This is a genomic window from Halomonas sp. LC1, from assembly GCF_030247125.1.
In the GTDB taxonomy this organism is placed as follows: domain Bacteria; phylum Pseudomonadota; class Gammaproteobacteria; order Pseudomonadales; family Halomonadaceae; genus Vreelandella.
Genome location: NZ_JASSPG010000001.1, coordinates 285057 through 340660, shown reverse-complemented (window position 1 = coordinate 340660; position 55604 = coordinate 285057). Strand labels below are relative to the sequence as shown.

58 protein-coding genes and 1 pseudogene (2 of these 59 cut by a window edge) are annotated in these 55604 nt (G+C 59.8%); 39 read left to right on the top strand and 20 right to left on the bottom strand.

Annotation, left to right across the window (positions count from 1 at the left end):
• Together QIT27_RS01590 and QIT27_RS01585 are read left to right on the top strand one after the other, a co-directional pair.
• On the top strand, window positions 1-1060 hold the 3' portion of the coding sequence (locus QIT27_RS01590) for a glycosyltransferase (RefSeq protein WP_285262677.1). The gene continues 875 nt to the left of window position 1, outside the view; the window shows 1060 of its 1935 coding nt (coding positions 876-1935); the start codon falls outside the window, past its left edge; it ends in the stop codon at window positions 1058-1060.
• A 3-nt stretch (window positions 1061-1063) separates the two neighbouring features.
• A pseudogene (locus tag QIT27_RS01585) lies at window positions 1064-1933 on the top strand (lysylphosphatidylglycerol synthase transmembrane domain-containing protein); the annotation flags it as partial.
• Window positions 1934-2041: 108 nt separating this feature from the next.
• Here QIT27_RS01585 and QIT27_RS01580 read toward each other — a convergent pair.
• Window positions 2042-2710, bottom strand: coding sequence for a RibD family protein (locus tag QIT27_RS01580; RefSeq protein WP_285262834.1), 669 nt, complete (start codon window positions 2708-2710; stop codon window positions 2042-2044).
• 253 nt (window positions 2711-2963) lie between these two features.
• Here QIT27_RS01580 and ribA point away from each other — a divergent pair, with 253 nt between their 5' ends.
• Window positions 2964-4067, top strand: coding sequence for a GTP cyclohydrolase II RibA (gene ribA, locus QIT27_RS01575; RefSeq protein ID WP_285262676.1), 1104 nt, complete (start codon window positions 2964-2966; stop codon window positions 4065-4067).
• On the opposite strand, the gene QIT27_RS01570 is transcribed toward ribA, so the two are convergent.
• From QIT27_RS01570 to QIT27_RS01555, 4 genes are read right to left on the bottom strand one after another with little or no spacing between them, the layout of a single operon-like run.
• The gene (locus QIT27_RS01570; protein WP_285262675.1) at window positions 4064-4864 is read right to left on the bottom strand and encodes a creatininase family protein; all 801 of its coding nucleotides are present in this window, start codon (window positions 4862-4864) and stop codon (window positions 4064-4066) included. The two genes, ribA and QIT27_RS01570, sit on opposite strands and share 4 nt — an antisense overlap.
• Before the next feature lie 35 nt (window positions 4865-4899).
• Window positions 4900-5703, bottom strand: a complete 804-nt coding sequence (locus QIT27_RS01565) for an FkbM family methyltransferase (RefSeq protein ID WP_285262674.1) — start codon at window positions 5701-5703, stop codon at window positions 4900-4902.
• The gene (gene mdoH, locus QIT27_RS01560) at window positions 5704-7674 is read right to left on the bottom strand and encodes a glucans biosynthesis glucosyltransferase MdoH (protein ID WP_285262673.1); all 1971 of its coding nucleotides are present in this window, start codon (window positions 7672-7674) and stop codon (window positions 5704-5706) included.
• Window positions 7667-9169 (bottom strand): OpgD/OpgG family glucan biosynthesis protein, encoded by a 1503-nt coding sequence (locus QIT27_RS01555; RefSeq protein ID WP_502875167.1) that lies wholly within the window; start codon window positions 9167-9169, stop codon window positions 7667-7669. Before QIT27_RS01555 ends, mdoH begins: the two co-directional genes overlap by 8 nt.
• Before the next feature lie 203 nt (window positions 9170-9372).
• Between QIT27_RS01555 and QIT27_RS01550 the strand changes: the two genes are divergently transcribed.
• Together QIT27_RS01550 and QIT27_RS01545 are read left to right on the top strand one after the other, a co-directional pair.
• Window positions 9373-10968, top strand: a complete 1596-nt coding sequence (locus QIT27_RS01550) for an alkaline phosphatase family protein (protein WP_285262671.1) — start codon at window positions 9373-9375, stop codon at window positions 10966-10968.
• Window positions 10965-12374: a mannose-1-phosphate guanylyltransferase/mannose-6-phosphate isomerase gene (locus tag QIT27_RS01545; protein ID WP_285262670.1), complete on the top strand. Its 1410-nt coding sequence runs from the start codon at window positions 10965-10967 to the stop codon at window positions 12372-12374. Before QIT27_RS01550 ends, QIT27_RS01545 begins: the two co-directional genes overlap by 4 nt.
• Before the next feature lie 10 nt (window positions 12375-12384).
• Here QIT27_RS01545 and QIT27_RS01540 read toward each other — a convergent pair whose 3' ends face one another.
• From QIT27_RS01540 to QIT27_RS01525, 4 genes are all read right to left on the bottom strand, one after another.
• Window positions 12385-12735 carry a DUF4870 family protein gene (locus QIT27_RS01540; protein WP_285262669.1) on the bottom strand — a complete coding sequence of 117 codons (351 nt, stop codon included), beginning with the start codon at window positions 12733-12735 and terminating at the stop codon, window positions 12385-12387.
• 11 nt (window positions 12736-12746) lie between these two features.
• Window positions 12747-13679 (bottom strand): lysophospholipid acyltransferase family protein, encoded by a 933-nt coding sequence (locus QIT27_RS01535; RefSeq protein WP_253016963.1) that lies wholly within the window; start codon window positions 13677-13679, stop codon window positions 12747-12749.
• 3 nt (window positions 13680-13682) lie between these two features.
• Window positions 13683-14087 (bottom strand): DUF4870 family protein, encoded by a 405-nt coding sequence (locus tag QIT27_RS01530; protein WP_159341440.1) that lies wholly within the window; start codon window positions 14085-14087, stop codon window positions 13683-13685.
• Between the two features lie 115 nt (window positions 14088-14202).
• A complete protein-coding gene (locus QIT27_RS01525) occupies window positions 14203-14583 on the bottom strand; it encodes a VOC family protein (RefSeq protein WP_285262668.1) in 381 nt (126 codons plus the stop codon).
• A 40-nt stretch (window positions 14584-14623) separates the two neighbouring features.
• On the opposite strand from QIT27_RS01525, the gene QIT27_RS01520 reads away from it, so the two are divergent.
• From QIT27_RS01520 to QIT27_RS01455, 14 genes are all read left to right on the top strand, one after another.
• The gene (locus QIT27_RS01520) at window positions 14624-15262 is read left to right on the top strand and encodes a class I SAM-dependent methyltransferase (RefSeq protein WP_285262667.1); all 639 of its coding nucleotides are present in this window, start codon (window positions 14624-14626) and stop codon (window positions 15260-15262) included.
• A gap of 135 nt (window positions 15263-15397) precedes the next feature.
• Window positions 15398-16768, top strand: a complete 1371-nt coding sequence (locus tag QIT27_RS01515; protein ID WP_159341442.1) for an MFS transporter — start codon at window positions 15398-15400, stop codon at window positions 16766-16768.
• Window positions 16769-16882: 114 nt separating this feature from the next.
• Window positions 16883-18676, top strand: coding sequence for an acyl-CoA dehydrogenase (locus tag QIT27_RS01510; protein ID WP_285262666.1), 1794 nt, complete (start codon window positions 16883-16885; stop codon window positions 18674-18676).
• Between the two features lie 90 nt (window positions 18677-18766).
• On the top strand, window positions 18767-20413 hold the full coding sequence (locus QIT27_RS01505; RefSeq protein WP_285262665.1) for an acyl-CoA synthetase: 1647 nt from the start codon (window positions 18767-18769) through the stop codon (window positions 20411-20413).
• Window positions 20410-21258 carry a 3-hydroxybutyryl-CoA dehydrogenase gene (locus QIT27_RS01500; protein WP_285262664.1) on the top strand — a complete coding sequence of 283 codons (849 nt, stop codon included), beginning with the start codon at window positions 20410-20412 and terminating at the stop codon, window positions 21256-21258. The genes QIT27_RS01505 and QIT27_RS01500 overlap by 4 nt, the downstream gene beginning before the upstream one ends.
• A 109-nt stretch (window positions 21259-21367) precedes the next feature.
• Entirely contained in the window at window positions 21368-22141 is a 774-nt protein-coding gene (locus tag QIT27_RS01495) for an enoyl-CoA hydratase-related protein (RefSeq protein ID WP_285262663.1), read from the top strand.
• Window positions 22142-22242: 101 nt separating this feature from the next.
• Window positions 22243-22860 carry a LysE family translocator gene (locus QIT27_RS01490; RefSeq protein WP_253016977.1) on the top strand — a complete coding sequence of 206 codons (618 nt, stop codon included), beginning with the start codon at window positions 22243-22245 and terminating at the stop codon, window positions 22858-22860.
• A 37-nt stretch (window positions 22861-22897) separates the two neighbouring features.
• Window positions 22898-23596 carry a glutathione S-transferase family protein gene (locus QIT27_RS01485; protein ID WP_285262662.1) on the top strand — a complete coding sequence of 233 codons (699 nt, stop codon included), beginning with the start codon at window positions 22898-22900 and terminating at the stop codon, window positions 23594-23596.
• 54 nt (window positions 23597-23650) lie between these two features.
• Window positions 23651-24190 (top strand): YaeQ family protein, encoded by a 540-nt coding sequence (locus QIT27_RS01480; protein ID WP_285262661.1) that lies wholly within the window; start codon window positions 23651-23653, stop codon window positions 24188-24190.
• A 292-nt stretch (window positions 24191-24482) separates the two neighbouring features.
• A complete protein-coding gene (locus tag QIT27_RS01475; protein ID WP_285262833.1) occupies window positions 24483-25421 on the top strand; it encodes a lipid A deacylase LpxR family protein in 939 nt (312 codons plus the stop codon).
• A 57-nt stretch (window positions 25422-25478) separates the two neighbouring features.
• The gene (locus QIT27_RS01470; RefSeq protein WP_285262660.1) at window positions 25479-25799 is read left to right on the top strand and encodes a hypothetical protein; all 321 of its coding nucleotides are present in this window, start codon (window positions 25479-25481) and stop codon (window positions 25797-25799) included.
• Window positions 25800-25860: 61 nt separating this feature from the next.
• The gene (locus QIT27_RS01465; RefSeq protein WP_253016984.1) at window positions 25861-26379 is read left to right on the top strand and encodes a DUF421 domain-containing protein; all 519 of its coding nucleotides are present in this window, start codon (window positions 25861-25863) and stop codon (window positions 26377-26379) included.
• A 98-nt stretch (window positions 26380-26477) separates the two neighbouring features.
• Window positions 26478-26795, top strand: a complete 318-nt coding sequence (locus QIT27_RS01460) for a DUF6693 family protein (RefSeq protein ID WP_253016986.1) — start codon at window positions 26478-26480, stop codon at window positions 26793-26795.
• 211 nt (window positions 26796-27006) lie between these two features.
• The gene (locus QIT27_RS01455; protein WP_285262659.1) at window positions 27007-29118 is read left to right on the top strand and encodes a TonB-dependent siderophore receptor; all 2112 of its coding nucleotides are present in this window, start codon (window positions 27007-27009) and stop codon (window positions 29116-29118) included.
• A gap of 96 nt (window positions 29119-29214) precedes the next feature.
• On the opposite strand, the gene QIT27_RS01450 is transcribed toward QIT27_RS01455, so the two are convergent.
• The 4 genes from QIT27_RS01450 to QIT27_RS01435 all read right to left on the bottom strand — a co-directional run bounded on the left by QIT27_RS01450 (window position 29215) and on the right by QIT27_RS01435 (window position 31572).
• Entirely contained in the window at window positions 29215-29445 is a 231-nt protein-coding gene (locus QIT27_RS01450; protein WP_253016990.1) for a DUF2798 domain-containing protein, read from the bottom strand.
• 23 nt (window positions 29446-29468) lie between these two features.
• On the bottom strand, window positions 29469-30329 hold the full coding sequence (gene yghU, locus QIT27_RS01445) for a glutathione-dependent disulfide-bond oxidoreductase (protein ID WP_253016992.1): 861 nt from the start codon (window positions 30327-30329) through the stop codon (window positions 29469-29471).
• Window positions 30330-30564: 235 nt separating this feature from the next.
• Window positions 30565-30990 (bottom strand): organic hydroperoxide resistance protein, encoded by a 426-nt coding sequence (locus QIT27_RS01440; RefSeq protein ID WP_285262658.1) that lies wholly within the window; start codon window positions 30988-30990, stop codon window positions 30565-30567.
• Window positions 30991-31122: 132 nt separating this feature from the next.
• Window positions 31123-31572 carry a MarR family winged helix-turn-helix transcriptional regulator gene (locus QIT27_RS01435; protein ID WP_253016994.1) on the bottom strand — a complete coding sequence of 150 codons (450 nt, stop codon included), beginning with the start codon at window positions 31570-31572 and terminating at the stop codon, window positions 31123-31125.
• Window positions 31573-31879: 307 nt separating this feature from the next.
• Here QIT27_RS01435 and QIT27_RS01430 point away from each other — a divergent pair, with 307 nt between their 5' ends.
• The 6 genes from QIT27_RS01430 (at window position 31880) to QIT27_RS01405 (ending at window position 37502) form a co-directional block, all read left to right on the top strand.
• Window positions 31880-32953 (top strand): TRAP transporter substrate-binding protein, encoded by a 1074-nt coding sequence (locus QIT27_RS01430; RefSeq protein ID WP_159341451.1) that lies wholly within the window; start codon window positions 31880-31882, stop codon window positions 32951-32953.
• Between the two features lie 72 nt (window positions 32954-33025).
• Complete coding sequence (locus QIT27_RS01425) at window positions 33026-33652, top strand: TRAP transporter small permease (protein WP_159341452.1); 627 nt, start codon at window positions 33026-33028, stop codon at window positions 33650-33652.
• Window positions 33653-33657: 5 nt separating this feature from the next.
• Window positions 33658-34938 carry a TRAP transporter large permease gene (locus tag QIT27_RS01420; RefSeq protein WP_159341453.1) on the top strand — a complete coding sequence of 427 codons (1281 nt, stop codon included), beginning with the start codon at window positions 33658-33660 and terminating at the stop codon, window positions 34936-34938.
• Between the two features lie 57 nt (window positions 34939-34995).
• Window positions 34996-35496, top strand: a complete 501-nt coding sequence (locus QIT27_RS01415) for a gluconokinase (protein ID WP_253017378.1) — start codon at window positions 34996-34998, stop codon at window positions 35494-35496.
• 79 nt (window positions 35497-35575) lie between these two features.
• Window positions 35576-36571, top strand: coding sequence for a gluconate operon transcriptional repressor GntR (gntR, locus tag QIT27_RS01410; RefSeq protein ID WP_159341454.1), 996 nt, complete (start codon window positions 35576-35578; stop codon window positions 36569-36571).
• Between the two features lie 88 nt (window positions 36572-36659).
• Complete coding sequence (locus QIT27_RS01405; RefSeq protein WP_285262657.1) at window positions 36660-37502, top strand: MOSC domain-containing protein; 843 nt, start codon at window positions 36660-36662, stop codon at window positions 37500-37502.
• Here the strand turns inward: QIT27_RS01405 and QIT27_RS01400 are convergent.
• Window positions 37456-38361: a DMT family transporter gene (locus tag QIT27_RS01400; protein WP_285262656.1), complete on the bottom strand. Its 906-nt coding sequence runs from the start codon at window positions 38359-38361 to the stop codon at window positions 37456-37458. The two genes, QIT27_RS01405 and QIT27_RS01400, sit on opposite strands and share 47 nt — an antisense overlap.
• A 202-nt stretch (window positions 38362-38563) precedes the next feature.
• Between QIT27_RS01400 and QIT27_RS01395 the strand changes: the two genes are divergently transcribed.
• From QIT27_RS01395 to QIT27_RS01385, 3 genes are all read left to right on the top strand, one after another.
• Window positions 38564-39352 (top strand): MotA/TolQ/ExbB proton channel family protein, encoded by a 789-nt coding sequence (locus tag QIT27_RS01395; RefSeq protein ID WP_159341457.1) that lies wholly within the window; start codon window positions 38564-38566, stop codon window positions 39350-39352.
• A gap of 3 nt (window positions 39353-39355) precedes the next feature.
• Window positions 39356-40225 (top strand): OmpA family protein, encoded by an 870-nt coding sequence (locus QIT27_RS01390; RefSeq protein ID WP_285262655.1) that lies wholly within the window; start codon window positions 39356-39358, stop codon window positions 40223-40225.
• 109 nt (window positions 40226-40334) lie between these two features.
• A complete protein-coding gene (locus QIT27_RS01385) occupies window positions 40335-40757 on the top strand; it encodes an OsmC family protein (protein ID WP_285262654.1) in 423 nt (140 codons plus the stop codon).
• A gap of 117 nt (window positions 40758-40874) precedes the next feature.
• On the opposite strand, the gene QIT27_RS01380 is transcribed toward QIT27_RS01385, so the two are convergent.
• Window positions 40875-41348: a PRC-barrel domain-containing protein gene (locus QIT27_RS01380; RefSeq protein ID WP_285262653.1), complete on the bottom strand. Its 474-nt coding sequence runs from the start codon at window positions 41346-41348 to the stop codon at window positions 40875-40877.
• Between the two features lie 366 nt (window positions 41349-41714).
• On the opposite strand from QIT27_RS01380, the gene QIT27_RS01375 reads away from it, so the two are divergent.
• Window positions 41715-42596: a L,D-transpeptidase family protein gene (locus tag QIT27_RS01375; protein ID WP_502875176.1), complete on the top strand. Its 882-nt coding sequence runs from the start codon at window positions 41715-41717 to the stop codon at window positions 42594-42596.
• Here QIT27_RS01375 and QIT27_RS01370 read toward each other — a convergent pair.
• Genes QIT27_RS01370 through QIT27_RS01355 form a run of 4 tightly spaced genes read right to left on the bottom strand, consistent with a single transcriptional unit; the run spans window position 42593 to window position 46141 of the window.
• On the bottom strand, window positions 42593-43255 hold the full coding sequence (locus QIT27_RS01370) for a response regulator transcription factor (RefSeq protein ID WP_285262651.1): 663 nt from the start codon (window positions 43253-43255) through the stop codon (window positions 42593-42595). The genes QIT27_RS01375 and QIT27_RS01370 overlap by 4 nt on opposite strands.
• Window positions 43255-44784 carry a PAS domain-containing sensor histidine kinase gene (locus QIT27_RS01365; RefSeq protein ID WP_285262650.1) on the bottom strand — a complete coding sequence of 510 codons (1530 nt, stop codon included), beginning with the start codon at window positions 44782-44784 and terminating at the stop codon, window positions 43255-43257. Before QIT27_RS01365 ends, QIT27_RS01370 begins: the two co-directional genes overlap by 1 nt.
• Before the next feature lie 20 nt (window positions 44785-44804).
• On the bottom strand, window positions 44805-45473 hold the full coding sequence (locus QIT27_RS01360) for a 2OG-Fe(II) oxygenase (RefSeq protein ID WP_285262649.1): 669 nt from the start codon (window positions 45471-45473) through the stop codon (window positions 44805-44807).
• Window positions 45470-46141 (bottom strand): CoA pyrophosphatase, encoded by a 672-nt coding sequence (locus tag QIT27_RS01355; RefSeq protein WP_285262648.1) that lies wholly within the window; start codon window positions 46139-46141, stop codon window positions 45470-45472. Before QIT27_RS01355 ends, QIT27_RS01360 begins: the two co-directional genes overlap by 4 nt.
• 93 nt (window positions 46142-46234) lie before the next feature.
• On the opposite strand from QIT27_RS01355, the gene QIT27_RS01350 reads away from it, so the two are divergent.
• Window positions 46235-46792, top strand: a complete 558-nt coding sequence (locus QIT27_RS01350) for an NUDIX hydrolase (RefSeq protein ID WP_089675368.1) — start codon at window positions 46235-46237, stop codon at window positions 46790-46792.
• Window positions 46793-46797: 5 nt separating this feature from the next.
• On the opposite strand, the gene QIT27_RS01345 is transcribed toward QIT27_RS01350, so the two are convergent.
• A complete protein-coding gene (locus QIT27_RS01345; protein ID WP_159341465.1) occupies window positions 46798-47109 on the bottom strand; it encodes a YqfO family protein in 312 nt (103 codons plus the stop codon).
• Window positions 47110-47233: 124 nt separating this feature from the next.
• On the opposite strand from QIT27_RS01345, the gene QIT27_RS01340 reads away from it, so the two are divergent.
• The 9 genes from QIT27_RS01340 to QIT27_RS01300 form a co-directional block, all read left to right on the top strand.
• Window positions 47234-48187 (top strand): sugar-binding transcriptional regulator, encoded by a 954-nt coding sequence (locus QIT27_RS01340; RefSeq protein WP_159341466.1) that lies wholly within the window; start codon window positions 47234-47236, stop codon window positions 48185-48187.
• 164 nt (window positions 48188-48351) lie between these two features.
• Complete coding sequence (locus QIT27_RS01335) at window positions 48352-49674, top strand: ABC transporter substrate-binding protein (protein WP_285262647.1); 1323 nt, start codon at window positions 48352-48354, stop codon at window positions 49672-49674.
• 77 nt (window positions 49675-49751) lie between these two features.
• Window positions 49752-50642, top strand: a complete 891-nt coding sequence (locus QIT27_RS01330; RefSeq protein ID WP_062359322.1) for a carbohydrate ABC transporter permease — start codon at window positions 49752-49754, stop codon at window positions 50640-50642.
• A 32-nt stretch (window positions 50643-50674) separates the two neighbouring features.
• Window positions 50675-51526, top strand: coding sequence for a carbohydrate ABC transporter permease (locus QIT27_RS01325; protein WP_285262646.1), 852 nt, complete (start codon window positions 50675-50677; stop codon window positions 51524-51526).
• 11 nt (window positions 51527-51537) lie between these two features.
• Window positions 51538-52695 carry an ABC transporter ATP-binding protein gene (locus QIT27_RS01320; protein WP_285262645.1) on the top strand — a complete coding sequence of 386 codons (1158 nt, stop codon included), beginning with the start codon at window positions 51538-51540 and terminating at the stop codon, window positions 52693-52695.
• Window positions 52692-53390 carry an HAD family hydrolase gene (locus tag QIT27_RS01315; RefSeq protein ID WP_062359319.1) on the top strand — a complete coding sequence of 233 codons (699 nt, stop codon included), beginning with the start codon at window positions 52692-52694 and terminating at the stop codon, window positions 53388-53390. Before QIT27_RS01320 ends, QIT27_RS01315 begins: the two co-directional genes overlap by 4 nt.
• Window positions 53374-54159 (top strand): L-iditol 2-dehydrogenase, encoded by a 786-nt coding sequence (locus QIT27_RS01310; protein ID WP_054640932.1) that lies wholly within the window; start codon window positions 53374-53376, stop codon window positions 54157-54159. The genes QIT27_RS01315 and QIT27_RS01310 overlap by 17 nt, the downstream gene beginning before the upstream one ends.
• Before the next feature lie 7 nt (window positions 54160-54166).
• A complete protein-coding gene (locus QIT27_RS01305) occupies window positions 54167-54787 on the top strand; it encodes a nucleoside/nucleotide kinase family protein (RefSeq protein ID WP_285262644.1) in 621 nt (206 codons plus the stop codon).
• A gap of 36 nt (window positions 54788-54823) precedes the next feature.
• Window positions 54824-55604, top strand: the 5' portion of a protein-coding gene (locus QIT27_RS01300; RefSeq protein WP_285262643.1) for a mannitol dehydrogenase family protein. Its footprint extends 707 nt past the window's final position; the window shows 781 of its 1488 coding nt (coding positions 1-781); it begins with the start codon at window positions 54824-54826; its stop codon lies beyond the right edge, outside the window.

Here is a 55604-nt window from a genome sequence, read left to right as displayed (position 1 = left end):
ACCGGAAGGCGCAGGCATCAGCGTCGCTCCTGGCGATGTGGAAGCACTTAGCGCTGCGATTGCTAACTTCTGCACCCATGAGGCGCTACGTACCGAACTACGTGCCGGGGTAGCGGTGGCGCGAGGCGCTCTCAACGACTGGCAGGCCGCTGGCGTTGAGTTCGCCAAGGCGTTGAATGGCACAGGTACGCCCGACCTCTCGGCGGGCAGCCAGTTTGCGGCCAGCTGGCTCACGCTGCGGGAAGCGGTAGATAGTCACGCCCGCAGTGAAGCGCTGGTCAACCGGCTCGATGCGTGGCTATCCATGCGTGAAGCGCCTGTATCGCTGGCAGATTTAGGCTGCGGGCGGGGCAGCAATATGCAGTTTCTCGCGCCTCGACTGAGCACTGCGCAGCGGTGGGCGCTGTTCGACCACGACGACGCCCTGTTACGAGAGGCGCGCCGTCGTGCCCTACCGCTTCATGATGCGACGGGCCAGTCGCTGAACGTGGAAACCCACTGCGCGTCGCTTGCGAATCTCGATCACTCGGCACTGAAAGTGGCGGATGTCGTCACTGCTTCAGCGCTCATCGACTTGGTGTCTCAGCAGTGGATCGACACGCTGGCACAGCAGTGTGCCGCTCATCGTCAAGCGCTGCTAGTGAGCTTGAGCGTCACCGGCGAGTGGTGCTTTACCGATGCGGATCAGCAGCCCATCGACGACCCGGAAGACCGCTTTGTGCTAGGGCTGTTCAACGCCCATCAGCAGCGGGATAAAGGGCTGGGCGAGGCGTTAGGCGGCGAGGCTCACCGAGCGCTCTATCACGCCATGGCGGAGCAGGGGTACGCGGTGGAAGAGGCCGCTACGCCTTGGCAGCTCGCCGCGGGGAGCCATGAGCAGCAGCCGCTCGTCAGCTCGCTGATCAATGGCTGGGCGGAAGCGGCCACCGAGCAGGCGCCGGAGGCGGCAACGCGGATCGCCGAGTGGCGCACCGCGCGCCTGGATGCCGTGGAGCGTGGGCAAGTGGGCGTTTGGGTGGGCCATCGTGATCTGCTGGCGCTGCCAGCGGAGCAGGGCTAGTCCATGCCTGCCGGGCACTTTCTGCGTCGGCCTTGGGTGCAGCGCGGCATCGTTAGCGTGGCACTGTTGGTGGCCGTGGCGCTATGGATAGAGCCCGCTGCCGTTCTAGCCGAGGTGACACGCCTAGCGCCCGAGTGGGTGCTGGCGGCGTTGGCGGTCAGCGTACTGCAGGTGATGCTCAGCGCGTGGCGCTGGCAGTTCACCGCCGGTCGGGTAGATGTGCCGCTGCGCTTTCGGTACGCCCTGCGCGAATACTACTTGGCGCTGCTGGTCAACCAGCTGCTGCCGGGCGGCGTGTTGGGCGATGCTGGACGTGCCCACCGTCATGCTCGTCAAGCTACGTCCAAGGGTAGCGCTTGGCGGGCGGTGGTGATCGAGCGGGCGTCTGGGCAAATGGCGGTGGCGCTGCTGACCTTGGTGGCACTGCTCACTTCGCCGCTGTGGCACGCCGCGCTGGGCGGTACGGGTCTGCTCGTTCTGGCTGCGGGGGTGGTCGCCTTGGTACTGGTGGTTGCCGCGCTGGGAATATGGTGTCGCCGCGAGCGTGGGCCGACGCTGCCGTCCTGGTGCGTCGCGCTGGGGCGGGATGTGCGTCGCGGGCTGCTGGAGCGCCGGGTATGGCCACTGCAGTTGGCCTCGTCGCTGGCCATCGTGATCAGCTACGGACTGGTGATGGTCTGCGCCGCTCGTGCCATTGGCAGCGAGATGCCCGCTCTGGACATCTTGGCGCTGGCACCGGTGCTGCTGCTGGCCATGTTAGTGCCTCTCTCGATTGCCGGTTGGGGGCTGCGAGAAGGAGCCGCAGCGGGTATTTGGTTGCTGGTCGGTCTGCCCGCTGCTCAAGGGGTGGCGATCTCGCTCGCGTATGGCGTGCTGGTGCTGCTCTCCAGCCTGCCGGGCATTTGGGTAGCGTTTACCAAACGCGCTCAAGCAACCCCTTCGTCTGGCTCGGCCTCGTTTAACCCAACCCCGACCGGTGGGTTAGACGGCACCCAGCTCCACGTCGAACAGCGTGTCATCGCCACACCGGAACGAGCGCATCGTGGGGCGCAGCGCGCTCTCCAGCGTCTCGATGGGCGTCATTTGCAGGCCGGGCCTGCCGGAGCCGATCAGCAGCGGGGCGACCATCAGGTGCAGACGGTCGACACACTGCGCTTCGATGAACTGAGAAATGGTGACACCGCCGCCTTCTACCAGCACGCGTTTAAGCCCGCGTGTCGCCAGCAGTGCCACGACCGCCGACGGCTCGAACTGCCCGCGGGCGTTCAATGGCAGCACGCAGCGCTCCGCGTGGCTCGGTGCAGGCGTCGCGTCTGGCCCGGTGATATGCAGGGTCTCGACGTCACTGCTGCGAAACAGCGCCAAATCGCCTGGCACGCGCCCGCGCGGATCAAGTACCACCCGGGTCGGATGGCGGCCGTGGACGTGGCGTACGGTGAGCTGGGGATTGTCGGCGGCAGCGGTACCCGCACCGACCAGCACCGCATCGGCCAGGGCGCGAAGGCGGTGCAAATGGACGATGCTGTCATGACCGTTGATGTAGTGGGAGTGCCCGCTTTCCGTGGCAATTCGACCATCCAGACTCTGCCCCAACTGGGCGACTACCCAGTGGGGGCGCAACGCCAGCGGCGTCAGGCAGTCCAACAGCATCTCGGCCTGAGGCGTCACGGTGTGTGGCGAGTGCCACCGACCGTCGCTGGTGACCGTCAGCGCCGCCGTGCTGGAAGTTCCCTCGCGCTGAGCGAGCAGCCACTGCCACGCGGTATCAAGATTGATCGAATGGGATGTACTACTGGAGTCGGGCATGACGCCTCCACACTGAAAATAACCTCAGATCATGCGGGGCCATGTTGCCCAACGCAAGCAACCTTTGCCCATATCATTAGGCAACCTGGAGGCCTACATGTATCAAATTGAACGCGCTATTTTCGATATTCGTCGTGGTTTACCGGTCGTGATCAGCAACGGTGAGCAGCGCCTTCTCGTCCAAGCACTAGAGGGCAGCCGTTCGGTGGATATCCTGGCCCATTTATCCGGGGCGCGTCCTGCGCTGGTACTCACCCGCCACCGCTTGGAAGCCATGGGATTATCGCTTACTGCAGAAGCCGCTTGCCTACCGCTGGCGGAGCAGGTGAGCGAACGTGAGCTGCATCAGTTGGCCGTTGCCCACTCCGGCAGCAAACCCAGCGCGCTATTGAGCGGACTGAAACCCGCAGGGGCCGCCGAACGGGGCGCCGTGGCATTAATGCGCCGTGCGCTGCTGATCCCCGCTGCTTTGACTGCAGTGGTCAGCGAAGACGCCCAGGCCGATATTGCCGAGCAAATTGCTCAAGGGCGGCTGTTAGAAGTCAAGGCTGACGAGGCGCAAAAGTGCTTGGCGGGCGCACCGGGCATGCTGAAGCGAGTGAGTGAGGCGAGTATTCCGTTGGAAGACGCCCCGAACAGCCGCTTTGTGCTGTTCCGTGAACCGGATGGCCTGCGCGAGCACGTGGCGGTAGTGATTGGCCAGGTCGAGGCGCTGGAAGGCCCGGTGCCGCTGCGGATGCACTCCGCTTGTTTGACCGGCGATCTGTTTGGCAGCCTGCGCTGCGACTGTGGCGAGCAGCTTCGCAATGCCGTGGCGGATATCCAGGCCATGGGGGGCGGCGTGCTGCTCTACCTGGCCCAAGAAGGGCGTGGCATTGGTCTAGCGAACAAGCTGCGTGCTTACACCCTGCAGGATAGCGGCCTGGATACCGTAGATGCCGACCAGGTGCTGGGGTTTGGCGATGACGAACGCCAGTACGCCGTGGCAGTGGACATGCTGAATGCGCTAAATATCGAGCAAGTGCAGCTACTCACCAATAACCCGCTGAAGATGTCAGCCCTGAAAGAGGGCGGTATCGAGGTGGTATCCCGCCAGGCGTTGTATGGCAGCGTGACGGACCACAACCACCGTTACCTGAGTGCCAAAGCCAACCGGGCGGGCCACTTTTTGGACGAAGTGCTCGAAAGCCGCGGCCGTTAACGTCTGCCCGCTGCGGGTGCTTCCAGCGGCGGCAGCTGTGCGGTTTCCGTAACGACTTGGGCAAGCTGCATGGCGTAGTGATCCACGAGGCGTTTACCCAGTGCAGCGTTGGCGTGGCTGGCATCCCCGGCCACGCCGTGCTCGCTTAAATCCTCCCCTAACCAGGCAAAGGCGGCGCTGCCTTCGGGGCTCACCAGCGCGCCTGTCGCAGGAGTGGCAGGGGCGGTGGGGGAATAGCCGTCTAGAGTGACGAGCTGCGGTGCCAGATGCTGCATCATGGCGGTTTCGAGCAGCCCGCCGTGCAGCCCGTAACGCAGCTCATCGGCGTTCATTGCGCCTTCCAGTGGCGGTAGCCGCGTGTAGGTCGCTTTGACCACGCGCATGTGGCAGCGCCGCCGGAGTGTGAGGGCCGCTAAATCCATGACGGCTTTATTGCCGCCGTGGCTGTTGATCAGTACGAGCTTGCGAATGCCAGCGCGAGCAATGCTTTCGCCGTAGGCTTCAAGCGTGGCAATGGCCAGCGGGGCGGGTAGGCTCAACGTGCCCGGAAAGCTTGCATGCTCATCGCTGGCGCCCACGGCCATGGCGGGCAGGCACACGACGTCCACGCGAGTATCCTGCGCGTCCAACCGTTCCAGCATCGCCGCCTGCAAGCCTTCACCGATGATGAGGTCGGTGCCCAGCGGTAGATGGGTGCCGTGTTGCTCGATGGCCCCCAGAGTAATGACCGCGACCGGGTCGCGTTGCGATAGGGCGTGAAGCTGAGGAGCGGTCAGGTGCTGCCAGTGATAAACCATGAACATCCCGTTTGCGATAGGGTGATTAACGTGTGTCATCCAAGGGCCGCGCCGGGCTTGGCGCACGTGTTTGATAATAGCGCGTGGTCGCTGCGACAGGCGTAAATGTCTCCCGAGGCAAGCTGATCGGCCCCTTCGGCAAGCCATGCGGCCATGGCAGCCGGCGTAAGCCAGGTATCGAAGCGGAACTGGCGCTGCTCACCGGCAATGGCGTTGAAGCGGTAGTCGCCCAGGCGCTGAATCTGCGCTAGGCAAGCGTGACTCACTTCGAGCATGCCCGCCACGAACTCCACGGACAGCGCGGCCACGGGATAGTTAAGCCCCTGCAGCACCTCCGCCTCGAATCCTTCCACGTCGATCTTGATGAATCGAGGCTCGCCGTAGCGGTCGATCAACGCATCCAAAGTGGTCATCTCCACCCGTAGCGTCTCTTCCCAGCGTACTCGCTGGAAGCCCGGGTTACGCTCGCCCACTTGGCGACGCCACTCGGTAGCGAGCGTCGAGAGCGTAGGGTTGCCCACGCTGATGGCAATGTCCGCATGGCCGGGGGCGGGGCCAACCGCCAGAGGCAGTAAGGTGATATTGGGACTTTTTAGCAGCCGTTGAAACCATTTGGCCAGCGCTGGCTGGGGTTCTAGCGCAATGACCTGCGCCCCCAGTGACTGAAAGGCGGCACTGCGGTCGCCCAAATGCGCGCCAATATCGAAGGCGATATCGCCCGGTGCTAAAAAGGGCTGGTAGAGCCGCTTCAAACTGCGCTGCCGCCCAGGCCGCCAGTATATGAACAGGGAGCGGGCCAAGCCGCTGGCACTACGAAGCTGTTGAAGCGTAGAGGGCATCTAATGGGGCTCCTTCGCCCGGGAAACGGCTGGCTCTTGAGAGGACTTGCCGGGTTTTAACAGTTGGCAAGGCATATCGCCATACAGCTCGTTGGGGGGCACGTTCAGCGTGAGATCGCCACGGGTATCCAGCGCTTGAGAGCTGCGCGCCGTCAGGTCGGCAAAGTCCTTGAGCAGTGCCGGTGTCAGGCTAATACTGGGCGTGTGCAGCAGCCCTAGCCGGTGGCTGACCACGCCGCCCCAGGTGCCGCTGCTCGAGTATTTTACCAGCGGGGCAGCGGCCACGAGCCCAAGCCAAGCGGGGGTCAGCCAACCAAACGCCGATGGAGAGAACAGCGCCATCAGGCTTGCCCACAGCACCCCACAGAGCGTCATCCACCCGGTATGCCGCCAAGTTTCACGCCAGCTCAACGAGCGTTCGCCCCGGTGTTGGGTTTGCCAGTCGATGGCGCGGCCAATCAGCACGTTGATGATGAATAAGCTGTGCCACGCCATCATTAGCGGCGCAATCAGCGCGGCAAACACGATCTCGAGCAGCGTGCTGGCCACCAGCTTGAAGCGCCCGCCAAAGGCGTGGGGGCATTGGCAGATAGTCAGCAGTAATCCGAGCAGCTTGGGAGCCATCAGCATGCCTAGCGTGGTACTCAATAGCCATAGGGATAGCGCCTTGGGCAACAGTGGCTCTGGGGCACCGTCGAGTGCGTGGTAGCCCACCATGAGGCTGGTGCACACCAGCAATCCCAGCCACACCAGAGAGGATAAGTAGGCAAATGCACCAAAGAAGAAGTGCAGGCGACTGATGATGTGGAAGCCAGCGCCCGTCAATAGGCGCAGGTGCTGGAGGTTGCCCTGGAGCCAGCGCCGGTCGCGCTTGGCAAAATCGAGCAGATTGCTGGGCATGGCTTCGAAGCTGTTGCGCGACGCGCTGGCATGGGGGTTACGTCGAGACAGCGCTGCCGTTGCCGAGGTATCCAGCAGTACCTGCCAGCCGCCACGCCTTAGCAGGGCCGCTTCTACGAAATCGTGGCTTAAAAGCTCGCCCCCAAGCGGCGGTTTGCCGGACAGCGTTGGCAGCCCTGCGTGGGCCATGAAGGCGCGGGTACGAATGATCGCATTGTGTCCCCAGTAGTTGGCGGCGTCGCCCTGCCAAAAACTCTGGCCCGCTGCCAGCATGGGGCTATACAGCGCCGAGGCAAGCTGGGTAAAACGGCCAAACAGCGTGCGTTGCCCCACGGGAATGGGCACGGTTTGAATCAGCCCTACGGTGGGGTAGCGCTGCATTTGATGCACCATGTGCAGCAGGGTGTCGCCGCTCATCAGGCTATCGGCATCCAGCACGATCATATAGTCGTAGCGGCGGCCCCAGCGGCGGCAGAAGTCGGCAATATTGCCCGCTTTACGCCCGTGATTGTTGGGGCGACGGCGGTAATGCACCGCGAGCTGCCCCGCCAAGCGCTGCTGTAGCGCAGCCACGTGAGCGGCTTCTTCGTCGGCTTGGGCGGGGTCTTGGGTATCGCTGAGAATGAACACTTCGAAGTGCTGACCGATCACGCGCGCGGTGTCTTCGCCCTGTGCACTGGGCTGCTGAAGCAGCGAGCGGCAGGTGGCTTCAAGCCCCGCCATCGTGGGAATCGGGGGTTCGGCGTAAATCGGCATGACCAACGCCGTGCGGCTGACCAAACGGCTGGCGGTTGGGCGCTCTGTCGTCACGCGTTTGAGACTGAGGGGGTCAAGGCGTAACGCGCAGATCACGAAACCACAGACGGCTCCCCAAAAGGCCAGCGCAATCCAGCTAAAAGTGAGGCCAAACAGCGTCAGCATGGCGATTTGCCAACCCAGCGCAAGGTTGTCGACCACGTGGACCATCGCTAGACAGCCTACGATGCTGGACCCGATGACCAGCGTGGCCAGCAGCGCACGCCGAGCGTTGAGCCACGGGATGGAGGGCGTCAGCGTAGGCACATCACGCATCGGGATACCACACGTAGTTCCAGGTCTCGGTTACGGGCTCACCGTCGCGCATCAGGCGCAGACGGATATCGCTGGGCTGGCGGCTGGGAGGCAGCCTGAACGTGGCGCGTCGACCGCTATTGGGCAGCACTTTGACCTGGGGCAGTAACGCTTCGCCCTCTCGCACGCTGATATCCAGCGTGAGTTCCGCATCGGCCGACAGTGCCTCCAAAGCACCGCCGGCAAAATCGACCACGAACTGGCGCTGCTCGGCGGAAGGCGAGTCCGCTTCACCCGGCACGGCGGCGCTGCCGTGACGGGTGCGAATCACTTTCCCCAGAGCGTGCTCTTCAGGCTGTTCGTTCAGGGTATAGGTGCGGTAATGCAGGCGCTGGGTGTCGCCAGCCTTGAGTGTGTCCTCAGCGACCCAGTAGGCCACGATGTTGTCGTGGGTTTCGTCCGGCGTGGGAATTTCCACCAGCTCAACGTGACCTTTGCCCCACGCTTCCAGCGGCTCGACCCACTGGCTGGGGCGGCGGTGGTAGTTGGCCTCTAGGTCGAGGTAGCGATCAAAGTCGCGCTCGCGCTGCATGAGGCCAAACCCTTGGGGTGCGTCATCGGTAAAGCTTGAAACGCGTACGGCCGATGGGTTGCTCAGCGGTCGCCAGATCCATTCGCCTTGCCCGGTATGCATCAGCAGGCCATCGGAGTCATGCACCTGAGGGCGGAAGTCATCCGGCCGTTGGGCGCTCGCTTCCCCAAAGGTGAACATGCTGGTCAGCGGGGCGATCCCGACTTTTTCGATATCGTCACGGGCAAAGATCTCGGCTTCTATTTCCGCTTCGGTGTGCTCGCCGGGGGTGAGGGTAAAGCGGTAGGCACCGCTCAGCGACGGGCTATCCATCAAGGCCATCAGCGTGACGCTCTCGGCGTCGCTGTCTGGTGTGACCAACCAAAACTCGCGAAAGGCCGGGAACTCTTCGCCTTGAGACGAGGCGGTGTTGATCGCCAACCCTCGTGTGGATAACCCGTAGGCTTGATGCTGGCCAACCAGACGAAAGTAGCTGGCGCCGAGAAAGACGGCGAATTCATCCGCGTAGTCGGGATTATTGAGCGGATAGTGGAGACGAAAACCGGCGTGTCCGCTGCCGCTCAAATCATGTTCGAGCAGTTCGCTGGCGTCGCCATCGTAGCGAAAATCGTCGGTGGTAAAGTCGAGAGGGACGACGTCGCCATTCTCGACCATGTTCAGCGCTACCGGCGTTTGAAATAGAAACCCGCTGTGGAAGAGCTGTAGGCTAAAGGGGCTGTCGTCGTGCCAGTAGGCACGTTCGGGATTGAAGCGAATTTGCCGGTAGCCATCGTAGTTAAGCGATTGCAGTGCCTCGGGCAGTGAAGACTCGGGCGCTTCATAGGGGGCATTGGCTAACTGTTGGGCACGCGCCACGACCTGTTGAAATACGGCGTCTTCGCTAGCGGTGGCGGGCAGGGCGAGTGCCCAACTCAGTGATAACATCCATTTTGCAGTCCTACGACAACCCATGGGCGAGTTCCTTTCGTGACCTGATAGAGTGGACAACACGTCATTGTGTGAAATATTTAAACAAAAACTATACGCTTAAAAAGTTGGGTCAAACATTAAGATTAAACGCAGCGACGCGCGTACGCCGTCAATCGGTTATACCGCTGATGCTCTCTACAACGCTAGTGGTGGAATGAATGCTTCGTCTCCTTGTCACGGCCTGTGCTCTGAACGTGCTATTGGTCGCCCCGTTGTGGTGGCGTTTTGGCACGCTATCGCCTTTGATCGCATGGGAAGCATGGGTCATCGCCTCCGCCATGCTGCTATTACCCCCTGGCCCATGGCGGCGCTGGGTGGGTATCGGGGTCGTTAGTGCCCTGGCACTGGCCACGGCGGCCAATTTGGGGGAGGCAGCGACTTATACGGCGTTTGGGCGGCCGCTCAACCTCTACCTGGATGTGCCGCTGGTACGCTCCATTTACCACCTGCTAGTGGGTAATGTAGGCCAACTGGCGGCAATTTTCCTGATGCTGCTAGGCGGTATGCTGCTCCTTGGCTTGCTGTGGCTGATGCTGCGCCTATTACTGCCTGCTCGCCCCCCTAAGCGCCGAGGTGGGGTGGTTGTCACAGCCAGAGTGTTGCTGGTGGGTAGCTTAGGTATGAGCATTTTAGAGGCGAATCAACACCGCTTGGTTCCCCATGCCGCGCTGCCGATGGTCACGACCGCACGTTTTCAATGGGCGCAGATCCTCGATACCCATCGGGCCCGGCAGGCATTCAGTGAGCAGTTAGAAGCGTCTCCGTTAGCGGCGCAGGCCTTGCCAGGCTTGGCTGGACGGAACGTACTGCTGACGTTCATCGAGTCCTACGGCGTGTCTGCTCTCGATGATCCGCGCTATAACCGAACGCTGCTGCTTACGTTGGAAGACCTTAAGCGTCGGTTATCCAACCGTGGCCTGCACGTGGTGTCGGGGCTGGTGGAATCCCCCATCCGCGGTGGGCAGTCGTGGCTTGCCCACGCAACGACGCTGAGTGGCCGCTGGATCGACAATCAGCTCTGGTATCGGCTGATGCTGGAGAGCGGCCACTCGACGATGATCGATGACTTTCATGCCACCGGTCAGCGCACACTCAGCGTGATGCCCGCGATTACGTTGGCGTGGCCAGAGGGGCAGGCCTACGGCTTCGACCAAATCGCCGCAGCGAAGGATATCCCCTACGCCGGGCCGCCGCTCAACTGGGTGACCATGCCGGATCAATTTACCCTGGACTATACCCAGCGCGAGCTGTTGGGCGACGAGCCGGTCTTTGCGCAACTCGCGCTGATTTCCAGCCATGCGCCCTGGACGCCGGTGCTCCCGGTGCTGGAAAACTGGTCGCTGGTGGGTGATGGGAGTATCTATGCGCCCTGGGAAAACGCAGGCGATCCGCCCGAAGTGATTTGGCGAGATTTGGAGCGAATTCGCGATCACTACGCGTGGTCGGTGGACTACGCTGTTAGCGTGACCGGGCGCTGGGCCGCGCGAGTGGCCGATGAGCAGACGCTGCTGATTGTCTTGGGCGACCATCAGCCCGCACCGCTGATTACCGGCGATGACGCCAGTGCCGCGGTTCCGGTGCATATCATTAGCGGCGACCCGGCGTTGCTGGCACCGTTTAAACAGCGCGGTTTCGTGGAGGGTATGCTGCCTCCACTAGCGCGCCCGCAGGATGCGCCGCGAATGAGCCAGCTGCGCCACTGGCTGCAGCAGGACTTTGGCCCCTCGGCACTATTACCAAGGACGACACCATGATTCAACCGGTTATTTTGAGCGGTGGCAGCGGCACCCGGCTTTGGCCGCTCTCCCGAGAGCAGATGCCCAAACAGTTTTTGCGCTTAACCGGCGAACAGAGCCTGCTTCAGCAAACGCTCACTCGCCTTGAGGGCTTGACGACGCTACCGCCGATGCTGATGGGGCACCATTCGCACCGATTTTTGATGGCCGAACAGCTGCGTGAAGCCCAGCAGGAGGGCCAGATCGTGCTAGAGCCAGCAGGGCGCAATACCGCCCCGGCGATTGCCTGCGCGGCCCTGTTGGCGCGGCAATCCGGCGAAGACCCGCTGCTGCTGGTGCTACCCGCTGACCACGTTATTGGCGATGCAGCGGCGTTTATCGATAGCGTGCGGCGTGCCGAACCGCTCGCAGAGCAGGGTTATCTCGTGACCTTTGGCGTGGTGCCGACCTATCCAGAGACCGGTTACGGCTACATTGCCTGCGGTGACGCGTTGGGGGAGGGTCACCATCTGGCAGCATTCATCGAAAAACCCGCGTTGGAGCATGCCAAAGCGCTGCTTGAGCAGGGTGACACGCTCTGGAATAGCGGCATGTTTTTGCTGCGCGCCTCCCGCTATTTGGCGGAGCTCGAGCGGCTTCAGCCAGCGATGCTGGCCGCCTGCCAAGAGGCTGTAACCCGCGCCCACCGTGACTTGGATTTTCTGCGCTTGGATGAGCAGGCGTTTCAGCGCTGCCCTAGCGAATCGATCGATTACGCGGTCATGGAGCACTGCGCCCAAGCGGCCGTGGTGCCTTTGGATGCCCAATGGAGCGATATTGGCAGCTTTGACGCGCTAATGGCGACCCATGCGCCCGATGCGGCGGGCAATGTGGTCACCGGGGATGGAATATTGAGCGATACCCAGCGCTCGTTAGTGGTAGCGAACCACCGCTTGGTGGCCACGCTGGGCGTTGAAGACCTGGTCGTGGTGGAGACCTCGGACAGCGTGCTGGTGGCCCGGCGCGACAAGGCGCAGGGCGTCAAGCAGCTCGTTGCGGCGTTGGCCCAGGCCGGGCGCAGCGAGCCGCATACCTCGCCGCAGGTACATCGCCCTTGGGGCAGCTTTCAAGCCATGGACAACGGCGAGCGCTACCAAGTGAAGCATATTACCGTGCGTCCTGGGGCGCGGCTGTCGCTACAGCGCCACCACCACCGCGCCGAACACTGGGTGGTGGTCAGTGGCACGGCCAAGGTGACGGTGGATGAACGCACGTTTTTGGTCAGCGAAAACCAGTCCACTTACATCCCCATTGGCGCGCTGCACCGCCTGGAGAATCCGGGCAAAATTCCGCTGGAACTGATCGAAGTGCAGTCCGGTAGCTACCTGGGCGAGGATGACATCGAACGACTGGATGACGTGTACGCGCGCCACAGCGACGAGTAATGGAGCGTACCTACCAGAGCCAGCTACCCGGCCGTGCCGGTGGCTGGCCTTTACGCACCGCCATCCAGCCGATAATGCAGCGCACGCCGAGCCATACCACCAGCAGCGGCCAGAGTAGCGTGCCGATAAAGATCAGGCTCAGGGTAAACGTGACGATAAAGTAGAGGCTGCCGATCCAGAACGTGCGGATCAAATAGCGGTAGTGCGCTTGCAGCCAGGGGGCCGCTTCTTTACGGTAGACATAGGCAATGATCACACCAATCAACAGGGTGACGTTGGCCGTGACGAGCCCTGCCAAATAGAGCGCATAAATAATTTGTGGCGGACGCGTATCCTCTTTGGGGAGGTATCGTTCAGTCATGTCCATCCTCGCTAGTAGAGACGGAAGTCGTTGGCATTAGGCAGGCCTTGCTGCTCTTCCACCACTTTGCGGTAGCGTTTGTACTCCCACTGATACTGCGCTGGGTCCAGCGCAATGGAAGCTTCGACGCTGGCATTTACGCCGGTGGCGGACGTGGCATCCTCCTCGCTATACACCTGCTCGTCGGCATCGAGAAAGTGAATCTCGAAGCCTTTGCCAGGAATGCGCAGGGCCACACCGGTGACTACCCGCGCTTGGGTGCGCGCCACCAGCTTGGGTAACAGCGTGGCGGTATAGGCATCGCGGCCATAGAACGGCGCAAACACGCCGCTGCCCCAATCCGGCTCTTGGTCCGGCAAAATACCAATCGCCTCGCTACGCTTCAGCGCTTTGAGCAGCGCCGCCACGCCCCGCGGGTTGGTGGGTACTAGCTTCGCGCCCATGCGCTCGCGGCCATGGCGGATAATCGGCTCTAAGTCAGCGATTTTGGGCGGTTCGTACATGGCGGTAAACGGAAAGTGGCTGGAGAGCCAAAAGTTCAGCACTTCCCAGTTGCCAAAGTGAGGAGCCAGCACGATCACGCCGCGCCCCTCGGCCCGGGCGCTGTCCAACTTGTCGCGGCCATGTACCGCTAGAATGCTAGCTTCTACCTTCTCGGGCGGGGCCATCCAGGCGTGGCCGAGTTCCAGCATTGTCGCGGTGGAGTGCTGAAGGCTCTGTTTGGCCAGGGATTGTCGTTGGCTGGCAGGCGCGTCGGGGTAGACCACCTCTAAATTGATCTCGGTCACCTGGCGCTCGCGCTTGCTAAAGCGGTACACCTGCGGGCCGACCAGAGCCGCAATGCGCCAGAGCCAGCGCACCGGCCAGCGGGAGAGCGTGCGCCATAGCGTTGCAATGGCGCGGGCTTGAAAGCGCGTCGTGGAAGGGGTTACCTGTTCGGTCATGGGTTACAGCAACCAGCTATCGACATTGGAGGGGGCGCGTTTTTCCTGTAGCCCCTTGAACCCTTTCACGCAGCGCACGATGAACCACACGGCCAGCGCGAGCAGCATGGGGAAACCGATCAGAATGAGCGTGAGCAGGGTGGCAACACTGCCGTACAGAAGGCCGATCCAGAAGGTGCGAATCTGGTAGCGGTAGTGTTCATCCAGCCAAGCCGGACCCTTGCCACGGTACACGTAGGCAATGATGACGCCGATCAGTGACGTAAAGCCCACCACAAAACTGGCGAGATAGAGGGCATAATTCACCATGGCCATGGTGGTGTCCGGGGGCGGGGTGGTGGCGGAGGTCTCGTCCGGCGTGGCGTGGCGGTCGACCACTTCACCTTCCAGCGGGGCGTCATCGCGCATGGGCGTTCCTTCTTTGATCAGGTCTATTCCAGCATCCAGCGGACACTTTGACTGCCCGCTATGATAGCGTGGGCGCTGCGACTTATCACCCGCAGGCCCATGTGTGGTTAAGGGCCTAGCGCGCTGGACGACAAATTTCCAGCAGGTTGCCGTCAGGGTCGCGCAGGTAAATCGACTCAATCGGGCCGCTGGCCCCCTGGCGGGCCACGGGGCCAAGTTCGACCTCAATGGCCAGCGCATCCAGATGCTGCTTGAATTCATCCAGCGGCAGCTGGCAGCGCAAGCATAAGTCCAGGCTGCCCGGTGTCGGCGTGGCTGAAATGGGCGCGATATCGGTATCGGTTTGGTGCAAGCGCAGGGCCGTGTCACCCAGCATCAAGTCAACGCGCTGTGCGTCCCGATAACGCACATCCAGGCCCAGTACGCGAGAGTAAAAATCCACTGCGCGACCCATATCGGTCACGGTAACCACAAGATGATCCAGACCTGAGAGCATGCCTCTTTCCTTCATACAAACGTAAAAACCAGAGAATACGATGATGCGACGCTGTCCGCTATGCCACGCGCAGGAGCCTGCGCTGTACCACCAAGACCGTCGCCGCGAGTACTACCAGTGTGCCACGTGTGCGCTGGTGTTTGTGCCTAGTGAGCAGCATTTAAGTGCCGCTGACGAAAAAGCCGAGTACGACCAGCACCAAAACTCGCCGCAGGATACGGGATATCGGCGCTTTTTGGGGCGTTTATTCACTCCGCTGGCGGCAAAGCTGGCTCCAGGGGCAAAAGGGCTGGATTTTGGCTGTGGCCCTGGGCCCACGCTCTCGGTGATGTTCGAGGAAGCGGGCTTTGAGATGGACGTGTACGACATCTTTTACGCGCCCCATGCCGTGTCGCTTACCCGCCAGTATGACTTCATTACCGCCACCGAAGTGGTCGAGCACTTGGCGGCGCCGGGCGAGGTGCTGGGTGAGCGTGTCGCGCAACTCGACCGCGGCGGCTATCTTGGGCTGATGACCAAGCGAGTGGCGAGCCAAGAAGCCTTCGCCCGTTGGCACTACATCAACGACCCAACCCATGTCAGTTTTTTTAGCGAAGCAACCTTCCGCTGGTGGGCGGCTGAGCAGGGGTTAACAGTCGAATTTACTGGCAATGACGTGGTAATTTTTAGAAAACACTAATCTGCTTGCACAAGGGGCGAAAAAGCATTGACTTTGCGCCTCTGAAAGCAATAATTGCGCGCCCGTTTTCTTGCCTGTTCGATGTGATGGCGTGTTAACGGCAACGATTCATCCATTGAGCAAGGTGAGGTACGCATGTCGCGGCAACTGCTGGCCATGGCGCTAGCGCCCCTATTAGGGCTGTTTATTCTTGGGATTGGCAATGGCTTTCTCGCTACGCTGATTACCGTGCGTTTGGACGCAGCGGGCGAATCGGCGACGGTGATCGGGATTGTCTCGTCGGCCTATTTCATCGGCCTAGCCCTGGGTGCCATGGTCAACGACCGCCTGCTGCTGCGCATTGGTCATATTCGCGCTTACGGCAGCTTTGCCTCGCTGGTCGCGGTGACGGTACTGCTGCAAGGCCTTTTCTTCGAACCTTGGGCATGGTTTGCGCTGCGTTTGATCGGCGGCTGGGCCACGGTGGGTGTTTATCTGGTCATCGAGAGTTGGCTGCTCACGGCGGGCGACCAGAAAGTGCGCGGCCGCCTGCTGGCGCTTTATATGATCTCTCTTTACGCCGCCGGGGTGCTGGGGCAGCTCATGCTCGGTATCACCAGCGCCATGGGCGACACCGCGCCCTTCATGGTGATTGGCCTGTTGGCGTCGCTCTCGGTACTGCCCATGGCGATGATTCCCCGGGTGTCGCCGCTCATCGAGCACGCCGAACCGCTACCGCCGCACCGTTTGATCACCATGACCCCCACCGGCGTCATGGGCAGCCTCGGTTCTGGCATGGTGGTCGCTGCCGCCTACACGCTGCTGCCGCTTTACCTGCAGCGCATTGGCATGAGCGTCAATCAGGTCGGCCAAATGATGGCCGTCGTTATCATGGGGGCGATGCTGCTGCAGTACCCCATTGGCCGCTGGTCGGATCGCCATGATCGCCAGATGGTCTTGATTGGTATCAGCGCCTTCTGCGTGGTGATTTCAGCGGCGATGCTGTGGTTGCCGCTCTCCACGCCGTTGCTCGCCGTGCTGCTCTTTTTGTTGGGTGGTGGCGTGTTCGCGCTGTACCCGGTGGCCGTTAGCCATGCTGCCGACCGTGCGCCTGCCGGTGCACTGGTGCGGATGAGCCAGGGACTTTTGTTGATCAACTCGATTGGTGCCACCATCAGCCCGCTGATGATCTCGCCGGTGATGACCGCCATGGGCGATGCGGGCCTGTTCTGGGCGTTTGGCTCCCTCAGTCTATTCTTCGTGCTGTTCTTCGGATGGCGGCGAAGCGTGCGCCCGGCACCGGTGCCAGTGGCACCGTTCAACGCCACCACTCCAATGACCGCCGCCGGTGCTGAGCTGGTGGTGACCGAAGAGCTGGTACAAGGGGCGCTCGAACACGAGCACCTGGAAGACCTTTCCGACGTCGTGCCCGAAGTCGACGTGGCTGAGCCGGTAGTGGGGCCGCCCCAAGAAGACGAGAGCCACATCACCTACTACGATGACGTGGAAACCGAGGTGCGCAAATAAGCCGCTAAGGCGGCGACAGGTGAGACCTTAAGCTAATAGTGTGGCGAGACTAGGGAAACTACTATCGGCGATAGTGTTTTTACTACTTTTACCGCCGTCGCCTGAGGTTTTGCCATGAATTATTACGCCGCCCCGGTCCGTGATTTTCGCTTCGTGCTCGAAGAGATGTTAGCCCACCACTCCCTGTCGCTACCGGGATTCGAAGAGGCCACGCCAGATCTCGTCGAGGCCGTTCTGGAAGAGGCCGCGAAGCTGGCGGGCGATGTGTGGGCCCCGCTCAACAGCACCGGCGATCGTCAGGGGGCTAAGCGCCACACTGATGGCAGTGTGACTACCCCAGAAGGCTTTGCCGCCGCCTATCACGCCTATGTGGAGGGTGGTTGGAACGGTATTGGGGTGTCTGAAGAGCTGGGCGGGCAGAACCTACCCGAAGTGGTGGCCAGCGCGGTACAGGAGATGCTTCACGGCGCAAACATGGCCCTGGGGCTGTGCCCGATGCTCACTGCCGGTGCCATCGAAGCGCTGGCCCACCACGGTAGCGATGCTCTCAAAGCCATCTACCTACCCAAGCTGGTCGAAGGGACTTGGACCGGCACCATGAACCTCACCGAACCACAAGCAGGGTCGGACCTCTCCAAAGTGCGTACCAAAGCCGTTCCAGAAGGCGAGCACTACCGCATCAGCGGCCAAAAGATCTACATCACCTGGGGCGAACACGACGCCGCCGAGAACATCATCCACCTCGTCCTTGCCCGTAAGCCCGATGCTCCGGAAGGCAATAAGGGCATTTCACTGTTCCTGGTTCCCAAATTTCTGGTGAACGACGACGGCACGCTCGGCGAGCGTAACGACGTCACCTGTGCCTCCATCGAGCACAAGCTCGGCATTCACGGCTCGCCCACCTGCACGCTCAGCTTTGGGGAAAACGGCGGTGCCGTAGGCTATCTCGTCGGCGAGGAAGGGCGCGGGTTGAACCATATGTTCACCATGATGAACGAGGCGCGCCATAAAGTTGGGATTCAAGGCATTGGCGTGGCCGAACGCGCCTGCCAGCACGCCTTTGCCTACGCCCATGACCGTACCCAGGGCCGCTCGCCCAAACAGCGGGGCGGCAGCGAATGCACCATTAGCGACCACTTTGATGTGCGCCGAATGCTGCTCTCTATGCGTGCCCGTACCGATGCGCTGCGTGCATTGGCGCTCTACTGTGCCGGGCAGTTGGATATCGCTCGCCGTGCCGAGAGCGACGCCGAACGCCAAGCCGCTCAGGCCTGCGCCGATGTTCTGATCCCGATTGTGAAGAGCTTCTCGACCGACCAAGCGGTGGATATCGCCTCTATGGGCGTGCAGGTACACGGCGGCATGGGCTACGTGGAAGAGACCGGCGCGGCCCAGCTATTGCGGGATGCGCGCATTGCGCCTATTTATGAAGGCACCAACGGCATTCAAGCGCTGGACTTGGCGGGCCGCAAACTGCAACGAGACGGCGGTGCGGCGCTCTCTGTGCTGATCGATGATGTGCATAAAACGGCCGAAGCGCTGCGCGGCGAGACATCGCTTGCCAGCATGGGCAGTGCGCTCGCGGCGGGCGCTGACGACCTGCGCGCTGCCATGACCTTGGTGCTGGAGCAGGGCAGCGACCCTGAACACGGTCCCGATGCCGTACAGGCGTACGCCACGCCGCTGTTGAACCTGGCCGGGCACGTGCTGTGCGCTTGGCAAATGGGCATCGCGGCGCTTCACGCCCAACAGGCTGTAAAAGGCGGCAGCGATGAGCCGTTTTACCGCACCAAGCTCTGCAGCGCCGAGTTTGCCATTCACCAATGGCTGCCGGTTGGCCGCGCCCAGCGTGCCGTGATCGAGGCCGGCTGGCAGTGTTTTAGCCAGTTCGATAGCGCGGCTCACTAACGCCACCGCCGCCTTATGGGCGGCGGTATTCGTTATGAATGTCCAATAATAAAACGTCCTATAACAACAGCGAGAGTGCAGGAACCGATCATGACCTCCATCTTTGAACAAGACTTACCGCCGACCGCCGCCAACCATGTGCCGCTCTCACCGCTCACGTTTATTGAGCGCTCGGCGGCCATCTACCCGGACTACCCCGCGGTCGTGCATGGCGCAACGCGCCGCACCTGGGCCGAGACCTGGACGCGCTGCCGCCAGCTAGCCTCAGCGCTGGAAAAGCGCGGCATTCAACCCGGGCAAACGGTGGCCGCCATGCTGCCCAATATTCCCGCGATGTTCGAGGCGCACTTCGGAGTGCCATTGGCGGGCTGCGTGCTGAATACGCTCAATATTCGCCTCGATGCCGATGCGATTGGCTATATGCTGGCCCACGGCGAAGCCAAGGCGGTTCTAGTAGACCCTGAGTTTGCCGAGGTGATTCAAGCGGCGGTTGCCAAGTTGGAAAGCAAACCGCTGATTATTGACGTAGCCGACCCCGAGTTTTTGGGCGACACCCAAGGCATTGGCGAGTTGGAGTACGAAGCGCTACTGGCTGAGGGCGACGCTGATTACGCTTATCGGCTGCCCAACGACGAGTGGCAGGCGATTTCGCTGAACTACACCTCCGGCACTACCGGCAAGCCCAAGGGCGTGGTGTATCACCATCGCGGTGCTTACCTGAACGCGGTGAGTAATATTCTCGAGTGGGCCATGCCCCATCACCCGGTGTATCTGTGGACGCTGCCGATGTTCCACTGCAACGGCTGGTGCTTCCCCTGGACCATTGCCGCCAATGCGGGCGTTAGCGTGTGCCTGCGCAAAGTCGATCCCAAACGCATCACGGACCTGATCGTCGAAGAGGGCGTCACCCACTTCAGCGGCGCGCCGATTGTGCTCAATGGGTTGGTGAACCTACCGGCCGACCAAAAGCGGGTGTTTGATCATCCGGTAAAAGTGACCACCGCCGGTGCCGCGCCGCCCGCCTCGGTGATTGCTGGGGTGGAAAAGCTGGGTATCGAAGTCACTCACGTATACGGGCTTACCGAAGTGTACGGCCCGGTGACCGTATGTGCTTGGCGCGAGGCGTGGAACGAGCTGCCACTGGAGTCCCGTGCCAAAATCAAGGCCCGCCAAGGCGTGCGCTACCACATGCTGGAAGCGCTCTGCGTGGCCGACCCGGTGACGTTAGAACCCGTCGCTAAAGATGGCCGAACCATGGGCGAGATCTTGATGCGTGGCAACAACGTGATGAAGGGGTATCTCAAAAACGCCGAGGCGACGGAAAAAGCGCTAGAGGGCGGCTGGTACCACACCGGTGATTTAGCGGTATGGCACGCCGATGGCTATATCGAGATTAAAGACCGCTCGAAAGATATCATCATCTCCGGCGGTGAAAATATCTCCACCATCGAAGTGGAAGATACCATTTACAGCCATCCAGCGGTTGAAGAGGCGGCGGTCGTCGCGAAGCCGGACGAAAAGTGGGGCGAAACGCCCTGTGCGTTTGTTAAGTTAAAAATCGGCTACGGCGAGGTCACCGAGGCGGATATCATCGCCCACTGCCGTGAGCGTTTAGCGAGCTTTAAGGTGCCCAAAACGGTGATTTTTAGCGAGCTGCCGAAAACATCGACGGGCAAAATTCAAAAATTCGTGCTGCGTGAAGAAGCCAAGCAGCACCAGTCAGGGGGGCAGCAATGAGCGAACAACGGATCGGCGTGGTAGGCGCAGGCACCATGGGGCAGGGCATTGCCCAAGTGGTCGCCGCCAGTGGCTTTAACGTTCGGCTGTACGATGTCGCCGACGAGCAGCTCACCCGCGCCAAAGGCGCTATCGATAAAGGGCTCGAGAAGCTCGTTGCCAAAGAGAAGATGACCGCAGAGGGCAAGCAAGAAGCACTCGCTCGACTCTCTACCACCACGGCGCTCGATGCGCTCAGCGACTGCAGCGTGATTATCGAAGCCGCCCCTGAGCAGCCTGCTCTGAAAGAGAAGCTGTTTCGCGATCTCAGCCATCTGAGCAGCGATGCCATCCTGGCCTCTAACACGTCCTCGTTGTCTCTCACTCGCTTGGCCGCTGTATGCGAGCGTCCTGAGCGAGTAGTGGGTATGCACTTCTTCAACCCAGTGCCGGTACTCAAGTTGGTGGAAGTGATCCGTGCTGAGCAAACCTCGGATGCCACCGTCGAGCGCATTGAAGCGCTGGCCAAAGCGCTGGGCAAAACCGCCGTGCCGGTAGGCGACGCGCCGGGCTTTGCCGTGAATCGTTTGCTAGTGCCGATGATTAACGAAGCCGCATTTATCGTGCAGGAAGGCACCGCGACGCCGGAAGCCATCGATGAGGCCATGAAGCTGGGTGCTGCCCACCCGATGGGGCCGCTGGCGCTGGCGGATTTGATCGGCCTAGATGTATGCCTCGCGATTATGGACGTGCTGCAGGAAGGCTTTGGCGACCCCAAATATCGCCCCTGCCCGCTGCTCAAGCGCATGGTGGCCGCAGGCTACCTGGGCCGTAAGAGCGGCCGTGGGTTCTATATCTACGAATAGCCAACTGCCGGATTGAAGCGCGACAAAAGAAGTGATTGCCACCCAACCAAGCGTTCGCTAGGGTTGAGTGGTCATCACTTACAAGCGCAATAACAATCAAGGAGCCATCATGAGCGACGCAGTGATCGAGAAGGTTGATAACGACGGTGTAGTGCGCCTGACCATTAATCGCCCTAAAGCCCTGAACGCGCTGAATAGCGACGTGCTCAGCGCTTTGGAAGCGCATTTAGTCGAGCTTGAAGCGCACCCCAACCTGCGGGCGGTATTGATTACCGGCGCTGGGGAAAAATCCTTTGTGGCCGGGGCAGACATCACTGAAATGCGTGATAAAACCCCCGAAGAGGCCCGCGCATTTGCCAGCCAGGCACTGCGTACCATCAAGCGACTTGAGACACTGCCCGTGCCGGTGGTCGCGCTGGTGAACGGGTTTTGCCTTGGCGGCGGCTGCGAACTGGCGCTGGCCTGCGACTGGGCCGTCGCCAGCGATAACGCTGTCTTCGGCCAGCCGGAAGTCCTGTTAGGCGTCATTCCTGGCTTTGGCGGCACCCAACGCCTGCCGCGCCGAGTCGGCCCCGCCATGGCGATTGATTTGGTCACTACCGGGCGCAAAATCGATGCCCACGAAGCGCTGCGCATTGGCCTCGTTAACCGCGTGATGCCCCAAGCGGAGCTTGAGAACTACGTCGAAGAACTCACCAAACAGCTGAAGGGCAACGGGCCGCAGTCGGTTCGCGGAGCCAAACAAGCCGTTCATGACGGCATGGACCAAGACCTGGATAGCGCCCTGGCGCTGGAAACCAGCCTGTTCGCTTTCTGCTTTGCAGGTCAGGAGCAGAAAGAGGGCATGAGTGCCTTTGTCGAAAAGCGTAAACCCAATTTCTAAGCTCTCTTTTTTCGAGTTTTACTTATTTGAGGGGTGGCGCATGCGTCATCCCTTATTTTATTCTCAGGCTTACTATTTCTTACTATGCCGGAGTGACCGCGATGCAGTGGGCCGCCTTTCTTCTTGCCGCGCTGGGGTTTGCCTATTTACCCGGGCCTGCGATGTTATACACCGCAGCACAAACGCTGGGACGTGGCCGACGGGCGGGCTGGTTGGCGGTGGCTGGGGTGCATCTTGGTTGCTATGTACATGTTATCGCCGCTGCACTGGGGTTAGCGCTACTGTTTGCGGCCATTCCACCTGCCTATCTGGCGATGAAAATCATCGGTGGACTCTATTTGCTCTGGATGGGCGTGCGTTTATGGCAACAAGGCATTCGCACGAGCAGTGACGAACTGCCGCTCGCCTCAACCAAGCGGGTACTGCGCGATAGCTTTCTGGTGGAAGTGCTTAACCCCAAAACGGCGCTTTTCTTCGTGGCGTTTCTGCCGCAATTTGTGCAGCCCGATATTGCCATGCCGGTCGCGTGGCAACTGCTTTGGTTAGGCATTGCCACCAATCTGTTGTTCTCATCAGCGGATGTGGTGGTGGTGCTATTGGCCAGCCCGCTTCGCGCATGGCTGCAAACGTCTCATGGCTCTTCCCGGTTGATTCAACGGATTGGCGGAGGCGTATTAATGGGGCTCGGAGGTAATACACTGGTGCAGGCAGCACGATAGGGCCAGTCACTGTGATGTTCACCGTAAGGAGCGTGGCATGTTCGATCTGTATATCGCTAACAAGAACTACTCTTCCTGGTCGCTGCGCCCTTGGGTGTTGCTGAAAGCGTTGGAGATCCCCTTTAATGAGCACCTCATGCCGTTTGAGGGTGGCTTTGGGGAGAGTCACACCACGTTCAAGCGCTTTTCACCGTCGGGCTTAGTGCCGTGTTTGGTCGATAGTGAGCACGACGTGGCCGTGTGGGATTCCTTGGCGATCGTCGAGTACGTGGCCGAGACACATCCAAACATATGGCCATCAGCGCGTGGGGCGCGGGCCTGGGCGCGCTCGGCCAGTGCCGAAATGCACAGCGGCTTTGGCGCACTGCGCGACGAATGTTCGATGAACTGTGGCGTACGCGTGGCCATGAACGAGCTTTCCCCAGGGCTGAAAAGCAATCTGGCTCGGTTAGATGCCCTGTGGCAAGAAGGGCTTGCGCGTTTTGGCGGCCCGTTTCTGGCAGGCGAACACTTTACGGCGGTGGATGCGTTTTACGCCCCTGTGGCGTTTCGGATACAAACCTTCAATCTGCCGCTGAGTGACGCCTCCCTTGCTTATGTGCAGCGCCTGTTGGCGCTTCCCGCTATGCAGGATTGGTACGACGCCGCGCTGAAGGAGGCCTGGCGCGAACCTATGCACGAAGAGGAAACGTTGAAAAACGCCACGCTGCTTCGCGATGAACGCAACACGGCGTGATGGGGATAAATCCGCTACACTGGCGCGCCCCTTCTTTCGAGAGAGACCTTTGCCATGGCGCTGAGCGCGACCCCTTATAAAGTCGATGTTAACTTGACCGATCTGGATCGCAGCGTTTACGAGACGCTGCGCTTCACCGTGGCCCGTCATCCCTCAGAAACCGAAGAGCGTCTCTGCGCACGTTTGATTGCTTACCTGCTCTGGTACAGCGAATCGTTGGGGTTTGGGCGCGGGCTTTCCGATGTGGACGAGCCTGCGCTTTGGGAAAAGAGCCTGGATGGTCGCGTGCTTCACTGGATCGAAGTCGGCCTACCCGATGCCGAACGTTTGACCTGGTGCTCGCGCCGGGCAGAGCGGGTCTCGCTGCTGGCGTATGGTCGCGTGGATATTTGGGAAAGCAAAGTGCTGCCTGCCGTTGCCTCGTTGAAGAACGTGCACGTCGCCGGGCTGCCCCAAGAAACGCTGGCCACCGTAGCAGCAGATTTGCCCCGGGCGATTAACTGGGCAGTGATGATTAGCGATGGATCGTTGTTCATCACCGACGACAATGGTCAGCATGAGATGACCCCGAAGTGGCTATTGCGGGAGCGCTGAACCATGTTGTGCTAGGTTTTAAAGACGTGTGGTCGGTCTGAACAGGAAGTCGCGTTAATGATGGGTGATTCCTAGAATGTAGCTTGCTATCTATTTGCATGATTACATACAATCAGCAATGTTTGTTGCTCCCCGCTACGTTCGTATTTGCCCGTTTTAGCCCTCAACTCAAGGAATGAGCATGATGCCATCTGCTATATCACGCAGCGTTGCACGCTGCGATACGCGTTTTCAACAGACAAAGCGTCACCCGCTAAGGTTCTACAAAGCGATCCTGCCGTTCGTGCTACCCATGGGCCTGTTACCCACCATGGCGTTGGCCGACGATAGCGCGCTGTCCGTCAAGCTGGAAAATGATGGCTTCGCCAGCAGCGACGATGGCCACTTTACCAGTGGCTTCGAGCTGAATTGGATGTTTACCCCGGAGCCGCAGAGCTGGACCCAGCGTTTGGCCACGGCGTTACCGGATAGCCTCATTGGTGAAGCGGATCGCGCTTCGTATCGTCTGGTACATCAAATCTACACGCCCAATGTGATCGAGCGTCGTGACTTGATCGAAGATGACCGCCCCTACGCTGGGTTGGTGTACGGTGGCGTATCGCTTTATGAGGATAAAGCGGTCGGCCGCTGGCAGCAGGCTACGGATTTGCACTTGGACGTGGGTTTGGTCGGACCTTCTTCTCAAGCGGATAGCATTCAGCGGGAAGTGCACCGGGTGACCGATAGCGACCGTCCTCGCGGGTGGCGAAACCAGCTCGGTGATGAGGCCATCCTCAACCTGACCATGCGTCGCCAGTGGTGGCACGATGCCCCCTTGGCCGGAAAGCAGTTTTCCCATGGGCCCAGCGTTGGTGCGGCGTTGGGGAACCTGTACACCTACGCCAGTGCAGGCTACAGCGTACGCTGGGGAGACGATGCGCAGGGTATTCCCACGCTGACGCCAAATCCTGGCAGTCATCATCAGTTGAACGGCACTAGCGGCTGGCAGTGGTACCTATTCGCGCACGTGGAAGGGTACTACATGGCACAAAACCTGACGCTCGATGGGAATACCTTCCGTGATAGCCACTCGGTCGACCGCAACGAGTGGGTGGCCGAGGCATCTGCCGGGTTAGCATTGGCTTGGGATGCGTGGCAGGTGACGTACGCCGCCGTTCAGCGCACCCGCGAATTCGATGGTCAGGATGAGCAGGACACGTTTGGCGCCGTTACGCTGACACGGCGCTTCTAAGCCATCCGATAATCTCCTGCAAGGGCAGTGATTAACGACGGGGTAAGGTGATTCGAGATGGCTAATAAGTACCCTCACACACCGGATGGCCGCTATTTCGTCGCTAACAACCGACTTTGGCGCTGCACCGACCCCCGCCTCACGGAAGAGCAGAAGCGCGTCCATATCAAAGCGCTGATGAAGGCGCGTCGGGCGGTACGCAGCGCCCAGCAGCAAGGGGACGACGACGCGCTGCGTCAAGCGCGTCAGTCGGTGCAAGAGGCCAAGGAAGCCTTGGGCGAGCGTGGTCCTGTCTGGTGGGAAGATGGCGCGCCCGATGAGGGAGGCCTGGCGCCTCATAACAGTTCGTATGCCCAGTGGTGGGCGTCGCACTCCTAAACCATGGTTGCTACCCTGAGCTGTGTAAGGAATAGGTTTCTTCACTCAGGAGGAGTGGCATATGGACATGGTGTTTTTTGGCGGGTGGCAAAGTCTGGCCCGTACCCTCGTCGTAGGCGTGCTTGCTTACACGGTGTTGGTTGTCTTCTTGCGGATGTCTGGCAATCGCACGCTATCGAAAATGAACGCCTTTGATTTGATCGTGACGGTCGCGTTGGGCTCTACGTTGGCAACGGTACTGCTGTCGAAAGACGTGGCGCTGGCAGAAGGCGCGCTGGCGTTGGGGCTGCTGATTTTTCTTCAATTCCTGATCACATGGCTGAGCGTTCGCGTGAGCTGGGTCAAGCGGTTAGTGACCGGCGAGCCGCGTTTGTTGCTGTACGAGGGTGAGCTGTTGCTCGACGCGCTGCGCAAGGCACGGGTGACGCGGGATGAAGTACGCTCTGCGGTACGGAGTAGCGGCTTGGCCAATCTCGATGCCGCTCAGGCGGTGGTGTTGGAGACCGATGGCTCGCTGAGCGTGGTGAAACGCAGCAGCCAACCGGGGGAAACCAGCCTGCGAGGTGTGCAGAGCCCCTAGCGATGGGGCGTTAGCTGTCGATAGCGCTATGCCGTTCACGGCTAGCCGCCATGGTGGTACGCTGCGCGCCTTTCTCTCCTACTGTGTAAGGGCAATCCGTGAACGTTAAAGCTGATCTCTCGATCTTGGACATCGTTGGCCATTTGTTGATTTGGGTGGTACTGACCCTGATTACCTTTGGCATTGCACTGTTTTTCTTTCCTTACTCGTTTGCTCGTTTCGTAATCAACCGCACCCGCGTGGTCGATAACGCAACGGGTATCGAGCGGAAAATGGTGTGTGATATCAATATCTTCAGCAACGTTGGCCATATCATTTTATGGATGGTCATTTCATTTCTTACGTTGGGGCTCGGTTACATCTTCTACTTTTACCGGGTGTGGAACTACGCCCTCAATAACGCTCGTCTGCAGTAATCTCTCCGGTTGTACGTCCACCCGCGCCACAATATCGCCTCTGCCGAGCGTCGGCAGAGGATTTGTGAGTGATAAGCGTTTGCGTTTAACGCATCGTCGCTTGCGTTTCAACTAGCCATTCGGCGTCATTGACAACGTTTGTACAACTCCCTATATTTCCCGTGAATAAAAATTACTATCATTAATATTAATATTTGCTCCGGGATCTAACATGATGAAAACCACTCCTCACTTTCGACTGCGGGCGCTGAGCGTCGCGGTCGCCTTAGCGTCTGCCACTTCGGTATCGGCTGTTAGCGCACAAGAAAATGCCTCTGACCGCGTTAATCTGGAAACGGTAGAAGTCACTGCTGACGCAGCGGGCCGCTTTGGTTACAGCGATGCCGAACGCGAACCCAGCGTCGGCAAGCTGGATGTGCCGCTGGCCGAGCAGCCTTACGCCATGTCCGTCATCGACCAAGAGTTCATCCAGGATAGCGGTGCCAAAAACATTCAGGATGCGCTGCTGTATACCCCCGGCGTGTATGCAGGCAACTTTGGCTTCGACACCCGTGGCGACAGTGCCAAAGTGCGCGGGCTAGACGCAGGTCGCTATTTGGATGGCTTGCGCCAGGTGTATGGCTCTTACAACACCGTGCGTACCAACGTATACGCACTCGAGAGCGTCGAGGTCCTACGTGGGCCATCTTCCATGCTTTATGGCCAAGCGGATCTAGGCGGCATCATCAACGGCGTTTCGAAACTGCCTCAAGAGGAGAGCAGCGGAGAAGTGTGGGCGCAGTACGGCTCCTATGACCGCAAGCAGCTGGCGCTGGATGTCACCGGCGCGGCAGATGAGGACGGTGAATTTCTGTATCGCTTGGTGGCATTGACCCGTGATAGCGACACCCAAGTCGATTACGTCGAGGATGATGGCTACTTGTTTGCGCCGTCGTTTACTTGGCGTCCCAGCGACGAGACCAGCATTACGCTGCTGCTCAATCGCCAGGAAAACAAAGGCCAGGTATCAGCGCAGTTTCTGCCCCAGGCGGGCACGTTGGAGCCAGGGTCGCGTGGGTTCATTGGCTCTGAGCGGTTCGTGGGCGAGCCCGGCTGGGATCGTTATGACCGCGAAAAAACCGAAACGACGCTATTCGTCGATCACCAGCTCCACGATGACTGGACCTTTGCAGCCACCGCGCGCTACACCGATTCCAGCACCGAAACCCGCGAACACTGGATCGATATTCCGAGCGTTCCCGATGCCGACGGTAACGTCAACCGCACCATCTTCACCGCCGATGCCGAAACGCGCATTCTCAATATGGATGCCCGGCTGGAAGGCGAGTTCGCGCTTGGCAATACTCAGCACACCCTCATTGCAGGCATCGACCGTCAGGACGCCCGCTGGTCTCAGGATAACTACAGTTATGTCACGGGAGGTGGAGGTCAGTTCAACGTCTACAACCCCCAGTATGGCAACCTGCAGCTGGACTCACTGAACCCCACCGACCGCCCGGATAATGAAATCGAACAGGTGGGCGTGTATCTGGCGGATCACATCGAAGTAGGGCCCGTGGTCGTCTCCGCAGGCCTGCGTCGTGACTGGGCAGAGAACCGCACGCTGGCGCTGTCTGGACCGGATACGGTGAGCGATGAGGGCGAAACCACGGGGCGCGTGGGGCTGATGTACCGTTTCGATAACGGCTTCTCGCCCTATGTGAGCTATTCGGAAGCGTTCGCCATGAACCTGGGCACCGACGGAACGGCCAATCCGAGCCCGTTGAAACCTACGACCGGCGACCAAGAAGAAGTTGGCTTCAAGTACGTCTCTCCAGATCAATCGCTGGCCGTGAGTGCCGCCTACTTTGACATCACGCAGCAAAACCGTATTAGCGACGGCGTTACCCCAGGCGGCGTAGAGCAGCTAGGTGCCGTGGTCGATGGCTGGGAACTGCAGGTGAACAAGCGCTGGCAGCAGTTCGAAACCCAGCTCGCCTACACCAACTTGAACGCCACCAACGACAGTACCGGTACGCGGTTACCGTACGTGGCCGAAGAGCAGGCTTCCTGGTGGAACCGACTGTATGTGGGTAGTCACTGGCGTATTGGGGCGGGCGTTCGTTATGTCGGCGACAACGTGGGGTCTGGCGGTGCGCCCGTGGTGCCTTCCAGCACGCTGTATGATGCGATGGTGGGTTACACCATGGGCGAGTGGGACTTCTCGGTGGACCTGAAAAACGCCACGGATGAAGAGTATGTCTCCTGGTGCCGTTATGACGGCGGCGACTGTGGCTACGGCGACCGCCGCAGCGTTACGGCCAACGTGCGCTATCAGTTTTAATACGCGCGACATACGGTGGCTGGTTGCCACATAAAACGACGGGGCCTGCGATGAGCAGGCCCCGTTCTCTTTTTGGGTCTCTTCGTGTGTCGACGATTAGTGTGGCTGCTTGATCAGTAGCTTCACTAACCGCCGCACGATGGGGGAGACTAGGTTGATCACCGGCAGCGCGACGGCAAAGGCAAACAGCCACGCCTTGAGCCAAATCATCACGATCCCTTCGACGAGTCCCACGTTATACAGCGTAATCACCAGCGACATGATGCATGACATGAACAGCGCCATCAGGCATGAAAATATCAGCTGGGCGTATTTCGGATCGAACATCGTGCGTTTTCCTAATACGCGAATTAACGCTTGTCTTCGGTTTTTTCAGTGAAGTCGCTAGCGTCGTGACGCTCGTGAAGCTGCTCGCTGGGTTCACCCCAGGTACGGTTTACCATGCGGCCACGCTGTACTGCGGGGCGGGCATCAATCTCTTCGGTCCAGCGCAGCACATTCGTATAGGTGTGTGCCTCGAGGAACTCAGCGGCGTCGTACACGCGGTTTTTGACCAGTGCCCCGTACCAGGGGTGAATCGCCATGTCGGCAATGGTGTACTCGTCGCCCGCCATGAAGCGGTTGTCGGCGAGGTGGCGGTCCAGCACGTCTAGCTGACGTTTGACTTCCATGGTGTAGCGATCGATCGGGTACTGGTACTTCTCTGGCGCGTAGGCGTAGAAGTGACCAAAGCCGCCGCCCAACATCGGTGCGCTGCCCATTTGCCAGAACAGCCAAGAGAGGCACTCGGTACGCTTGGCAGGATCCGACGGCAGGAATTCACCGTACTTCTCGGCGAGATAAAGCAAGATGGCCCCTGATTCGAATACGCGCTGGGGCGGGTTCACACTGTGATCCATCAGTGCTGGAATCTTCGAGTTGGGGTTGACCTCAACGAAGCCGCTACCAAACTGGTCGCCTTCGCCAATTTGGATCAGGTGAGCATCATACTCGGCGGCAGTGACGCCTTTTTCGAGCAGCTCTTCGAGCATGACCGTTACTTTGACGCCGTTGGGTGTCGCCAACGAATAGAGCTGTAAGGGGTGTTTGCCAACGGGCAGCGGCTGTTCGTGGGTCGCGCCTGCCACCGGACGGTTGATATTGGCAAACTTGCCGCCGTTACCCGGCTCCCATTTCCATACCCGTGGTGGCGTGTAGGTCGTATCGCTCATAGTAGCCTCGCTGTTGAACAGGTGAAAAGAGCAGTGCCAATTGCCTAGCTTGCTAAGTTGTCCCTGGTTTATGGGGACGTAAAACCTGGGTACAAGGGTAGACCTTGAGTTCGTTAAATAAAAATATGCGGGGTGGTGAAGGGAAGGCCGCGGCGAAGTCAGCACGGCAAGAGAGAAGTGGGAAAGATCACACAGCCGCCACCCTGCCGATAGGCAAGGTGGCGGGGAAGGCGGTTTACACCAGCGTCAAGGTGACGTCGATGTTGCCACGGGTCGCGTTAGAGTAAGGGCAGACAATATGCGCTTTATCGACCAGCGCCTGCGCGACATCCTTCTCAAGACCCGGCAAGCTGATTTTTAGCTCCACTTCGATGCCGAAGCCCGTGGGGATGGCACCAATGCCCACGCTGCCATCGATCTGTGTATCAGCAGGCAGCTTGACTTTTTCCTGGCTGGCCACGTGCTTCAGCGCGCCCAGGAAGCAGGCGGAGTAGCCCGCTGCGAATAGCTGCTCAGGATTGGTGCCGTCGCCACCTGCGCCACCCAGCTCTTTTGGTGTGCTCAGTTTGACGTCCAGCGCGCCATCGGAGGATTTGGCATGGCCTTCACGGCCGCCAGTCGCATGGGCGTGGGCACGATAAGCAATCGTTTCAATCGACATCGGGTATCTCCTGTTCATCAATCGTTGGGTGTGTGACGCGTTGATGCAAAACGGGTTTTAATTTAGTCCAGCTTTATTTTGCGCGCAAGTTAATTGCCATAAAAGTATGTTCCGCTGGCGAAACGACCGTGTCTATTTCGCTTTTTGCAGACTGTCGCGCAGTTGAACGAGATCCTCTTTGAGTTGCGTCAAGGCTTCCACCGATTTCTCGCTCGCATTGACGATGCAGCTTGGAATATGGCGCGCCTGCTCGCGCAGCGCATGGCCTTTATCAGTCAGGAACAGCTCGACGACGCGCTCATCCTGCACACTGCGCTGACGGCGCAGCAGCTGATCCGCTTCCAGGCGCTTGAGCAACGGGGTCAGCGAGCCGGGGTCGGTGAGCAGCCGCTTACTCAATGAGCCAACGGTAATGCCATCCTCTTGCCACAGCACCAGCATGGCAAGGTACTGTGGGTAGGTCAGCCCTAGCTCTTTCAAAAGCGGTTTGTAGATCTTGGTCATCGTCAACGACGTTGAATAGAGGGCGAAACAGAGCTGATGATCGAGCTCCAATTCGCTGCAAGGGTCTAACGCAGGCATGTGGACTCCAGGACGGGATGCATAGCCAGTAATGTAGCGCGCCAGACGATGAGTGGCTATCCCTAGACGTTGGTCGTAAGTTAGCAGTTTTGTTTTGACACCCCGCCTAGCGGTCGCTAGCCTTCGCTTATTGAATGTTACCGGTAACAAAGAAAGTGTGAAACCGCTGGTTAGCGGCAACATTCATGCGGCGGCGTTATTCGATCATGCTAATAAAAGGCCATTAGCCCGTTGGCAGATAAACGCTCAGCAACCCAGCACTCAACCGCTCATCATTTAACAACAATGAATGTTTGGAGATAACGTCATGACAGCGATTTGGCGCAGCACGCTTACCCTAGTGGGCGCAACGACCCTGACTTTTGGCATGGCGCATGCCCAGAGCCCCGAGCTTTCCGACCCGCCGGCCATCGAAGGGGATATCGTGGCCGACCACGGTAGCCATACGCTTCGTATGGGCATTGGCCTATCGGAAACGTCTCCGCAGTTTCTCTCTAGCCAGTACTTTGGCGAAATTCTGGAGCAGCGTACCGAAGGCCGCATTACGGTCAACGTGTTCCCCAACAGCCAGTTGGGTGACGACGTTCAAATGATGGAAATGCTGCAGACCGGTACGCTGGATATGACGTATCCCTCCAGCTCGGCCACCACCAGCTACGTCGAAGAGCTCTCCGTCTTTGACCTGCCGTTCCTGCTGCCCAGCCGTGAAGCCGCCATGGCCGTCATGCAGAGCGACGTGGCTCAGGAAATGCTGGATAAGTTCGAAGGTACTGGCCTGAAAGCGTTGGCCCTCTCCGAGAACGGCTACCGCCAGCTCTCCAACAGCGCACGCCCGGTGGAGTCGCCGGAAGACGTGGCAGGCCTGGACGTTCGCGGTTTGAGCGTACGTACCATGCAGAACCCGGTGCACCTGGCGATTTGGGAAGCCCTCGGTGCTAACCCCACGCCGATGGCCTTTGGTGAACTCTTCTCTGCGCTAGAGCAGGGCGTCGTCGATGGTCAGGAGAATCCCTGGAGCACCATCCTGACCTCCAACTTCAATGAAGTGCAGGATTACGGCACCGAAACCCGCCACGTTTACACCCCGTTCATCATGATGCTGTCCGAGCGTACCTGGGACCGTATGGCACCCGAGTATCAAGAGCTGGTACTGGAAGCTGCGCGTCAATCTGCTGAATACGAAATTCAGCTCTCCGCTGAGTACGACGACTGGTCTCGTGAGCAGTTAGAAGAGCGTGGTATGCAGATCACTCGCTTGAGCGATGAGCAGCTTGCCGCGTTTCAAGACGCCGTGCAGCCCGTTTACGAAGAGTGGGCGCCGCGCATTGGCGAAGATCTGATCGCTGAAATTCAGCAGATCGTCGAAGACAGCAGCAACTAATACGCACCATTAAGCGCGCCATCGGGCAGGCCATTGTGCCTGCCCGACTTGTCAGTGCCCCTTGGAGTTCTTATGACACCCTCCTCAACACCTTCCAATGCTGAATCCTCTTTGAAAGCGCCCGCGATGGAAGATCCGTCGGTCTACCTGGACGATCCCAATCGCAAGCTGCTGGAAATCGATACCGAAACGCGCCAGGGTCCGGCGCTGTTTCGCTGGTTAACGCTTGGCATGGAGTATTTGATTGGCGCGATTTTGGTCGCGTTGATCGTGGCGGTGTCGAGCAATGTGGTGGGCCGTTCGCTGTTCAACCACTCGCTGCCTTGGGTCGACGAGCTGGCGCGCATGCTATTCATCTGGCTGGTCTTCATTGGTGCAGCGGCCGCGTTCGCCCGCTATGAGCACATTGCCGTGGATGCACTGGTGCGGCGTTTGCCGCTGCGTTTGGCGCATATGCTCTACTGCCTGCAGCACCTGATTATTACTGGCCTGATGCTGGTCATGATATTTGGTGGCTATCAGGTTCTGGCGCGCTCCAGCGGTCGCTCGGCCATCATGGGAGTGCCGCTGAGTTTGGTCAGTCTTTCCCTCGTGCTGTGTGTCATCTTTATCGCTGCCGTATCGCTGTGGCGGGTTTGGATGAGCGTGCGCGTCATTGTTCAACCACATGGCCCTTCGGCTAACGCGCAAGGGGAGTAAGCGTCATGCTATGGATTTTTCTCATTATTTTATTCGTGTCGATCATCATTGGCCTGCCTATCGCCTTTGGTTTAGGGGTAGCGGCGCTGGTGATGGCGGTACTGTCCGATATTCCGCTCTCCATCATGATCGAGCAGTCCATCCGTGGGGTGAATAGCTTCCCGCTGCTGGCCATTCCGTTCTTTATCTTGGTCGGTGAAGTGATGAGTAACGGCGGCATCGCGCGCCGTCTGATGGAACTGGCCGGTGCGCTGGTGGGGTTCATGCGCGGTGGCCTGGGGCAAGTGGCGATCACTGGCTCGATGTTCTTTGGCGGCATTAGCGGCTCGGCGGTGGCCGATACGGCGGCCACCGGCTCGATGATGATTCCCTCCATGAAGCAGCAGGGCTACACCGCTGCCAACGCCACGGCGATTAACACCGTCTCGTCGGTGATCGGGATCATTATTCCTCCCTCCATCCCGCTGATTCTTTACGGCATCGTCACGGAAACCTCCATTAGCCGTCTGTTCATCTCCGGTATCGTCCCGGGGCTGCTGATCGGCGCGGCCTTGATGGTGACCACCTTCATTTTGGCCAACAAACAGGGTGGCGGGGTGCGTAAATTCCGCTGGGACGTGCTGTGGAAAGCCTTCAAAGACGCGTGGCTGGCCCTGGTGCTGCCGGTGATCGTGATTGGCGGCATTATTGGCGGCGTGTTCACTGCAACAGAAGCCGCTGTGGCGGCGCTGCTCTATTCGCTGGCGATTTCGCTCTTGGTCTACCGGGAGTTCAAGCTCAGTGAACTCATGGGCATGCTGATTCGCACGGCCAGGCTGACGGGCATGGTAATGATGCTCCTGGCCTTTGCCACCGTCATTGCTTGGTTCTTGACCATCAACATGGTGCCGCAAACGCTGGTGCGTCAGGTTCAGGCGATCACCCAGGAGCCGTTCCTACTGCTGTTGATCGTGGCGGCTCTTTTACTGCTCGTCGGCTTTGTGATGGACCTGACGCCGGCCATGGTCATCATGGCGCCGATGCTGGCCCCTATCGTCACCTCGGTGGGGGTGGATGCCGCTTACTTTGGCGTGCTGATGGCCTTCATCCTGGGGATTGGCCTACTCACGCCGCCGGTGGGCACCTGCCTCTATGTGGGCTGTGGCGTGGGCAAGGTCTCCATGGAATCGCTGGTCAAAGCCATGCTGCCTTACTACGCGGCGCTGCTGGTCGTGCTGGTGCTGCTGATTGCCTTCCCAAGCATCGTGACTTGGTTACCTGACCTCACCGCCGTACGCGGTAACTGATAGGAGTCGCGTGTGACTACTTACTCAGCTCATAACGGCTCGCATCGTATTCTCGTCATGGGCGTCTCTGGGTCGGGCAAGTCGCACATTGGTCAGCAGCTAGCGGCCAGTGTGGGGGCCACGTTCATCGATGGCGACGATCATCATTCGCCCGCCAACGTGGCCAAGATGGCCAGTGGGACGCCGCTGAACGACGATGACCGCCGCGACTGGCTGGCGACCCTGGCTGGGCTGTTTGCCGATTACAAGTCGCGGGACGAATCGGTGGTGATTGCCTGTTCCGGCCTCAAACGGCGTTACCGCGACCGTCTGCGAGAAGGGGATAGCGCGCTGCGTATCCTGTATCTAGAAGGCACCCAAGCGCTGCTACGCGAGCGCTTGGAAACGCGCGCCGGGCACTTTTTCAAGGGCGACAGCATGTTGGCCAGCCAACTGGCCGATTTGGAACCGCCCCAGGCAGATGAGGCCGTGACGCTCTCCATCAGCCTGACGCCCGAAGTGATCGTCGAGCGTTTTCGTGCCACGCTCGTGCCAGAGCCGCACCGCTCATTAGGCTAAAGGGAGGGATAGGCGACGGGCCCTGCTATTCGTTATGGTAGGGCCCGAGCGCCATCCACTGTACAAGGCAGCGACGCCATTGAAGAAAAAACGCCCTACATTACAAGATATTGCTGATCGCGTTGGTGCCACCAAAATGACCGTCAGCCGCTGTTTGCGCGACCCGGAAACGGTGTCGGAAGGTCTTCGAGAGCGCATTTTCAGCATTGCCGAGCAAATTGGCTACATCCCCAATCGCGCCCCCGACCTGCTTTCCCGTGCCACCAGCCACTCCATCGGCGTGTTGGTTCCTTCGCTGACCAACCAGGTGTTTGCCGACGTCATCGTGGGGATCGAAGCCTACACCGAGCCTGCGGGCTATCACTTGATGCTCTCCCACTACGGCTACAGTCAGGAACTGGAGGAGCGCAGCCTTGCCTCGCTGCTCTCCTATAATGTGGATGGGGTGATTCTATCCGATCGTGACCACACGCCGCGCAGCCTGCGCATGCTGGAAACGGCGGGTATTCCCATCGTCGAGATCATGGATACCCACCGTCCGCCGCTGCAGCAGGCGGTGGGCTACGACAACGTTCGTGCCGCTTACGACATGGTCAGCGAGATGATTCGCCGCGGCCGTCGTCAGGTGATCTACCTCGCCGTTCGGCTCGATGAGCGTACCCGTCAGCGCGAGCTGGGGTATCGTCAAGCCATGGAAGAGCGGGGTCTTACCCCCGTGACGCTGCAGAGCAGTCAGCGCTCCTCTTACACCGTGGGTGCCGCGTTGATGCAGGAAATTCAGCGCGACTACCCCGACGCGGACGGCATTTTTTGTACCAACGACGACGTCGCCGTGGGGGCCTATTTCGAGTGCCTGCGCCAGAGCATTGCCGTGCCAGAGCAGATGGCCATTGCCGGTTTCCATGGTCACGACGTTGGGCAGGCGATGACGCCACGCTTGGCGAGTGTCGTGACTCCTCGTCAAGCCATCGGTAAAGCGGCTGCCAAGACGCTACTGGCGCGCATTCGTGGCGAGGCGCTGGAGCAGAAAGTGGTGGATTTGGGATACCGCATCGAGGCAGGGAGCACGCTTTAACGTCCGCGCTAAAAACTGTTTGGCTGCTTACGATAACCCCGTTAGGCTAGCGATTCATTCTGCCATGCCCAAAGCGTACGAGGCCGCTGTGAAGATTACGCAATTAACGGTTTACCCGGTGAAATCCCTGCAGGGGATCGATGTGACCCAGAGCGAGGTTCATGCCCACGGCCTTGCTTGGGACCGCCGGTGGATGCTGGTGGATGCCCAGCAGCGCTTTGTCACCCAGCGGCAGCTGCCCGCGCTGGCGACGGTATCTGTGGCGTTGACGTCGGCAGCCCTGGTGCTCTCTCACCCCAGCGTCGAGCCGATATCCATCTCGTTGGCAGAGCCCGGGGGTAACCTGAGGCTGGTATCGGTATGGAATGATCACTGTAAAGCGCTGCCGGAGAGCGAGGCAGTGTCCGAATGGTTGGAGGCTGCGCTGGGTGAGCAGGCCCGAGGCATTAGCCTGGTCCGCTTCGCCACGACCTTTACCCGAGCGGTGGAAGAGGATTTTCTGGCAGGGGGGGAAGCCCACACCTACTTCGCTGATGGCTACCCCTTTTTGATCACCACCACCGGTTCCCTGGATGCGTTGAACAGCGCGCTGGTGGCGGGAGGCAATACACCGGTACCCATGAACCGGTTTCGCCCCAATATCGTGGTAGACGCCGACGAGGCTTGGCAAGAGGATCGCTGGGCAACAATCGAGAGTGACACCTACCAACTCACCCTGCGCAAACCCTGCCAACGCTGCAAGATCACTACCGTCGATCAGCACACAGGCACGATTCCCACTCAGGCCGAGCCGCTCAAAACGCTCTTGGCGTTGAATACCCAGCCTCATTTGAAAGGCGCGCACTTTGGTCAAAACGCCACGTTAACGGCGGGTGAAGGCAGCGTCATTCGTGTGGGGGATGCGGTGTCCGTAACGCCCCGCGAGGCTTGAAGCGCAAAAGCTTCGTGGCAATCGCGGTGCCCAGTAGAGTAATCACCATACCCGTGACGACCTGTAGGCTCAGCGTTTCATCCAGTAGCAAATAGCCCCACAGCAGGGCACTGACGGGGACGAGAAACGTCACCGTCGACGCCGCCGTTGCCCCGGCGCTTGCCAGTAAACCAAAGTACAGCAAGAAGGCGAGCGTCGTGCTGAGCATGGCCAGTGCCAGGGCGTTGGCCCACGCCAGGGGGCTGATGGGCTCGCTAGGCCATAGCAGCACGCCAGGAAGGAGTAACACCAGCGCCGACATGGCGCTACTGCCAGCGGCAAGTACCCGGGTAGGCAAGTGGCTAAGGCGCGTTTTGGAGTAGTTGCCCGCCAAGCCGTAGCAGAACGTCGCACCCAGTACGGCGATGATGAACCAGCCATCGCCGCCCAAACCGAAGTCCAGCCGGTTGGCGGAGAGCACATAGACGCCCAATAGCGCCAGCGCCAACCCCAGATACTGCTGGCGTTGCACGGGCGTCGCAAAGAAGGCGGCCCCTAACAGCGCGGTAAAAATCGGCGTGGTGGCGTTAATCAGTGACGTAAACCCCGCCTCTAACCGCGTCGTCGCTAGTGCCAGCAGCGAGAAAGGCAAGACATGGTTGACCACTCCCAGTAGCAGCAGCGGCCCTTTGTGCTGCCAGATCAGACGCACGTAATGCAGGCTCAACAGCAGCGGTAGCAGCAGTAGGGCGCCAATCCCCATTCTCACCAACACCAGCGGCAGAGGGCCAAACTCGGGCGCTGCGACCCGCATGAAGATAAACGATAGCCCCCATAACGAAGAGAGTAATAAAAGGCGCAGCGCATCGGCCGATGACATGGTGTGTCCTTACGTAAAAAACCACGGGGTTGAGTGGCCGTCAGCTTATCCATAAAGCGTATGAAAGCGAAGTATGTACAAGTCAGTAAATAGATTTGTCAATATTTGTCATGTCACGAATTTGGCGTTGACGCCTATGGTGGGAGTCTCTACTGTCTCAGCCAATCGTAGTAGGGCAATGGATACTCGTTGAGGAAACGCCGTGGATCTCGCAACGCTGATTGGCTTGGTAGGAGCTGCCGTGCTGGTAGGTGCCTCTGTCATCATGGGCACGTCGCCGGAAGTGTTTATGAACCCTACCGGGCTTTTATTGGTGGTGGGCGGCAGTTTATTCGTGGTGCTCGCCAAGTTCAGCATCACACAGTTCAAGTTTGCGTTTAAAGCAGCGGCGCGGGCCTTCAAGTTTCAGTTACCCAGTATTCAAGAGAGTATCGACGAGTTGGTGGAGCTTTCTAAGGTCGCCCGTCGAGAAGGCATGATTGCGCTGGAAAGCCGAGACGTAAACTCTCCGTTCTTGAAGAAAGGGCTACAAATGCTGGCCGATGGCTTTAGTGCCGACATGATCAAGGAGATGATGGAGAAAGAGCGCCTACTGACGCTCGAGCGTAACGAAGCCGGTGGCCAAGTCTTCTCCGCGCTCGGTGAAGTATCGCCCGCCATGGGCATGATCGGCACGCTCGTGGGGCTGGTGCAGATGCTCTCGAATATGGGAGACCCTTCCCTCATCGGCCCCGCCATGGCAGTCGCGCTGCTCACCACGCTGTATGGCGCGATGATCGCAACGATGATCGCCACCCCCCTGGCCGACAAGCTTTGGGTGCGCATGAACCAAGAATCCAAAATGCAGGAGCTTTGGATAGATGCGCTTCTCGCCATCAAGGGCGACAAAAACCCGCGGGTACTCGAACAGATGCTGACCATTTATCTGCCGCCAGAGCATCGCACTGCCGAGAGCAGCGAAGAGCGCGGTGCGGCAAGCGAGCGAACGTAGGCCATGGCACAAAAGCAGACCAACATTCCCGCATGGATGGTGACCTACGCCGACCTGATGTCGCTGCTGCTGTGCTTCTTCGTGCTGCTGCTGTCGTTTGCCGAAATCGACGCGCAGAAGTTTCGCCGCGTGGCGGACGAGCTGTCCAAAGCCTTTGGGGTGCAGCGGGACATCGAAGCCATGCAGATTCCCATGGGAACGAGTGCGGTGATGCAAAACTTCTCCCCTGCGACGCCGGACCGAACGCTCATCGAAGAGGTGCGCCAGCGTACCATGCAACAGCAGCCGCAGTTGGAGTCGATGCGTAGCATGCTGGAAACCCAGCAGCGACAGCGCAGCTTGCAAGTGGCTGGCAGCGTCGAGTCGCTGCTCGAAGACGCCCTGCCTGAAGGCGTAGCGGAGATTACGGTGGATGAGTACCGCGTGGTGGTACGCATTGCCGAAAACGGCACGTTCGACTCGGGAACCGCTACGGTGACCCCCGCGTTTGCCAGCTTGCTGCAGGAGCTTGCCGTGCTGTTGGGGGAGTTGACCGGTACCGTCTCGATTGATGGCCATACCGACGATGTCCCTATTCGCACCGCGCAGTTTCGCAGTAACTGGGATCTGTCGGCGATGCGCGCCGCTTCGGTAGCCAACGTCCTGGTGAATTCCGGTGCCATTGCCCCCGGGCGTTTGATCATCCAAGGGTTTGCCGAAACGCGGCCGCTTGCCGCCAACGATACGCCAGAAGGGCGGGCCGCGAATCGCCGGGTCGAGTTGACCATCGATGCTAGCGCGCCCTTCGATGATCGCGGTGAGCGCTCCACGCAGTCGTTGCAGGCCAGTGCTTCGGAGGCGTCGCCATCGTTGGCGACGATCAGCGCACCGTAAGACGAGGGTCGTAGAATCACCGCCTAGAATCAGCTACGCTGAACAAGCACCGAACGTAACCCTGCGTTCACCCTGCGAGAAGCACACTACCCTAGGAAAGGAGAACAGAATGGATAGTAAAGCAAGCGCACATTGGGAAGGTGGTCTGAAAGATGGCCAAGGTAAGGTCGCCACTGAAAGCGGTGTCCTGGATGCAGGTTACTCCTTCAAGCAGCGTTTCGAAGGCGAACCGGGCACTAACCCCGAAGAGCTGATTGGCGCCGCACACGCCAGCTGTTTCTCCATGGCGCTGTCGATGATTCTGGGCGAGAAAGGCTACACGGCCGATGCGATCGATACCCAGGCGCGCGTCACGCTGTCACAAAGCGATGCGGGTTTCGATATTTCCAGCATTCACCTGGACGTGGAAGCCAACGTGAGCGGTGCCGATGACGCCGCTTTCCAGGAAGCCGCAGAAACCGCCAAGGCCAACTGCCCGGTCTCCAAGGTTCTCAAAGCTGACATCACGATGTCAGCCAAGCTGAAAGGCTAATACCTTTGCCCCTGGGCAGCGGCTTTCCCGCCGCACTGCCCTGAAGACGAGAAGGGCCTTGCCAAGTGGCAAGGCCCTTTTTGCGAGCAATGGCTGCTAGAAAACCCAATGACGAGATTAGCTCTGTGTCTCGTCCATGGTGTTTTCGTCGCTATTGTTCATCTCGGTATCGCGCTCCGTGTGCAGGTCTCCCTCGCGCTCGTACGCTTGCGCATCCTGTAGCGCTTCTTCAGAGGCGTTGACGGAAATCACGTACTCCTCATTGTCCTCGCCTTTCGTCAGTTCCAGGGAGTCCCACTCGATGGCGACATTCTTTTCGCCCATTCCCAGGAAACCGCCTACACCGACGACCACGGCGTTGATTTTGCCATCCTCGTCGATGATCAAGTCGTTGATGGTGCCGATGTCTTCGTCGTTTTCAACGCTGCTGCGTACTTGATTGCCCGTCAGCGAATCGGAGTGGAAAGTGTTGTCTGGGGCATTGGTCAGGTAAGACGCTTCCGTACCCGTGCTGCCCTCATTGGCTTGAGCGATGCCTGCCGTGGCCATCAGGGCGGGAAGAATGAGGGTCGTGAGAAAAGTCGGTTTCATCGTGATTGCTCCTTGCGTGGTGATGAAGAGGGCACCCGCGAGTGGCACCTCTTTTCGTCCGAAGTGTCCCGGCACCTCGCTGTGCAGGGACACTTCTCAAGGTAGGCGTTGAAGCCCTCTTTGCAATCATTAGGGCGCACTCTTAATCCATATCAAGAAAGAGCGGCGGCGACGTTAAACGCGCTGCGACAGTCTGGCGAATTGACCCGCTGCCCGTGGCTGGGCATATTCATAGCCATCCAGGCTTGCCGCAGCGCGGTGGCTGCATATAAAGGAGACTTCATGACCCTGACTGCCCCCTTACTGTCGTTTCAGCCGTTGAAACAGCGCTTAGCCAGTGGCGTTGTGGCACTCAGTACTTGGCTGATGACGGCCAGCGCGATGGCCAGTGACGCCGAACTGCCGAAAGGCCAATTTCTGTTGCCCGAATCAGGCAACATGGTCGGTGAGGTATATACCGTCACCGCCAGCGAAGAGGATACGCTGCTGGATATCGCCCGGGAGCATAACGTGGGCTACGAAGAGATCCGCATGGCCAATCCGGATGTCAGTATCTGGGTGCCGGGCGAGGGCACCGAGGTCACCATCCCCAGCCAGTTCATTCTGCCTGATGAACCTCGCACCGGGATCGTAATCAACGTGGCCGAGCTGCGGATGTACTACTATCCCGAGGTCGAAGACGGAGAAGCGCCCCGCGTCGAAACCTATCCGATCGGGATTGGCCGCGATGCCTACAATACGCCGCTCGGTATCACCGAAACCACCATGCGTTTGGAAAACCCTGCGTGGTATCCGCCTGAGTCGATCCGTCGCGAGGCAGCCGAGCGGGGGGATCCTCCGCCTGCGGTCGTTCCGCCCGGCCCAGACAATCCGTTGGGCCAGTATGCCATTTTGCTGGATATTCCCGGTTATCTGATCCACGGCACCAACCAGCCGGATGGGATTGGCATGCGCGCTAGCCGCGGCTGTATCCGTATGCACCCGGAGGATATCGAGTCGGTATTTTGGCGTGTCCCGGTGGGCACCCAGGTGAACATCATCGACGCGCCCATCAAGCTCGGCTGGGGAGCCAATGACGATGCCTACATTCAGGCGTTCACGGCGACCGATGAGCAGGCCTTTGGCATGGAAACGCTGTTGAACGTGGTGAGCCTGATCGAAGAGCATAAAGGGGAAGGTCGTGCCAACTACGAGCAGGTGAGCCGCGTGTTGGAAGAAGCCAACGGCCAGATCGTACCGCTGAGCTAATCACGCGTCCCTGGGGCAGGAGGAAGTGCGGGCACTAGCGACAGTGCCACTGCCTGACGCACGAGGGCGGCCACATTGGCCGCTCCCATCGTCTTCATCGCCCGCAGCCGATACACCTCGACGGTTTTGGCGCTGATCCCCATATGGTCGGCGATTTCCCTGCTCGTCATCCCCTCCGCCACGTGCCCCACAATGCGCTGCTCTTTCGGGCGAAGCGTCTCGAAGCAGGCTTTTAGCTGCGCTATCGACTGCTGGCGTTGGTGCTGCTGCTCGGCACTGCTGAGCGCTCGCTGCACGACGTCGATCAACTGCTGGTGGTTGAAAGGCTTTTCGATGAACTCGAACGCGCCATTTTTTAGCGCCGCCACCGCCATGGGCACGTCGCCATGCCCGGTCATCATGATGATCGGCAGGCGGGCCTGCTGGTCGACTAGCCGTTGCTGCACCTGCAGCCCGCTCATGCCCGGCATGCGCACGTCCAGCATTAGAGCGCCTAAGTCATCGTGGGAGGCCGCAAAAAAAGCGTCACCGCTGGCGAAGGCGCGGGGGGTGAGCCCCACCGATTCCAACAGCCAGACAAGAGAGTCACGCAGGGCGTCGTCGTCGTCAATCACCGCAATGACGTTAGGGGGCGTCGATAAAGGAGTAGGCGAGGGCATTAGGCATCGGTCTCCGTTCGCAGTGATACGTCAAAACAGGCGCCCCTGGCACTCTCGTCGCGCAAAGAGAGGGCGCCGCCCATACTCTCCATGAGCGTGCGGCTAATGGCCAGCCCCATGCCCAACCCTTCCTCGCGGGTAGTGAAGAAAGCGTCAAAAATGGTCTGCTGGTGCGCTTTTTCAACCCCCGGCCCCTCGTCCTCAACGCTTAGGGTGATCTGGCGCTGGCCGCTTCGCCGGGCGCTCATGAAGACCACCTTGGCGTCGTTCACTCGGCGGCTAGCGGTCAGCGCGTTCAGCAGTAAGTTCACGATGACCTGCTCCAGGGCAATCGGGTCGGCGTAGACGCGCGGCAGCGTATCGGGCAGGCGTACCACGAGCTCGATCGATGCTTGCTGATACTGCCACTCACAGAGGCGACAGGCAGCCGCGACCACCTCGGCCAGCGCCAGTGGGCGCACGTGATGGCTGCGCTTACGGACGAAGCTGCGCAGATGACGCAGCCGCTGAGCAAGGCGCTGTACCTGCTCGTCAATGCGCTCCAGAGGCAGCTGTAGCTCGCTGGCAAGCGGTGTGGGCTGCTGTTGGCACTTGAGCAGCGCGCCGCTGGTATAGTTGGCAATGGCACCTAAAGGTTGGTTTAGCTCATGGGCGATATTGGAGGCAAGCTCGCCTGCGGCGGCTAACCGGTTAGCGTGGGCAATCTGCTCTTGATGGCGACGCGCTTGGGATTCGGCGGCTTTTCGAGCGCTAATATCGCGATTGACCAGGGCGTAGTGGCCAGGCTCGGCTCCCCGACTGCGGTGGGCCAGTACCACGCTGAGCACCGGTACGCTGCCGTGCTCGGTGCGCATCTCCAATTCCCCGCTCCAGGAGCCGTAACGCTCCACGGCGGGAAACACCACCTCATTTAACAAGCACAGCGACTCGGCTTGGTATAGCTCACTGAGCGCAGTGGACGCTTCGTTGGGCAAGGCAAAGCAGCGGCGAGCGGCTTCGTTAGCGCTGAATACCCGCAGGTTGGGCCCTAAAAACAGCACGTAGTCGGTGGTGGATTCAACCACCTGTGCCAAACGCTCCCGAGTGGCTTCGGCCTCGATACGACGCCCGACGTCTCGGGAGACGCAGAGGATATCGATCAATTCGCCAGTCTCGGCGTCCCGCCGAGTGCGGCTGGTGGTTTCGAACCATACGTAATGGCCCGCCTTGGCGCGGAACCGGTAGGTTTGCTGATAGAAGCCGTCGTGGTAGTACACCCGCGGCGACTTGTTGAGCAGGTCGCTCAAATCGGCTGGGTGAAACAGCTGGTACGCGGAGACGCCGATGAGCTCGTCGGGTTCATAGCCCAGCAGCTCCCGCGCGGCCTGAGAGGCATACAAAAACGTGCCGTCCCGGGCGTGACGGGAGATCAGGTCCGTGGTGCTTTCGGCCAGCCACTGATAGTGGCGCTTTTCCTCCTCGAGTGCGGCGTTGCGCGCTTCCAGGGCCGCTACTTTCGCCGCCAGGGCGGCCGCTCTGTCAGCACTCACGGACACGTCTCGCTCATCATTTAGCGCGCAGGGTCCAACACGCCGCCCATCGATGCGTTGCGGCGGAACCAGCCCGCAATGCTGGCACGGGGCTGGCGAGTGGGCAGCACTTCGTGGGGAATGGTTTCCGATAAAAAGCAGGCAAAGGTGCCGGCTTCGGGCACCACGCGGGCCACTTCTAGCGTTGGGTCATCCGGATGATAAATCACCATTTCACCGCCGCCGTCGCTCGGCCAGTCGGGATTCAAGTAGCCGACAGTAGAAATCACGCGGTTGGCCCGCCCGCGAAAGCTGTCTAGGTGACGCTGGTAGAAGGCACCGGCAGGGTAATGAGCAAAGTGGGCCTCGTACTCGAACAGACCCAGAAACAGCGCTTGGTTGAGAGACTGCTGTAGCGATGCCATGGCATCCAGATAGCGGCGTTGGGCGTCGCTTTCTCGGTCTAGCCAGTGGATGGCATCGCCGCGTATGTCTTTGCGCAAGTGATGCTGCTGGCCGCGGCCAATACCCGCCTCGTCCAGGGCGTCCAGCTCGGCCAGCTGATGAATCTCCCGGTGCAGCGCTTGGCAAAGCGCCGGGTCGATCACGCCTTTACCTACATACCACCCCTGTTCCACCAGCGCGTCTACCAGCGCTAGGTGGGCGTGGGGATCGAGGGCCGGGGTGTCGATGTCAGGCGAAGCAATCATTTCGTGGTTCTCGTCACGGGCGCGCGCTCGGCGTTGGCCGAGCGTCGGCTAGTCGGGGTACGACGTTCAGGGTAGTGGCACAGAGCACCGGGCGGGCGCTGATACAGGTCAATCTCCATACCAAACCCCTCGGCCAGCAGCTCCACCAGCATCATCGCAGATAAGCCCCAGATCACGTGGCCATCGACGTGATAGCTGGGCACGTAGTGGGCAACGCCATCGACGGTGATCACATCGGTATGGGTACGCTGGTCGTCTAAAAAGTGGCTGAGCGGGACTTCGAAAATGGCGTCCAACTCCGCGGGGTCCGCCACCAGCGGTAGGTCCGGCGGAATGATACCCACCCAGGGCGTCACGCGAATGCCGTGCAGCGAAATGACGTCCGACAGCCGCCCCAGGGGCTGTACCAGGCCAGGGGCTAACGCAATCTCTTCTTCTGCTTCCCGCAACGCCGTGGCATATAGATCAGCGTCACCCGGTTCACGTTTACCGCCAGGAAAAGCGACTTGGCCACGGTGGGTATTCAAGTGGCTGGCTCGGCGAGTAAACAGTAGGGTGGGGGCAGGGCGCTCAACAATCGGCATGAGCACGGCCGCTTCCGGCAGTGCTACATGGTCTAGCCGTTGAGGGGTATGCTGTTGCAGCCGTTTGTGCAGTTTCTCTAACATAGGAGTCTCTTTACTTTGCTCTCTTTTACCCAGCCACGGTGATCATCGTCAAGCACGTTGATGCCTCGACCCACCAGCCGTAGAGAAAACGCGATGAACTTTTGTAGTCAGTGTGGTGAGAAAGTCCGGTTTGCCGTTCCCGAGGGAGACGACCGCCCCCGCTACCTGTGCGACGGCTGTGGCACGATCCACTATCAAAATCCTCGCATCGTGGCGGGTACGCTGCCGGTGAGCGGCTCCAAAGTGCTGCTCTGCAAGCGAGCGATCTCCCCTCGAAAAGGGTACTGGACGCTACCGGCGGGGTACATGGAGAACGCCGAGACCACCCAGCAGGCCGCCACGCGGGAAACCTGGGAGGAAGCCTTCGCTGAGGTCACGCTGGGCGACTTGTACACGCTGATCGATCTTCCGCATATCAACCAAGTCTATATGATCTTTCGCGCGGATTTGGTGGGCGGCTTTGGTGCCGGGCCAGAGAGCCTGGAGGTGGCGCTATTCGAGGAGCACGAGATTCCTTGGGACGCGCTGGCCTTCCCCACCATCGAGCGCACGCTGCGCCACTACTTTGCCGACCGCGAAAACGCCGTGTTTCCGCTGCATATCAGTAAAATCACGCCCGAAGATCGCGAGCGCTATGTGGGTAGCGCCTAGTCGTCTTAAAGGTCGGCGAGCTGCCACACGTCGTAGGCGACTTCTTCATAGGGATGCGCCAGTTTGAGCGCGGCAATAGCGGCCTGAATATGCTCGTCGGCGCAGACCAGCTCGACCTTGAACTCCTCGACGGTTTCTAGCGTGCCGACCTGTCCGATATGCGGTTCGGCGCCTGCCATCGGACGGAACTGACCGGTGCCTCGGGTCTGAAAGCAAACATGCTCGTAGTTGCCGATTCGACCGGCACCCGCGTCGAAGACGGCGCGTTTGACGCTGTCGGCATTCTCAATGGGAACGAAAAACGCAAGTTTATACATAGCAGCGACCTCTGTGCATCGGGATACGTCGTCAGGCGCTTATGTTAGCGGATAGGACACTACTGGTCTTGGCGAAGGCTTTGTATGATGAGGTTTTTTTAACGACAAGGCGGCGACCCTCTCCATGGATAAGTTTGAAGTAAAGCTCGACCAAGCAGCCAGGGCCGCCTGGATGTCCTATGTGGGCGGCATGACCCAGGATGAGATTGCCACTCAGCTTGGCGTCTCACGCCCTGGCGTCCAGCGCTTACTGGCCCTGGCGCGCCAAGAGGGGTTGGTAAAAGTGCATATCGATCACCCCATTTCCACCTGTATGGCGCTGGGCAGCGCGCTGCGGGAGCGCTTTCAGCTGGCCTACTGCGACGTGGTGCCTGCGGACACCCAGGCCCCCGAAAGCGGCGCGTACTATCTGGCCGTGGCGGGGGCCGAGCGCATTGCGCGGCTGGTGGAGCGCAGCGAGCCGCTGACGCTCTCGCTGGGGACCGGGCGTTCAGTACGTGCGGCAGTGGAAGCGCTAAGCCGCGTGGAGCGGCCGCAGCATCGGTTTGTCTCGCTGGTGGGCAACGTGGCACGGGATGGCTCCGCCAACCGCTACGACGCCGTGATGGTGCTGGCGGATAAAACCGGTGGCGAGCGCTTTTTATTGCCTGCCCCCGTAGTGGCGGAGTCGCTGGCGGAAAAAGAGGCCATGCTGTCCCAGCGCTTGTTCAAAGCGATAGCCGATGTAGCGCGAGAGTCAGAGGCGGCGTTTATCGGCATTGGCCGTATTGACCGCCAGGCCACGCTTTTTCAAGACCACTTCATTAGCGAAAGTGAGCTAGATGAGCTGCTGGGCCGCGAAGCGGTGGGAGAGCTACTGGGTTGGCCGCTGAACCGGCGTGGAGAGGTGATCGATTGCTCGATTACCCGACGGGTTACCAGCTTGCCGCTGGAGCGTTTTGGGAAGCACCTCATGGTGGGGATTGCCGGTGGCCGGGATAAAGCGCCTGCCATTTTAGCCGCACTGCGCGGTGGCTGGCTGAAGGGCTTGATCACCGATGAGATCGCTGCGCGGCATATCCTCGAGGCGATGGAGTGAGCGCTATCTTCGCGGTTGCAACATGCAAGCGATTGAATGAATTAGCGTAAAGTCTAACGCGGCAAGCTTTGCTTTTTTTTGGCTCGCATACGATCATTTGTTCGGTTGGTGATCAATAAGATCAAGGCAACAACAATGCCAATATTTGCCAAGAGGAGTGCTGTATGCGTCTCGCGCGTCATTTGCCCGTCACGACCCTAGCGGCCGCCATTGCGGTGGCTGGCCAAGCCCAGGCTCAAACCGAGATCACCGTCGCCACGGTGAACAATAACGATATGGTCATCATGCAGAGCCTGACCGATGCCTTTGAGCAAGCGCACCCGGATATCACGCTGGACTGGGTGGTGCTGGAAGAGAACGTGCTGCGTCAGCGTATGACCACGGATATTGCCACCGGCGGTGGGCAGTTCGACGTGATGACCATCGGCACTTATGAAGTGCCCATCTGGGCGGAACGCGGCTGGCTAGAGCCGCTAGACAGCTTGCCCGATGACTACAACGAAGACGATCTGCTGGCATCGGTACGCGACGGCTTAAGCCTGGACGGCACGCTGCACGCCCTGCCGTTCTATGCGGAAAGCTCGATGATGTATTACCGCACCGATCTGTTTGAGCAGGCAGGTATCGAGATGCCCGAGCAGCCCACCTGGACGCAGGTGCGCGACTGGGCCGAACAGCTCCACGGTAGCGAAGAGGGCCTGGCGGGTATCTGTTTGCGCGGCAAGCCGGGCTGGGGCGAGAACATGGCCTTCGTCTCGACGCTGGTGAACACCTTCGGCGGCCGCTGGTTTGATGAGCAGTGGAATCCGGAGCTGAACTCTGAGGCGTGGAATAACGCGATTTCGTTCTACGTAGACCTGCTCAGCAAATACGGTCCGCCAGGCGCCAGCTCCAACGGCTTTAACGAGAACCTCGCGCTCTTCTCACGCGGTAACTGCGCCATGTGGGTCGATGCCACCTCGGCGGCAGGCAAGCTCTACGATGAGAGCGAATCCGACGTAGCCGGGACGCTTGGCTTTGCACCCGCGCCCATCGCGGAAACTCCCAAAGGTTCCCACTGGCTGTGGTCTTGGGCACTGGCTATCCCAGCCTCCTCTGAGCATAAAGAGGCAGCTCAAGCGTTCATTACCTGGGCCACTTCTGAAGAGTATATCGAGCTTGTCGGTGAGACTAATGGCTGGACCAGCGTACCGCCGGGCACTCGTGAATCCACCTACGCTAACGAGCAGTACACCTCAGCCGCGCCGTTTGCTGGCTTCGTACTGAACGCCATTAAAGAGGCCGACCCCACCGACTCTAGCCTAGAGCCGAACCCCTATGTGGGCGTGCAGTTTGTGGGTATTCCTGAGTTCCAATCGATTGGCACTCAGGTAGGCCAAACCATTGCGGCGGCGCTGACCGGCGATACGTCGGTTGAGCAGGCGCTAGATAGCGCCCAGCGTGCTACTGAGCGCACGATGCAGCGGGCGGGCTACATCGAACGTTAATGCACTCCTGCGCCTGCCCGGCCACGGGCAGGCGTTTTCGGTGGTTCTCGCAGGTCTGTTTTCTTGCAGGTATTTCCATGAATAGAACACGTGCTTCTGGCCGTACGGTCGGCGGGCTGAGAACGCTTTCGCTTCAAGCGCCCGCCGTAACGCTGCTCCTGCTCTGGATGATTGTGCCCCTAGGCATGACCATCTGGTTCTCTTTCCAGCGTTACAACTTACTGATGCCCGAGATGACCGGCTTCGCCGGGCTGGAAAACTATGAGTACCTGCTGACCGACCCCGCGCTATGGTCGGCCATGGGCACCACGCTGCTGCTAGTGGGTTGGGTGCTGGTGATTACCGTGGTGGGCGGTACGCTCTTAGCGGTTCTGTTTCAACAGGATTTTGCTGGGCGGGGCATAGCCCGCGTATTGGCGATCTCTCCCTTCTTTGTCATGCCAACGGTGAGCGCGCTGGTATGGAAAAACATGATGATGCACCCCTCTAACGGGGTGTTGGCGTGGTTAGCACAGTCGCTGGGACTTCCTGCGCTGGACTGGTTCTCATCGCTACCGCTGACCTCCATCATCATCATCGTCTCGTGGCAGTGGCTGCCGTTTGCGCTACTGATCCTGCTGACGGCGATGCAATCGCTGGATGAAGACCAAGTGGAAGCCGCGCGGATGGATGGCGCGGGGCCGCTGGCGATTTTCTTCTTTATCACGCTACCGCACCTAAAGCGGGCGATTAGCGTGGTGATCATGATTGAAATGATCTTCCTGCTGACGATTTTTGCCGAGATCTTTGTCACTACCTCCGGTGGGCCTGGGCTCGCCACCACCAACTTGGCTTATTTGATCTACATCCAAGCGCTGCTGGATTTCGATGTGGGCATGGCCTCGGCGGGTGGGGTGATCGCCATCATTCTGGCCAACATCGTCGCGATTTTCCTTGTCCGTATGGTCGCTAAGAACTTAGAAGACTGACCCCGGCACCAGGGCGTCTTGGGAGCATTTCAATGACAACTCATCGTAATAGCGCACCAGCACACACTCGCTCGTTGCCCATCCGGCAACTGGTATTGACCCTGTTGGGCTGGTCGATCGCGCTGATTATCTTTTTCCCTATCCTGTGGATGGTGCTGACCGGTTTTAAAACCGAGACGGCTGCGATAGCCGACCCCAGCTTTATCTTTTCGCCCACGCTGGAAAGCTATCAGGAGGTGCAGGCACGCTCGGGCTATGCCCGTTTCGCGCTAAACAGCATCGCGGTGGCGTTTGGTTCCACGTTTTTAGCGCTGCTTATCGCTATTCCTTCGGCCTATGCCATGGCTTTTTTGCCCACTAAGCGCACCAAGGGCACGCTGCTGTGGATGCTCTCCACCAAAATGCTGCCGCCGGTGGGTGTTCTGGTTCCTATCTATCTGATTTTCCGAGATGTCGGATTACTGGATACCCGTACCGGGCTGATCATTATTTATACCTTGATGAACCTGCCCATCGTGGTGTGGATGCTCTACACCTTCTTTAAAGATATGCCCAAAGACATTCTCGAGGCGGGCCGGATGGACGGTGCCTCCATTCTGCAGGAAGTGTTCTTCCTGCTACTGCCGCTGACCCTGCCAGGGATTGCGTCGACCGGGCTGCTCTCGGTGATTTTGAGCTGGAACGAAGCGTTCTGGAGTCTCAACCTCACCTCGTCGAAAGCCGCGCCGTTGACCGCCTACATTGCCTCGTTCTCAAGCCCTGAAGGGCTGTTCTGGGCCAAGCTATCGGCGGCTTCTACCATGGCCATCGCCCCCATCCTAATCCTCGGCTGGATGACCCAAAAACAAATGGTGCGCGGCCTGACCTTTGGCGCCGTCAAGTAAAGGAGTTCCCCATGGCAACCTTACAACTCAAGAACATTACCAAGCAGTTTGGCGACACCAAGGTCATCAAGGGCATTGATCTCGACGTTAACGATCGTGAGTTCGTGGTGTTCGTTGGCCCTTCTGGCTGCGGTAAATCCACGCTGATGCGCATGATCGCGGGCCTGGAGAGCGCCAGCGACGGCGATATTCTCATCGATGGCAAGCGCATGAACGAGGTGGGTCCCGCCGACCGCGGTTTGGCGATGGTGTTTCAAAGCTACGCGCTGTACCCGCACATGACCGTTGAGGGCAACATGGGCTTCAGCATGCGCTTGGCCGGGGTGCCCAAAGAGGAGCGCCGCGCCAAGGTGCTGGAAGCTGCCAAGATCCTTCAGCTTGAACCGCTGCTGGATCGCAAGCCCAAAGCGCTATCCGGCGGCCAGCGCCAGCGGGTGGCGATTGGCCGAGCGATTGTGCGCAACCCCAGCATCTTCCTGTTCGACGAGCCGCTCTCCAACCTAGACGCGGCGTTGCGGGTGCAGATGCGTATCGAGCTGGCGCGGCTGCATGAAGAGCTGGATGCCACGATGATTTACGTGACCCACGACCAGATAGAAGCCATGACCATGGCCGATAAAATCGTCGTGCTACACGATGGTGTAGTGGAGCAGGTGGGCTCGCCCATGGCGCTCTATCACCACCCGCGTAACCGCTTTGTGGCAGGCTTTATCGGCTCGCCCAAGATGAACTTCTTCACCGTCGAGCAGCAGTCCATTGGTGATGATGGCGTCACCGTGCGCCTACCCGGCGGGCGGCCCTGCACTATCCCTGTGGCGGGCGAACAGCTCGCCAGCGATGAAGCGCTGGAGCTCGGCATTCGTCCTGAGCATCTACAGCTGGATGAAAACGGCCCGCTGAGTGGGCAGATTAAAGTGTTGGAGCGCTTAGGCGGGCAGACCTCGCTGTACGTGCAGATGGGCGAGCTACTGATCACCATTATGGCCGATGGCGACGTGGCTTATCGGGTGAACGATACCGTGCAGTTTGGCTTTGCCGCCGAGCGTGCGCATCTGTTCGACGCCCAAGGATTGGCGCTAGAGAGCCTGTCACAGCACCCGCTGGCAAGCCTAACCCGCCAGGATAACCGTGCGGCTACCGAGCCTGCTGCGCCAGGGGCGCAGGTATGAAAGCGCTGATTTTTGATTGTGACGGCGTCCTGGTGGATAGCGAAGCCCTGGCTGAAGAGACCCTGGAAACTCACCTTGGGCAGTGGCTGCCGGATCTGGATATTCCCACGCTGCTCAGCCAAGCCCTGGGCATGACGACCGCCGACATCCTTAAGCACTTGGCGCAGTTAAGCCGCCATCAGCTGCCGCCCGATGCCTCCGAGCGGGTCGATAGCGCCATAGAAGCGCGTCTGGCACGAGAACTTACCGCGATTGCAGGGGTTCACGACGCCGTTAGTAGTCTCGATTTACCTAAGGCCGTGGTCTCCAACAGCCGCCGCTGCCGCGTATTGGCATCGCTTGCAACAACGCAGTTGGAAGAGGCGTTGGGCGATGTGCCGATTTTCACGGCCGAGCAGGTCGATAACCCTAAACCGGACCCGGCGATTTACCGCTTGGCGGCGCATGAGCTTGGCTGCCCGCCCAGCCGCTGCCTAGTGGTTGAGGATAGCGTGGCAGGCGTTACCGCTGCCCATGCCGCCGGTATGCGGGTGATTGGTTTTGTGGGCGCCAGCCATATCGACGACGAGCAGCCTAACCGCCTGCTCGCGGCGGGTGCTTGGCGAATTTTGCCTCATATGCGCGGGCTCCGCGCCTTAGTGGACGAGTGGCAACTACATCTGCAAGGACAAGATAACAATGAAACTGCTCAATAAACGTGCCGTGATTACCGGTGGTGCCCGTGGCATCGGACTCGCCATTGCCCAGCGCTATTTGGCCGAAGGGGCCAGTGTCGTGGTGGCCGATATCGATGCCAAGGCCATCGAAGACGCGCTCACCACGCTGCAGCAGGATGCCAGCGCCGAGCGGGTTATGGGCGTGGTGCTGAACGTGTGCGACCAAGGCTCTATCGATGCCATGGTGGAGAGCGTCACCGAGCGCTTTGGTGGCATTGATATTTTGGTCAATAACGCGGCGGTGTTCGATATGGCGCCGGTGCTGGAAGTGACCCAGGCCAGCTTTGACAAACAGTTTGCGGTGAACACCAAAGGCATGTTTTTCACCCTGCAGGCCGTGGCCCGCGCCATGGTGGCCCAAGGTCAGGGAGGCAAAATTATCAATATGGCCTCCCAGGCGGGTCGGCGTGGCGAACCGCTAGTGAGTGTTTACTGCGCCAGCAAAGCCGCCGTGATTAGCCTGACCCAGTCCTGCGGGCTCGATTTGATCAAACACCGCATCAACGTCAACGGCATTGCCCCCGGCGTGGTGGATACCCCGATGTGGGAAGAGGTCGATGCGCTGTTTGCTCGCTACGAGAACCGCCCATTGGGCGAGAAAAAGCGCCTAGTGGGCGAGGCGGTGCCCTATGGCCGTATGGGGCTGCCGGAAGATCACACCGGCGCCGCCGTGTTTCTTGCCAGCCAGGATAGCGATTACGTCGTCGCCCAGACGCTCAACGTCGATGGCGGCAACTGGATGAGCTAAGACGCCCATGAGCCCTGATCTTGTTTCGTTAAGCCACCAACTGCTGGATGCCGCCGAAGGCAAGGCGCGCTTTATGGTTGCCCTGGCGGGGCCGCCGGGGGCCGGAAAATCCTACCGCAGCGCGCTGCTCTGTGAAGCGATTAATCAACTGCGCCCAGGGCACGCGGCGGTGGTGCCGATGGATGGCTACCACTTCGATAACGCCGTACTGGGCGATGAGCAGTTGCCTGTGAAAGGTGCGCCCCACACCTTCGACGTGGAGGGCTTGCATCACGATTTAATGCGCATCCGTCGGGCGGATAAGCCGGTGGCCGTGCCGGTCTTTGATCGGCCGCTGGACCTTGCCCGTGCCGGTGGGCGGTTAATTACCCCCGCGCATCGCATTGTGATTGTGGAAGGCAATTATCTGCTATTGAACCAAGATCCGTGGCGTTCACTGCACGCGCTGTTCGACTGGACGCTAATGATCGACGTCGACGACGCAGTGCTCGTAGAGCGGTTGGTGAACCGCTGGCTCTGTATGGGCCAAGACCACAGCGGCGCGCTTGAGCGCACCCACCAAAAAGACATGCTGAACGCCGCGCTGGTAAAAACCAGCAGCGTGCCACCTGACCAGCGCTGGCGCTAGGACGCGCTTGCCCAGCCAATAACCCGGAGAGTGACGATGACCCAGCTTAATAACCACAATGTGGGTTCCCTCAGCGCGGCGGTTGAGACGCCGACCTATGATCGTCAGGCCGTGACGCCTGGCATCGTCCATATTGGCGTCGGTGGTTTTCATCGTGCCCATCAGGCGATGTACGTAGATGCGCTGATGAACCAAGGCGAAGCGCTGGATTGGGGCATTGTGGGCGTGGGGGTCATGCCCGGCGACAAACGCATGCAGCAGGCCCTCGCCGCACAAGACTACCTTTACACCCTCGTGGTCAAGCACCCTGACGGCGAATATCAGCCTCGGGTGATTGGCAGCATGCTGAACTACCTGTTTGCCCCGGAAGACCCCGAGGCGGTCATCGAAACCATGGCCGACCCTGCCATCAAAATTGTCTCACTCACCGTCACGGAGGGCGGTTACAACTTTCATCCGGTGTCCGGAGAATTCAACCTGGACGCCCCCCAGGTGCGCGACGATCTCGCCCATCCTGAACGCCCCTCCACCAGCTTTGGCTTGGTAGTGGAAGCCCTGGTACGCCGCCGGGCACGGGGTATTGCGCCGTTTACGGTGATGTCCTGCGATAACATTCAAGGCAACGGCGATGTCGCCAAGCGCATGTTCAGCGCCTACGCCCGCGCCCGCAGTGCTGAGCTGGGCGACTGGCTAGCCGCTGAGGTAGCGTTCCCCAACGCCATGGTGGACCGCATCACGCCAGTGACCGCGCCCACGGATATCGAAGAGCTCTCCCAGCGCTTTGGCGTGGAAGATGCCTGGCCCGTGGTGTGTGAGC

Bases quoted from the DNA above. Each gene is read 5' to 3' on its own strand.
- QIT27_RS01580 (WP_285262834.1), bottom strand. From the start codon at position 2,710: ATGCTGTTGGACTGCCTGACGCCGCTGGCGTTGCGCCCCCACTGGGTA.
- ribA (WP_285262676.1), top strand. From the start codon at position 2,964: ATGTATCAAATTGAACGCGCTATTTTCGATATTCGTCGTGGTTTACCG.
- QIT27_RS01570 (WP_285262675.1), bottom strand. From the start codon at position 4,864: ATGGTTTATCACTGGCAGCACCTGACCGCTCCTCAGCTTCACGCCCTA.
- QIT27_RS01565 (WP_285262674.1), bottom strand. From the start codon at position 5,703: ATGCCCTCTACGCTTCAACAGCTTCGTAGTGCCAGCGGCTTGGCCCGC.
- mdoH (WP_285262673.1), bottom strand. From the start codon at position 7,674: ATGCGTGATGTGCCTACGCTGACGCCCTCCATCCCGTGGCTCAACGCT.
- QIT27_RS01555 (WP_502875167.1), bottom strand. From the start codon at position 9,169: ATGTTATCACTGAGTTGGGCACTCGCCCTGCCCGCCACCGCTAGCGAA.
- QIT27_RS01550 (WP_285262671.1), top strand. From the start codon at position 9,373: ATGCTTCGTCTCCTTGTCACGGCCTGTGCTCTGAACGTGCTATTGGTC.
- QIT27_RS01545 (WP_285262670.1), top strand. From the start codon at position 10,965: ATGATTCAACCGGTTATTTTGAGCGGTGGCAGCGGCACCCGGCTTTGG.
- QIT27_RS01540 (WP_285262669.1), bottom strand. From the start codon at position 12,735: ATGACTGAACGATACCTCCCCAAAGAGGATACGCGTCCGCCACAAATT.
- QIT27_RS01535 (WP_253016963.1), bottom strand. From the start codon at position 13,679: ATGACCGAACAGGTAACCCCTTCCACGACGCGCTTTCAAGCCCGCGCC.
- QIT27_RS01530 (WP_159341440.1), bottom strand. From the start codon at position 14,087: ATGCGCGATGACGCCCCGCTGGAAGGTGAAGTGGTCGACCGCCACGCC.
- QIT27_RS01525 (WP_285262668.1), bottom strand. From the start codon at position 14,583: ATGCTCTCAGGTCTGGATCATCTTGTGGTTACCGTGACCGATATGGGT.
- QIT27_RS01520 (WP_285262667.1), top strand. From the start codon at position 14,624: ATGATGCGACGCTGTCCGCTATGCCACGCGCAGGAGCCTGCGCTGTAC.
- QIT27_RS01515 (WP_159341442.1), top strand. From the start codon at position 15,398: ATGTCGCGGCAACTGCTGGCCATGGCGCTAGCGCCCCTATTAGGGCTG.
- QIT27_RS01510 (WP_285262666.1), top strand. From the start codon at position 16,883: ATGAATTATTACGCCGCCCCGGTCCGTGATTTTCGCTTCGTGCTCGAA.
- QIT27_RS01505 (WP_285262665.1), top strand. From the start codon at position 18,767: ATGACCTCCATCTTTGAACAAGACTTACCGCCGACCGCCGCCAACCAT.
- QIT27_RS01500 (WP_285262664.1), top strand. From the start codon at position 20,410: ATGAGCGAACAACGGATCGGCGTGGTAGGCGCAGGCACCATGGGGCAG.
- QIT27_RS01495 (WP_285262663.1), top strand. From the start codon at position 21,368: ATGAGCGACGCAGTGATCGAGAAGGTTGATAACGACGGTGTAGTGCGC.
- QIT27_RS01490 (WP_253016977.1), top strand. From the start codon at position 22,243: ATGCAGTGGGCCGCCTTTCTTCTTGCCGCGCTGGGGTTTGCCTATTTA.
- QIT27_RS01485 (WP_285262662.1), top strand. From the start codon at position 22,898: ATGTTCGATCTGTATATCGCTAACAAGAACTACTCTTCCTGGTCGCTG.
- QIT27_RS01480 (WP_285262661.1), top strand. From the start codon at position 23,651: ATGGCGCTGAGCGCGACCCCTTATAAAGTCGATGTTAACTTGACCGAT.
- QIT27_RS01475 (WP_285262833.1), top strand. From the start codon at position 24,483: ATGGGCCTGTTACCCACCATGGCGTTGGCCGACGATAGCGCGCTGTCC.
- QIT27_RS01470 (WP_285262660.1), top strand. From the start codon at position 25,479: ATGGCTAATAAGTACCCTCACACACCGGATGGCCGCTATTTCGTCGCT.
- QIT27_RS01465 (WP_253016984.1), top strand. From the start codon at position 25,861: ATGGACATGGTGTTTTTTGGCGGGTGGCAAAGTCTGGCCCGTACCCTC.
- QIT27_RS01455 (WP_285262659.1), top strand. From the start codon at position 27,007: ATGATGAAAACCACTCCTCACTTTCGACTGCGGGCGCTGAGCGTCGCG.
- QIT27_RS01450 (WP_253016990.1), bottom strand. From the start codon at position 29,445: ATGTTCGATCCGAAATACGCCCAGCTGATATTTTCATGCCTGATGGCG.
- yghU (WP_253016992.1), bottom strand. From the start codon at position 30,329: ATGAGCGATACGACCTACACGCCACCACGGGTATGGAAATGGGAGCCG.
- QIT27_RS01440 (WP_285262658.1), bottom strand. From the start codon at position 30,990: ATGTCGATTGAAACGATTGCTTATCGTGCCCACGCCCATGCGACTGGC.
- QIT27_RS01435 (WP_253016994.1), bottom strand. From the start codon at position 31,572: ATGCCTGCGTTAGACCCTTGCAGCGAATTGGAGCTCGATCATCAGCTC.
- QIT27_RS01430 (WP_159341451.1), top strand. From the start codon at position 31,880: ATGACAGCGATTTGGCGCAGCACGCTTACCCTAGTGGGCGCAACGACC.
- QIT27_RS01425 (WP_159341452.1), top strand. From the start codon at position 33,026: ATGACACCCTCCTCAACACCTTCCAATGCTGAATCCTCTTTGAAAGCG.
- QIT27_RS01420 (WP_159341453.1), top strand. From the start codon at position 33,658: ATGCTATGGATTTTTCTCATTATTTTATTCGTGTCGATCATCATTGGC.
- QIT27_RS01415 (WP_253017378.1), top strand. From the start codon at position 34,996: ATGGGCGTCTCTGGGTCGGGCAAGTCGCACATTGGTCAGCAGCTAGCG.
- QIT27_RS01400 (WP_285262656.1), bottom strand. From the start codon at position 38,361: ATGTCATCGGCCGATGCGCTGCGCCTTTTATTACTCTCTTCGTTATGG.
- QIT27_RS01390 (WP_285262655.1), top strand. From the start codon at position 39,356: ATGGCACAAAAGCAGACCAACATTCCCGCATGGATGGTGACCTACGCC.
- QIT27_RS01385 (WP_285262654.1), top strand. From the start codon at position 40,335: ATGGATAGTAAAGCAAGCGCACATTGGGAAGGTGGTCTGAAAGATGGC.
- QIT27_RS01380 (WP_285262653.1), bottom strand. From the start codon at position 41,348: ATGAAACCGACTTTTCTCACGACCCTCATTCTTCCCGCCCTGATGGCC.
- QIT27_RS01375 (WP_502875176.1), top strand. From the start codon at position 41,715: ATGACGGCCAGCGCGATGGCCAGTGACGCCGAACTGCCGAAAGGCCAA.
- QIT27_RS01370 (WP_285262651.1), bottom strand. From the start codon at position 43,255: ATGCCCTCGCCTACTCCTTTATCGACGCCCCCTAACGTCATTGCGGTG.
- QIT27_RS01360 (WP_285262649.1), bottom strand. From the start codon at position 45,473: ATGATTGCTTCGCCTGACATCGACACCCCGGCCCTCGATCCCCACGCC.
- QIT27_RS01355 (WP_285262648.1), bottom strand. From the start codon at position 46,141: ATGTTAGAGAAACTGCACAAACGGCTGCAACAGCATACCCCTCAACGG.
- QIT27_RS01350 (WP_089675368.1), top strand. From the start codon at position 46,235: ATGAACTTTTGTAGTCAGTGTGGTGAGAAAGTCCGGTTTGCCGTTCCC.
- QIT27_RS01345 (WP_159341465.1), bottom strand. From the start codon at position 47,109: ATGTATAAACTTGCGTTTTTCGTTCCCATTGAGAATGCCGACAGCGTC.
- QIT27_RS01340 (WP_159341466.1), top strand. From the start codon at position 47,234: ATGGATAAGTTTGAAGTAAAGCTCGACCAAGCAGCCAGGGCCGCCTGG.
- QIT27_RS01335 (WP_285262647.1), top strand. From the start codon at position 48,352: ATGCGTCTCGCGCGTCATTTGCCCGTCACGACCCTAGCGGCCGCCATT.
- QIT27_RS01330 (WP_062359322.1), top strand. From the start codon at position 49,752: ATGAATAGAACACGTGCTTCTGGCCGTACGGTCGGCGGGCTGAGAACG.
- QIT27_RS01325 (WP_285262646.1), top strand. From the start codon at position 50,675: ATGACAACTCATCGTAATAGCGCACCAGCACACACTCGCTCGTTGCCC.
- QIT27_RS01320 (WP_285262645.1), top strand. From the start codon at position 51,538: ATGGCAACCTTACAACTCAAGAACATTACCAAGCAGTTTGGCGACACC.
- QIT27_RS01315 (WP_062359319.1), top strand. From the start codon at position 52,692: ATGAAAGCGCTGATTTTTGATTGTGACGGCGTCCTGGTGGATAGCGAA.
- QIT27_RS01310 (WP_054640932.1), top strand. From the start codon at position 53,374: ATGAAACTGCTCAATAAACGTGCCGTGATTACCGGTGGTGCCCGTGGC.
- QIT27_RS01305 (WP_285262644.1), top strand. From the start codon at position 54,167: ATGAGCCCTGATCTTGTTTCGTTAAGCCACCAACTGCTGGATGCCGCC.